Source organism: Enterococcus ratti (assembly GCF_001886195.1).
Lineage (GTDB): Bacteria > Bacillota > Bacilli > Lactobacillales > Enterococcaceae > Enterococcus_B > Enterococcus_B ratti.
In genome coordinates this window covers 57,672-115,342 of the sequence record NZ_JXLB01000008.1, presented here as the reverse complement: position 1 = coordinate 115,342, position 57,671 = coordinate 57,672, and the positions used below count along the sequence as shown (strand labels likewise).

Genomic DNA, 57,671 nt, shown 5'->3' with positions numbered 1-57,671 from the left:
GCTTTAAGTAAAGTTGAAAATGAAGTACTTGATTATATATTTGAGCATCTACCTATTATCGGTAGAAAAACTATTTATGAAGTAGCTTCTGATTTATTTGTTTCGACTGCAACCGTTTCACGTACCGCTAAACACCTTGGATATCAAGGATTTAAAGAACTAAAATATGCGATTGATCAAACCATGCCTATGGAACAAGAAGAAGCAAATCTCCATAGTTTTCAGACAATTACAAGTCAAATGATTTCAAATGTCACTGAAACATTTCAACAGCTAACTGAAAAAAAGGTAAAACAAATTATCACGATGATTGACCAATCCAATACAATTGAAGTTTTTGGATTAGGAGGTAGCTTACCTATTTGTATAGATTTTGCACGTAAATTGACATTTTTAGGAAAAAAAGCCTTTGCTCGCTCAGATTGGGATGAAAAAGAAATGGCAATATCTAACTTAAATCAAAAAGATTTAGCTATTTTTGTAAGCTTTACAGGAGAAACAAAAGGGATTCTTACCTATGCACATATCGCTCACAAACAAAAAATACCGATCGTTAGTATCGTTTCAATGAATGGTAGTAGTTTAGAAAAATTATCAACCATTTCATTAATTGCAAAAGGAACTTCTCACTATCATAAAAGAGTAGACTTAAATTCAAGATTTACGAGTATTTGTCTATTTGACACATGTATGCAGAACAAATAAAAGAAAAATAAGCACTATTTCTTTCAATTCAATGTAACCAATTACTGGATAATGTAAGCGGATACAAAATGTTGACATCCTCTTTTTTACCTATTTAGAGCCGTCTATAATAAATCTATCGCAGAAAAACAGAAACCATGTTTGATACGATAATAATAAAGAGAAAAAAGAAATGGAGATATTAAAATGAAACCAAAGAAAATAAGTTTATGGGAATTTTTCCAAGGCTTAGGGAAAACATTTATGTTACCCGTAGCTCTATTAGCTTTTATGGGAATTTTTTTAGGGATAGGTAGTTCTTTTTCCAGTGAGTCCATCCTCAACACTTTACCATTCTTAGATCATCCTCTTCTTAAGACCAGCTTTCAATTCCTATCAGTAATTGGCGGATTTGCTTTTACTTATTTACCTGTAATGTTTGCCATGGCAATCCCCTTAGGCTTAGTCCATAAAGAAAAAGGTATAGCCGCTTTTTCTGGATTTGTCGGTTACACAGTAATGAATTTGACCATCAATTTTTATTTAATCTCAACGAATCATTTGGCCGATGCAGCTCATTTACGTGAAGCTGGACAAGGAATGGTTTTTGGAATTCAAACAATTGAGATGGGGGTATTAGGAGGAATGATTGCAGGTCTCATCGTTTACAAATTACATAATAAGTTTTATACTATTCAATTACCAGATAGTTTCGCATTCTTTTCTGGCACTCGTTTTGTTCCAATCATTACCTCACTTGTTTTAGGAATTATTGGTCTCATCATTCCATTAATCTGGCCTTTATTTGCGACCGTAATCACGACAGTCGGCCTGCTTATTCAGCGTTCCGGTATTTTAGGACCATTTTTATTTGGCTCAGGGGAACGACTGCTTTTACCATTTGGATTACATCATATTCTAGTTTCCATGATCCGCTTTACTGAAGCAGGTGGTGCAACAGTCATTAATGGAAAGGAAATCTTTGGTGCATTAAATATTTTTTATGCAGAACTGCAAAATAATCTACCTATTTCCGCACATGCTACTGCTTTTTTATCACAAGGTAAAATGCCTACTTTTATCTTCGGTTTACCAGCAGCAGCTTTAGCAATGTATCATACCTCACCATTACAAAACCGTTATAAAATAAAAGGCTTATTAATTTCTGGTGTAGTTGCAACAACCATAACAGGCATTACAGAACCAATTGAGTTTTTATTCTTATTCATCAGCCCGTCATTATGGCTGTTTCACGTAGGAATGACTGGTTTAGGCTTTATGGTCATGGCATTATTCGGTGTCGTTATTGGAAACACAGACGGTGGAATTTTAGATCTCATTATTTTCGGTTTACTTCAAGGAAACACCACAAAATGGTGGTGGGTAATAATTATAGGTATTTTATGGTTTGGTATTTATTATTTTGTTTTCAAAACAGTAATTCTAAAATTTGATTTAAAAACACCCGGGCGAGAAAAAAAAGAACGCACCAATCATGAAAATAGTTTGCCACAAACTGACAACTACGATGCAAAAGAAATTTTAGCAGCACTTGGTGGAAAAGAGAATATTCAATCATTAGATAATTGTATTACACGTTTACGGCTAGTTTTAGCGGACGCAAATCAAGTGGATGATGAAAAGTTGAAACAACTGGGCGCATTAGGTGTCGTTCATCTTGATCGTCAAAACGTACAGGTAATCATTGGAACAAAAGTTACAACCGTTCGCAATCAACTTGATTTGATTTTAGAATAAAAAGGTGGATAAAAATAATGTTATTTGATACGGTAATTGATAGAAAAGACACTTATTGTACACAATGGGACTTCGTAAAAGATCGTTTTGGAGAAGACGACTTACTTCCTTTCACTATTTCAGATACAGACTTTATGGTTCCAAATGAAGTGCTAGAAACCTTAACAAAAAGAATGAAACATCCAATTTTTGGTTACACACGCTGGAATTATGACGAATTAAAAAAAGCCATTCAGCAATGGTATCAAATACGTTTTGATGCCATTATTGAGAAAGAATGGATCATGTACACTCCTACCGTAATCTATGCAGCATCTGCTTTTATTCAATTGCTCTCTAAAAAAGGTGAGGGGGTGGTCTTACAGACACCTGCTTATGATGCTTTTTTTAAGGTCATTCAAGACAACGGACGACAAGTAGTAGAAAACCAACTAATTTACGAAAATAATTGTTACTCTATTGATTTTATTAATCTAGAAAAACAATTAGCTCAACCAGAAAATAAACTCCTTCTGCTTTGCTCTCCACATAATCCAACCGGCAGAGCATGGTCACAACAAGAGCTAGAAAAGATTGTTGCGCTATGTCAAAAATATACTGTATTTTTACTATCAGATGAAATTCACATGGACATTTTAAGTAAAGGACAAAGACATTTACCAGCCACTAGTTTTCATTACGAAAAAACGGCAGTTATCACTAGTGGAACAAAAACGTTTAATTTTCCTAGCTTATCTTTTGCTTATACACTCATCCCAAATCTTCAACTGAGAAAAGCTTTTCATCAAAAATTAAAAAATGCAGACGGACTATCTTCACCAAATATTTTTGGCATGTTAGCTACTATGAGTGCTTATCAACATTGCGCTTATTGGGTAGATGAATTAAACCAGTATTTAGAAAAAAATCAGCAATATGTCAAAACATTTATTCAAAAAAATTTGCCTCGTATAAAAATCGTTGATCGTGAAGCAACTTATTTAATGTGGCTGGATATATCTGAAATAGTTTCAGATATATCTATTTTACAGAAAAAATTGGTTTCTACCGGGAAAGTAGCTATTATGGACGGTACTATTTATGGAGGAAATGGTGCTCAATTTTTACGATTAAACATTGGTTGCCCTATTTCAAAGCTTGAAGACGGATTAAATCGTATGTTAAAGGGAATTAAATCCATTAAGGAGAATGAAGGATTTCATTAAAAATCCAAAGCAAAAAAAACTTTCTTAATAAAATTCATTAGCTTTTTCCTGAAAAACACCCTAGAAGTGAGCAGGACAAAAGTGTTTAACCTTTTATTGTGGATTTTGATAAAATTTCCAAAACACTGGCGTTTCATCCTTATTTAATGAAGAGAAAAAACACTTTTGTCTCCTACTTACTTTTTAAAGACAAAAAAGTAAGACAAACATCAGAATAAATTCCAACGATCATCTTACTTTTTTAATTAGGAACAATGTCTTTTTAAAAGACAGAATTGATAGCAATAATTGATAAAAATTTCCAGCTTCATTTATACACCATCTATAGAAAAAATTGGTTTACTAAAATTTTCTGTACCTTAAATAAAAGACAACCATTGCTTATTTTACATCCACATCTACTGGTTTCACAGAGCCGCCCCATTTATCTTTGATCCAGTTTTGAACGTCTTTACGGTGTAAGACTTCCTGCAATTTTTTGATTTTCTGATTATTTTCTTCACCTTTTCGTGTCACAAGAATATTTACGTACGGTGAATCATCCTTTTCTAATAAAACCGCATCTTTTAATGGATTTAAACCAGCTCCATAAGCAAAGTTCGCATTGATAGCTACAAGATCCCCTTCATCATTTTGATAAGTAGAAGCGAGTAAGGAAGGATCAATTGAGTGATTAAATTTTAGTTTTTTAGGATTTTCAACAATGTCATCAAATGTTGCTGTTTCTAAATCCACCCCATCTTTTACTTTAACTAATCCTGCCTCTTGCAAGATAGTAATAATGCGTCCCCAGTCAGATTCTGAATTTGAAGTAATCACCGTGGCACCATTCTTTAAGTCTGAAATATTTTTGAGTTTCTTTGAATATAATCCCATTGGTTCAATATGAATCGCACCAGCATTGACAAAATCATAGTCTTTGTCTTTTATTTCTTTATTTAGATAAGGAATATGCTGGAAATAATTCGCATCGATATCTCCTTCTGCCAACGATTGATTAGGTAATACATAATCATCAAATTTTACAATTTCTAAATTGATTCCTTCATCTTTTAATAAAGGCTGCACGTGTTCTAAAATTTCTGCATGGGGAGTTGGTGAAGCCCCCACTTTTAAAGTAGTATCATCATTGCTTGAAGCATTTTTGTTGGTGTTGCTATTTCCACAAGCCGCTAAGCCAATCGTCAACAATCCAACAGCCACTAAACCCCAAATTTTCTTTTTCATCTCTTTCGTCCTCCTACATCTTCTTATCTTTTATCTGTTTTCTTCGTTAAGAAATCGCCAATTCCTTGAACAATAAAGACAATCACTAATATCACTAAAGTGGCCACAAACGTCACCGTAAGATTTCCTCGTTGATAACCTTCTTGCCAAGCAAGACCACCTAGACCGCCCGCACCGATTGCTCCTGCCATGGCAGTAAAGCCTATCATTGAAATGGTTGTAACGGTTAAACCTGAAATCAGTGCAGGTACACTTTCTGGAATTAAAACTTTCCAAATAATTTCCCAGTAACTTGCTCCCATAGCATCCGCTGCTTCTAAAACCCCCGGATTAACTTCACGAAAAGCAATTTCAACTAAGCGCGCATAAAAAGGGGCAGCTGATAGAACTAAAGCAGGAATTGCAGCTTGAGCTCCTAGCATTGTTCCCACGATTGCTTTTGTAAATGGAATGATCAAAACCATTAAAATCATAAAAGGCGTGGAACGAAAAACGTTACTGATAACCGAAACAATTCCGTAAATAATGCGCGCATATGGTTTATTTTTACGACCAATGGAATAAAGGATCAGCCCAAGCACCAATCCGATGATTGTGACTAATATCATGGAAATAATCGTCATGTAAAGTGTATCCATCAACGCCTTTTTCATCGTCTCCAAGTTAATTTGACTAAAGTCTAAATACGTTTTAGCAAAACTTTTATCCACAATAGATCACCTCCACTCCTACACCTTGTTTTTTTAGGAAACTTTCTGCTTGATCCAGTTCTTTTTCTTTTCCGGTCATTAAAGTCGTCAAAGAACCAAAAGAACCTTCTGCCGTTTGTTTAATTTTTCCATAAACAACATTAATATCTACGTTGTATTGACGAATAGCTTGTGAAATTACTGGTTCGTTTGCATTTTTTTCATTGAATACTAATGTAACTAACCGTCCGTTGGGATTTTCTTTAATCAATTCTGCCAACAGCTCTGTAGAATCTGCTTCTGGTTCAATGTCTTGTTGAACAAATCGTTTCGTTACTTCTTGTTGGGGATGTTTGAACACTTTTAACACATCACCTTTTTCCACGACCGTTCCCCGTTCTATTACAGCAACTTTGTTACAAATTTTGCGAATAACATTCATCTCATGAGTGATCAACACAATTGTTAACTTTAACTTTTTATTGATTGCTGCCAATAATTCCAATACTTCTTCCGTTGTTTGTGGGTCTAGCGCACTTGTTGCTTCGTCACAAAGCAAAATTTCGGGATCATTTGCTAATGCACGGGCAATTCCAACTCTTTGTTTTTGTCCGCCCGATAACTGTGAAGGATACGCATCGCCTCTTCCTTCTAATCCTACTAGCCTTAACAATTCTCTAGCTCGTTCTTGACGTTTAGCTTTTGGCATCCCTGTTAGCTCTAAAGGAAGTTCAATATTTTCTAAAACGGTTCTTGACCACAATAGATTAAAATGTTGAAAAATCATGCCAATTTTTTTTCGAAACTTTCTTAATTCTTTATTTTTTAATTTTGTAATTTCTTGGTCATTGATAATGACTGTTCCGCTTGTTGGCAGCTCCAAACCATTTAATAACCGCACGAGCGTACTTTTTCCTGCACCGGAATAACCGATAATTCCGTAAATATCTCCTTTTTCAACGTGCAATGAAACATCATTTACCGCTTGGATCGTTCCATTTTTTCCATTAAATGTTTTCTTGACATTAGTTAATTGGATCAATGACATAGCGCTCACATCTTTCTTTTTGTTTTTAAAATACAAAAAAACTTTCGTCCCTTGCTTTAGCAAAAGGACGAAAGCTTAAACCTCCGTGTTACCACCTTGATTTGCTGCTATTTCACAACAACAGCCTCTACCAGTACTTGATTAAGATTTTAAAAGAATCTTTACGTATACTGTTGTGCTGTAACGGGCACGCCCGTAGCAAGTTTGCCATGGCTCACTTACTCTGCTCTAAGACCATCTTCCATCTCATTTTCATTACCCTTTTTCAGCAAACAGGGCTCTCTTTAAACGTCCGTGACATGTACTCTTCTTTTCAAAGCTTTAATTATGATTGGTATGATTATAGCAGTTGATAAATAACGTGTCAACAATTTACTCATTGCTTCTTAAAATTTTCAGACAATTTTCACCTTATAATTTTGCAAATTCTTCTGGGTCTACGTCTTTAAAACTTAAGATCCAAGCATTCATTTCATCTTGGTCGTTTAGCACGCAGACATCTTTATTAATCTTTTCATTGATTGAAGATACCGTACCGCTTAATGGGCTAGCAAACTCGTTAACTGCTTTTTCTGCTTCTACTTCAATTAATGGTTCACCACTTTGATATACTTGACCTACCTTTGGCAAACTAGCAAAAGTAATCGTTCCTAATTCTTCTTGTGCTTCACTGGTTAAACCAACACAATATTCTTTACCATTAAATAAAATCCATAGATTCTCTTTTTTCTTTAAATGTTTCCCAGCCATCTTATATCAATACTCCTTCATATATTTTTTCATTAAAACCAACTGCGACAAGTTGTTTATCTTTGACAATTAGTGGTCGTTTAATTAACATGCCATCACTTGAAAGAACATGGCTGACTTCAGAGATAGAGAAATGATTCAATTGATTTTTCAACCCTAACTCTCGATATTGCATCCCACTCGTATTAAATAAACGACGCATAGGAAATGTATTGTACGTCAACCATTTTTCGAGCGTTTCTGCACTTGGCGGATAAGTAATCATATCAATTGCTTGATAATCAATATGATGTTCTTCTAGCCAAGCTTTGGCTTTTTTACAAGTGGAACATTTAGGATACCAATAAAAATGATACAACGATGTTACCTCCTAGAAATTTTTTCCGGTGCTTCATTTTGATACCTCATGGATAGAATTAGCCCCACACCGATCATATTCCCCAAAATAGATGAACCTCCTTGACTAATAAAAGGAAGCGGGATGCCTGTTAATGGCAATAGTCCAATGTTTGCCCCAATATTTTCAAACACATGGAATAAAAGCATCATGATTAATCCACTGGCAATATAAGCATAAAATTCATTATTTGTATCAAAGCAGACACGTATCATCCGATAAATCAAAATAAAATACAAGAAAATAACAAATGCACCTCCGATAAATCCAAAATTCTCGCCGATAACCGTGAAAATCATGTCGGATTCTCGTACTGGAACATAAATATTACTCACATTAAACCCTTTACCAAATAATCCGCCCGTTCCAATAGCTAATAGCCCTTGTGCGGGTTGATAACTCCTACCTGTTGCATCATGGAAAGGATCAAGCCAAGAATCAATTCGGGCAAACTGATAAGACTTAAAGCCTACTTTATAAAGTAAATCTCGGCCACCTTCCGTTGTAACCAAAAAGATCGTACCAGCACCTATGACAACTGCAAAAACAATAACAGGTACGATAATTCGCCAAGAAATACCTGACATCAAGAACACTCCACCAAAAATAGCTAAAAAGACCAACATCGTTCCAAAATCATCTTGCGCCATAATCAAAGCCAAAACCGGCAAAGTAACAATCAACAATTTAGCAATCAACCAAAAATCTGATTTCACTGTACGTTCTTTCAATTGAGTATTATGTTTTGTAACAATCAGTGCCATCATTAAAATATATGCAATTTTCATCAACTCAGCTGGTTGAAATGTAAAAGAACCAAAACTGAACCAGTTTTTTGACCCGGTAGACGCTGCAAGGTTGCGATCATAAAATTTTAACAACAATCCCATAACAACTAATCCCAAACCGTAAAGATAAGGCGTTAGTTTCCAAATCCATTTCGAATTTAAGTGCATAATGACAATAATAGCAGCCGAACCAACTAAGTACCAAACCGCCTGCATTCCTACACCTCTTAACACGGAAGGATGATTGGGATCATGACTAAGCGCAACATATAATGAAAGCAAACCAATTAAACATAATAAAAAGACTGGTAATATCACACCATAATCGATTCGATTATCGCGATTACTCTTCAAAGCATTTATTTTTTTTTCCATGTTTCATCCCTTTTCTTAAAAACCATACTGTTTTATATTATAGCGGTCACGCTGTATAATTGAAAGCTAAAGAAAATACATTTGTGAAAACTTAAAACTATATTTTTTAGATTAAATTCATTTATTCAGCTGTCTTTTAGTCATTTGTGAAGCGACAAGAAAAAATTTTTCTCAACATTTTTCATCCTTTTTTTTGTAAAATTCATTATAAATCAAAATTTCTTTAGCAATGGATTGCAGATTTTCAGACACCAAATTCGTTCGTTGAATCAAATAGAATTTTCTATGATAAGTTAAGCTCTTCATTGGGACAGTTTCTGGCACAGCACGTTTTGATAAGATAGAACAGCCAACTCCTTCTTTTAAAAGAGCAGCAATAACCTCATTACTTTTCACTAACATCTTTTTACCTTGAATATTCTTTTCTTCAAAATATCGTTGTGTATAATGAAAAACACCTGAAGTTGACTCTCGAACCAACCAAAGCTTACTTTCTGGATCACCAGCAATTACTAACTCGTCGTCCATCAAAGCAAATCTTTGAACGCCAGCTGTCTCTAACGGTTTTTCAATAAATCCAAAATCTGCTTCATGTTTAGCTACTTGATTTAATGCATCATAAGAATTAGCATAAGAAATAATAAAATTAATTTTAGGGTGTTTAGGAAGAACATATTTTAGTAGTTTAGGCAATAAATAAACAGCAAATGTATGCGAAGCTACGATCCGACATACTTCTTCTTTGTTTTGTTCATCCAATAATTGTTGCTGAGTCTCTTGCCATTCTTCTAACAAAATTAATGCTCGCTCATAAAGCAACTCTGCTTGTTTTGTAGGTTTCATCTCTTTTCGACCATTACGTTCAAACAGTGTCACACCTAATTCTCTTTCCAATTGTTTGACTTGATTAGAAACAGCCGGTTGAGATAAAAACAGCAGTTCGGCTGTTCTAGAAAAATTCCTTGTCTCGTAAACAACACGAAACGTCGTTAGTAATTTTAACATACGTTCACTTCCATAATTTTTTTTTATAATAAGTATAATAACTATTTGATTTAAATATATCATAATTTTGTTATAATAGTAAATGTAAAGCACAACATTTGAGATCTAGAAACACCCAACTATTTGATCTTCCTCAGAATCAATGTAACAGCTTCTCTGTTTATGTAACGATAAGTAAAAAGAGCTATTTGTTTCTTTCCCAATAAACGATCATTCATGTTTGTGCAACTACATCACCCCTTTCCAATTACTTATCGTTACATTTCTGAGGATACATCTACTGTCAACTTAATTAAAAAGGAGAATAAATAAATGAAGAATTTTTTGAAGGTTATTCCTATACCTATTTGTGGGCTTATTCTTGGTTTAGCTTCATTAGGTAATTTATTCAAAGAATATCATTTGATCCGTTTAGGAAATGTTATTGGTGGAATCAGCATCATTTTATTATCTTTAATGTTAATTAAATTATTTTTGCTGTTTGAACATACGAAAAAGATGTTACATGATCCGATCATTGCTTCTGTTTCGCCCACTTTTACAATGTCTTTGATGGTCGTTTGTACTTACTTTGCTTCATTTTCTAGTATCGCCCCACTTGTGCGATGGATTTGGCTTTGTGCAGTCATTTTTCAAGTGATCTTAGTTTTTTATTTTACTTATCATCATGTAATAAAAGCCGATTTATCAATTGAAGCCATCTATCCAAGTTGGTTTATTATTTATGTCGGTTTCGGTGTAATTACAGTAACAGCTGGTAATTTTTATCCAATTATCGGTCAAATTTTCTTTTGGCTTTCTCTTACTTGTTATGTTTTCTTATTACCGATTATTATTCATCGTATCTTTTTCGTAAGAAACATGGCGCATCCAACACTGCCGTTAATCACCATCGTTGCTGCACCGGGATCACTTTGTTTAACTGGTTATTTGAAAAATTTTGGTCAACCTTCTCTTTACTTAGTGGTTATATTATTTGTTCTTTCTCAAATTTTATATTTTATTGTTTTATCCATGCTACCACATCTCTTAAAACTAAATTTTTATCCAAGTTATGCAGCTTTTACTTTCCCATTAGTCATTTCTGCAACTGCGTTGTCTTCGGCCGTTCGTTATTTTGATTCATTGGGTATGCCAAACAACCTTTTAAACATATTGAAAGTGGTTGAATTGCTCATTGCTACAGGAATGGTTCTTTACGTTTTGGTTCATTACATTCTTTATTTACTAAAAGAGCACAAAAACACGAAAAAATATATCCCTAATGAAATTTAACTGTACTGTTCTTCCAGACAGAAGTTTTAATCTTAAAAAGAAATCGAAATTCATAAAAATAGATGCGTTTCGGCTTCTTTTTAAAAAGGCGGCTTGTAGTTTTACTGTTACTATAAGAAAATGAAAGTCAGCTACTTCTCTAGAATTTTTAGTACTACACTAAAGTCCTAAACAATCATGAACATCAAAGTTAGCAATTTTCGCAAACTTTGATGTCATTTTGTGTATCTGTAAAAATTAGAGGATTGGCTTTAATGATTTATTCAAGGAGATTCTCTCGATATTCCTTTTTCAAAATACTTGTTGATTAAAATTAAGAATTGAACCTCTCATGATTTCAGTCATGAAAGGTTCAATCAATTGACGTATTTGAAAAAGCTACTTCTAATTCGAGTAATCGTTGTTTAATCAAAAGTCCATTTTCTGTGTTTCCCATGTATCCAACCAATTGACCATTTTGTCCAATTACTCGATGACAAGGGATAACTATAGGAAGAGGATTCAATCGGTTGGCTTGTCCAATTGCCCTTACGGCTTTCGGGCTGGCGACTGCTTCTGCTATTTCCTTATAAGTTCGTCGTTGCCCATATGGAATTTCTTGAAGAGCTTGCCAAACTTTTTTTTGAAAAACTGTTCCTTTTTGAATTGACAGAGGAAGGGTAAATATCTGCCTGATTCCGTCAAAATATTCTTGTAGCTGCTCCTTTGCTACTTCTAAAATTTTGGAGTTGGTCCCTTTTTTTTCGACAATTAATTGAAAAGAAATTGCTGTTAGTCCAACATCATCCGCAGCTAACCACAATTCTCCAATTGGCGTATTTATTTTCATTTTATCACCTAATTCATAATGGCTAAGTAGGCTTTCCTCCTTAGCGTTTTTAACTTTTCAATTATTTTCTAATATTTTTACTAAAAGTGCAATCTAAAATTTTATTAATTCCCATTTCAATGATAAACTAAAAACGATAATTACTTAAAGTAATGCTTAGATACCAACATTATTTTAGGATATCTGTTAGAAAGCATTGATGTGAAAGGAACTGTATTATGAAAATATCGATTATTGTACCATGCTTTAACGAAGAAAAAACGATTCCACTTTTCTTCGATGAAGTAGAAAAATTCAAAGGTGAGCATGAGTTTGAGTACTTATTTATCGATGATGGCTCATCCGATGGCACGTTACAAGTTATTAAACGATTATCTAAAAATTATGAGTATGTCAGGTTTGTTTCTTTTTCTCGAAATTTTGGAAAAGAAGCTGCCCTTTATGCAGGTTTAAAGGCTTCTACGGGGGAACTCATCACTGTCATGGACGTCGATTTACAAGATCCACCAGAATTACTACCGAAAATGATCGAAAAAATCCTCACATCTGAGATTGATTGTGTCGGAACACGTCGTTCTACTAGAGATGGAGAACCTGTCCTTCGTAGTTTTTTTGCAAAACGATTTTACCAGTTAATCAATAAAATCAGTGATACAGAAATGGTAGATGGCGCTAGAGACTTCCGCTTGATGACTCGGCAAATGGTAGATGCCGTTTTAGAGTTAACTGAATACAATCGTTTTTCAAAGGGATTATTTAGTTGGGTTGGGTTTAAAACAGAATATATTTCCTTTGAAAACCGTGAGCGTGTAGCGGGTGAAACTTCTTGGTCGTTTTGGAAACTTTTCAATTACTCTATTGATGGCATTGTTAATTTTTCAGACGTTCCACTTACGATTGCTTCTTTTGTTGGTGCTTTAGCATGTGCAATCTCAGGAATTGCTATTTTATTTATTATTTTGCGTGCCTTGTTCTTTGGCGATCCTACAGCTGGTTGGCCTTCGATGGTATCTATCTTTTTGTTTATCGGCGGTATCCAGTTGCTATGCCTTGGAATTATAGGTAAATATATCGGAAAGATTTTTCTTGAGACAAAACAACGGCCAGTCTATATTATTCGTGAAACTGAAAAAACAAAAAAATCCCCTCTAAAATAACTGCAGAAGGTCAACTTTTTTGAAAAATGATAAATACGCTTTGAACTAATTGAAGTAAAAACTAGTGAAATAATCTTTTATCGTTTAAAATTTTTAGCGGTCTTGAAAAAAAGCAGCTCCTTTAAAACTCCCTTTCAAGCTCAAAAAAAGAAATAGTGGCTGCTCGGTACTAGTTTTTCCTTATACTTCAAATATGACTAAACCAGCCTTAACAGTAGTAATTAATGTCGGTTCATCTTCTTTTTATTTTTTTCATCTTATACAATTGACTCTTTCTATAACTAAAAAAGAAACGATGTGCAGATAACGATACAATTTTCATTCATTTATCTTCTCACTAACTTAAAAATTTATCGTTTCAAAAATAAAGTGCATTCCTTAACTTGGACATTAGTTCCAATTAAGGGGTACACTTCAAAATTAAGCTTTTAGTTGATAGTATTTTATGGCTAACTTGCACTAAAAATAATAAGCATCTATAAATAAGAATACTTAAAACAAATTGAAAAGAAGATAATTAGCTAAAAAGTATTCAGTTAAGGAGGTAATTGAAACATTAATCCAATTTCTATTGTGAATTGTCAATACCAATAGTTAGCTGCATTACTCCTTCACCAAATGAAACTCTTCGTTAAAAAAGCAAGTTTATCTTTAAACAAATCATGTTTCTTTGAACATTACTTCCTTCCCCATAAGCATCAAAAAAATACCTACATAATTTTTTCTGAAATAATCTTCAAGCCTATTCTTTTCATTCTGTTCCGCTAATTTCTTAAACCTAGCTAACATTTAAAAAACTATTTTTTCATTCACTTCTCTTAGCAAAACTATATTTTTAGTTCGTTTTTTATAAATAAATAGAACATTTATTTCCTTTAAAAAACAAAAAAAATACTTCTTTTAAATTGTTTTATGATTAAATCCAATAGTAATACTACTTAAATTCCAAATAGAAAGAAGAGGAAATCTATAATGAAAAAGAAAATGATTGTTACTTCAGCTGCTGGAATTATGTTGTTCTCAAACCTATTTGCAGTAAGTCCACAAGCCCTAGCTGCTCAAACAGCTCCTTCTTCATCCAGCACTAGTCAAGTTGTTTCTCAAGAAGCAACACAAAGTTTTACTTTAAAAGGAGCTAACCATGCAACATTTGCACAAATTAATGTCACTAAAAATAACCTTCATTTGCAAACATTTGCTGTCAAGCCAGACACAAAGTTTAGAAATGCTTATGCAAGCATAAAAGTAAAACGTGTAGGATACTCTGTTTTTAGCAAAGACTTCATTGGAAATAAACTTTTAGCCGCAGGACAAAAAAATATTCATTTAGAAGAAGGTGACATTGTAACAATCACACACCGTGAAGCTAATGATGCCAATTTCATTGTAAGCAATGCGGACTTAAAAGGTAATACTTCAGGTAATTACACGTATATGGTGAGAAATGGACAATTAGAAAATATCACTTTACAACTTGAAGAAGCAACAAAAGCAATCAATAATTTATTTAATGGTCGAAAACCTAAACCTAATATTACTCAAGAACAACTAGACCTTGCTTTAGAAAAATTAGAAGCTTTACCAAATGATTATTACTTCATGGAATATGAAACATTGTACAACAAATTGGAAAAAGCCAACACTGCTTATCTAGATAGCTTGAAACTTGAAGAAGCAAAAAAAGCAGTAGATGCTTTATATAATGGTAATACACCTAGACCCGATATTACTCAAGAACAATTAGAAGCTGCAGCAGACAAATTATATGCTCTTCCTGAGAATCTAAAAGGCCTTCAGGAATTAGCTTGGAAACTTCAAGATGCTAGTGATGCTTTCATGGAACAAAATTCTTCCTTTTAAAGAATAATCAACAGAATTGAGCTCTAACTGCTAACTTAAAATAGAATATTTATCCCATAGAACAAGCCGGTATTTACAAAATTTGTTAAACAAATTTTGTAAATACCGGCTTATTTTTTAATGGAACTAACAAATTATTTAATTCATGTCGACTGCTGTTATAAAACATCGCATTACTAAAAACGATTCATCCATATGTAGAAATGTTTATCAATCTATATTATTGATAAACTAGAAAACGCTTACGCATCTTTTAAAAAAAGTGTTGACAAAAACAACTACATTTTCTATCAACACCAAGCTGTATAAAGTGATATCTATTCATTATTCTTTGATCAACTTATTAGACCGTCCAACTTAATAAATAGTAAATATAATCACTACATCTTGGACCAATGAACTTTTTAATGATAAAAGTCTCTCTGATCCTTTTAAGTTTCATCAAAATTTAGCATATTATCTGAACTTTTTACCGTTAAAAACAAAAGTTTAATAAAACACTCCTCATTTTACCATAACTTTCACACGAGTGAATTGATGAAACAAATAAATAGCTTTTTTCCAACACCATTCATTGAATCATTGGATCGCTTAAGCCATCTTCTTTTCTAAATTTACTAGTTAAAAGAACTATTCCTTCACATTTTTAGGTTTAAGGATCATCGCCGTTAATCGCAAACCGCAAAAAATAGCAATAATTCCAAAAAATAAATTAAGAATAGTATAATAAGCCGCTAATGTTAGAGCATCTTGCCTCAAATATTTCATTACTTCAAGTGCAAAAGAAGAAAACGTTGTTAGCCCTCCACAAAAGCCAGTCGTTAAAAAAGTTTTCACTTTTGACGACGCCTGACTTTTCATAGAAAAATAACCAATCGCCATCCCCATAATCAAGCAGCCAAGAAAATCAGCAGAAAACGTACCTAATGGAAAATTTAGCTTGTCTTTTACCCATAAATTCTCTAAAAAGTAACGAAGCATCCCACCAAAAAAACAGCCAAAGCCAACAATCATATAGTTTTTTACTTTTGTCATTCCATTTGCCTTCCTTACTTTTTAATACTGTCCAATAAAGAATCCTAAAAATACTGCTAAAATAGAACAAATAAAACTACCGATCCAATAATAAAAACCACTAGTTATTTTCCCATTCATAAAATCTTTCATTACTTCTGAATTAAAGGTCGAAAAGGTCGTTAAACCACCACAAAATCCGGTTGCAAGAAAAAGATACAGCGTTTCTTCACGTTGAATAAAACTGGAACAAAAGAAACCAATTAAAAATGCTCCCACAATGTTGGCAATGAATGTACCTAATGGATAGCTATGCTTACTGCTATTGTATTGGTGACTAAAAAAATTTCTTAAACAACCGCCTAAAAAACAACCAATACCTACTAATATATATTGACTGACCATTTCCTCATCCTCTTTTATATTTGATCATTTAAATGTGGAAGTTGATGATATTTTGCTCTAAAATAGTTAATTGCAGAATAAATCAACTGTTTATTTTCAGCTGCCGAATTTCCTAGTACGCGTAACACTATTCCCGGCACGCTTAATAAAGATAGACCGTAGCGCAAAGTCGTTTCTTGTTGACTTAATTTTACTCGAAGTTCATGTACAAACTCTTCATCAATAGCTGGATCAATAATAATTAAAGTATTGTAATTTGTTTTTCCTTCAAAATACCCTAATTCTGTCATTGGCTGTTCCTTAGGATTTAAAAAAAGATAATCATTAAAAACTAACTCTTCTTCAAAAAAAATTTTTGTCTTTTGCTTTAACTGATTGAAGGTAAAAACTTGTTCATCCTCAGACCACCCAGCCGTCACCCCATCTGAATACACTAAAGTAGAGACGCTATCCATTCGAATAATAGTTTCTTGCTCATAAATTGCCTTTTTATAAGGAATCACTTCATGCGTCAAATATTCCAAAAAACCAGTAGTCAGCTTAACTAAGTTCTTTTGTGTAGTCGTCTTTTCATTTTCACATTTGTAAACATATGTCGGCGTCTGATTTTTCACTATCACATGTGATCCAGACAAAACTTCAAGTTTAGTGACGTATGATTCACCTTCTACAAAACCGCCACCTGTACTTATCAAATAATAACAAGGGGTATCTTCTGTTAACAACCGTACATTAGAGGAAATTCTTGAATTTCCTTCATGATATACTTTTTTTGCGATCGTTCTGCCAGAAACTTGTGCAAAAAGAAGATCAATGATTCCATCTGCTTTATCTATCATTTTTCTAAATCCTCAAGTAAACAATTTTTACGAATCCATTCTTCTACTTCTTTTAATCCTTCTTTTTCTCTCAAATTTGTAAACAAAAATGAATCTGCTTTTCTAAAAACGGAAGTATCTTTTTTCATCACTTCAAGATCTGCACCTACAAAAGGAGCTAAATCAGTTTTATTAATAATAAATAAGTCACTTTTAATCATCCCTTGTCCGGCTTTTCTAGGAATTTTTTCTCCTTGAGCTACATCAATAATATAAATTGAAAAATCAACAAGGTCCGGACTGAATGTAGCTGCTAAATTGTCCCCTCCACTTTCCAAAAAAATAAGATCTAAATTAGGAAAACGAGTTTCTAACTCTTCGATAGCAGAAAAATTCATTGACGCATCTTCACGAATAGCTGTATGTGGACATCCTCCTGTTTCTACACCAATAATACGCTCTTGTGGTAAAATGGAATTCTTCGTCAAAAATTTTGCATCTTCTTTGGTATAAATATCGTTTGTAATAACTGCTACTTCTAATTCTTTGCTTAATTCTCGAGTCAAGCGTTCAATCAAAAGTGTTTTTCCTGATCCAACTGGACCGCCTACACCAATAACCATTGTATTTTTCATGATTTGTTTCCATCCTTCTATGACATAAATAAACGAAATACTTGAGTTTCGTGTCTAATTTGTGATAATTCAATCCCAGGCATCGTTGCACCAAGATAGGAACTGTCTTTTTCTTTAATACGTTCAGATAAATTAAGTAATTTGGGAAATAAATTAGTTAATATTTGTTGACCATCTTTTTGTCCTAGTGGGATTGTTCGTACAGCATTTTGGATCATGGTTGATAAAATACTATAGCCATAAAAACAAATAGCTTCAGAAGCTGTTAACCCACGGTCTTTTGCAAAAATAGCAAAAATAATGGCAGGGTGCCCTTGCGACAATCCATCTTTTATCCGTTTTTCATAACACTCTAACAGCTCAATCGTATATAACGATTGAATCAAAGTGATCATTTGCTTTGCAATCATTTTTGTTCCTTTTCTTGTTTCCAACGCTTGGGTTGAATGGGTAATGATTTGATCGTATTGCCATATTTTTTCTAAATCTTGGGGAAGATTTTCATAACATAAATGAATCAGCAAGCCTTCACCAAAATGAAATTGCGTGTCTAAGTAAGCCGTTAACCATTTTGCAAATTCGGCTGCATCAGTGACTGTTCCTTCACGTAAATAAGTTTCCATTCCATAAGAATGATTAAACGTTCCTATAGGAAAAGTAGAATCACATACTTGGATAACTTCAAGATATCGCTGTAATTTACTTTTATCCATGGCTATGTGCTAGATTCACATGTCGCAAAGGACTGTTCAATGCGATTTTCTCCGTATGATGTTCAATTTGTTTGTGATTCAAAACATCAAGAACAACTGGATCGATCGCTAATTTTATGGTGCCATTTTCTACTTCAATCGGTTTATGGGTGTTCCCTAATAAATGAGCAATTTTTCCCATTTCATCTATATTTTTTGGTCTAATAACGATCATTTTTTCAGGAATAACCGATAAAACGAGTACATTGTGCGAATCAATTAAAAAGTATGAACCATTTTTTAATTCCTCACTTTTTTCTGCTAAACGAATACCAAATTCATTTCCGTGGTCCGAAATGATTCGAAGCACACGCTTATTTAAATCATCACTACTGATTTGAGCAACCTCAATGTGGTAAGCTTCTTTATTTGTTAATTCATTTATATTTCCTGATACAGTTGTAAATATCATTTTCGTTCTCCTACCTATTTTTACTTGCGAATCACTCTTACTTTTTCACTTGATAATGGGAACAACTTTCAGAAAATTTAGCAAGTAATTTTCCTTCATCGTTCCCATTACTTTAACTATTCTGTCCTAATCGTTCACCTTAACGCATTAGAATAAATAGTAACGTTGTGCAAGCGGAACGGTCTCTTCTGGTTCACAAGTAATTAATTGATCATCAATTTTCACTTCAAACGTATGAGGATCTACAGTAATTGTTTCTGGGCAATAATTATTTAACTTCATATCACGTTTCGTTAAATTTCTCGTATTATGAACAGGTAAAACTACTTTATCCAATCCAATTTCTTCTTTGATCCCATGATCATAAGCATATTTTGAAACAAACGTCATGCTTGTTTTTTGTACTGCTTTTCCACAGGCACCAAATAAATCTTTCATTAAACGTGGTTGAGGAGTCGGTAGACTAGAGCTTGCATCCCCCATGACGCCGTAAGCAATCATCCCCATTTTTAAAACCATTTTTGGTTTTGTACCAAATTTTTCCGGCGTCCAGATAACTAAATCTGCATACTTACCTACTTCAACTGAACCAATATAATCGGCTACCCCATTTGTAATGGCTGGATTAATCGTGTATTTTGCAACATAGCGTTTAATCCGATTGTTGTCATTAAATTCTGAATCGCCTTCCAATGGTCCTCGTTGTTTTTTCATTTTGTGTGCAAGTTGCCAACAGCGCATCGCTACTTCGCCAACACGTCCCATAGCCATTGCATCTGAAGTCATAATACTTAACGCACCCATATCATGTAAAACATCTTCGGCTGCTATCGTTTGTTTACGTACACGAGATTCAGCAAATGATACGTCTTCAGGAATTTTAGGATCCAAATTATGACAAACCATTACCATATCAAACAATTCACTAATTTCATTTTTAGTAAATGGATTCGTCGGATTCGTCGAAGAAGGCAAAATATTGGTATGTCCGGCAACGACCATAATATCTGGAGCATGCCCCCCACCAGCACCTTCTGTATGGAAAGTATGAACCGTTCTTCCTGCAAAAGCGTTCATCGTATCGCCGACAAAGCCGCCTTCATTTAGTGAATCCGTATGAACTGCAAATTGTACATCATATTCATCCGCCACTTTTAACGAATGATCAATTCCTGAACAAGTAGCCCCCCAATCTTCGTGCGTTTTTATTCCCATTGCACCTGCTTCAATTTGTTCAGCAATCGGTGCAGTCATAGCACCTGCGCCTTTTGCCATAACCCCCATATTAACTGGTAAATTTTCAGCAGCTTGCAGCATACGATGAATATGCCACTTACCAGGTGTAGTTGTCGCAGAATTTGTTCCATCAGCTGGCCCAGTTCCACCGCCAAACAATGTAGTGATCCCATTATCCAATGCCGCATGCGCCAATCCGGGAGAAATGTAATGAACATGAAGATCCAATCCTCCTGCTGTAACGATCAATCCTTCAGCAGAAATTGCTTCAGTACTTGCACCGACAATAAAGTCAACATCGTCCATGTTACCGGGATTTCCACCTTTACCAATGGCAATGATTTTTCCGTCTCTAATCCCAATATCTGCCTTGATAATCCCAGTATAATCAATAATCGTCGCATTTGTAATAATGGTATCTGCTACTAACGGATTATCTTCACGCGTTTCAATTGGATTTAATCCCATTCCATCACGTAAGACTTTCCCTCCACCAAATTTACTTTCTTGACCATGTACAGTATAGTCTTTTTCAATTGCCGCAAATAATTCTGTATCTCCTAAACGAACGCTGTCGCCGACAATCGGTCCATACATTTGTGTATATTTCTTTCGATCCATTTCAAAACTCATTGTTGTGATCCCTCTTTTCTAACCTCACGACGGTCATCATCTAAATAACCATTCACACGATCATTAAATCCAAAAATCCGGCGCTTGCCTCCAAAGTCAATCAATGACACTTTCTTTGTTTCACCCGGTTCAAAACGAATAGCTGTTCCAGCCGCAATATCTAATCGTTTTCCCCATGCTTTTTTCCGATCAAACTTCAAACCACTTTCATTTGCTTCGTAAAAATGAAAGTGCGAACCTACTTGAACTGCTCGATCGCCAATATTTTTTACTTCAATTGTAATTGCTTCGTATCCTTCATTGTAAAGAACTGGTTCACTTGATAATTTGTATTCTCCAGGTACCATTCTTATCACTCCTTCTATTGAATTGGGTCATGAATCGTAACTAATTTCGTTCCATCAGGAAAAGTAGCTTCCACTTGGATCATTGGAATCATTTCTGGCACACCTTCCATCACATCTTCACGTGTTAATAAATTACGACCTTCATTCATCAATTCAGAAACGGTTTTGCCGTCTCTTGCACCTTCTAAAACTAAATCAGTAATTAACGCTACACTTTCTGGATGGTTTAGTTTCACCTTACGATCACGTCGTCGTTGAGCAATCATTGCAGCCAAACTAATTAACATTTTTTCCTGTTCACGTTCTGTCAATTGCATGTTCTATCTCTCCTTTAATTATTGTGGCCATAAACTTAAAAGCATCAACATACCTGGTATCCACGCCGTAATAATTCCTTCAACAATGGACAAATACCCCACTGATTTGCCTAGATTTTTTCCTAAAACATTTTCAATAAATCCAGTAAACCATAGAACAGCCCATAACCACCAAATCAATCCGTATACGGCATTACCGCCAATACCGTAAAAACACAACAAACCTGCTGGAATTGCATTGATAGCAACAAATAAGCTATACCATCCATAAAGTCTCTGATCTAAATGGAAGGTGCTGTTTATAGCTGTGTACAAATAAGTAAAAGCGAAAAGTAACCCTGTTGCACTGCCATAAAACCAATCATTTGGCTGATTTGTTGCCACGCCGATAAAAATCGAACCTAGATTTAAAATTAATCCTAATCCACCGGTAAAATAATTCATTACTACAATTGATTGATCCTTTAAATCATACAAACGATAAAAACCGTTACTGATTAACACCATTCCAACATAAAGTAAAATGACACCAAGCATTTTTTTCACCTCCTCTCAATTTGAATAATATTTATTCCATATAAGCCTTTTCTGCTAATAAGTATTCATCCAGCCCCTTATCAATTTCTTGATTGGTTGGTTCAATATTAAAGAAACGTTTAAATAAACGTAACATTACATAAGTTAAAATAAATGAATACAAAGCAATGAAGATAACCCCACCTACTTGCACACCAAGTTGTGTCATACTTGCGGAAACTTTATTTACATTTGAAGCTGCAAAAAAACCAATTAAGATCGTGCCAGTAAATCCACCAATTCCATGAACACCCCAAACATCTAATGCGTCATCCCAACCTCTATTTTCTCTAAACTTAACAGCGACATTACAGATAATTCCCGCCACTATTCCTACTAAAATTGCAGAAGTCGGTTTAATATAACCTGAACAAGGTGTGATTGTAGCAAGTCCTGCAACGGAACCAGTTAAAATATCTAAAAAATTGATTTTCCCTGTTTGAATATAAGCAAAAATCATCCAAGTAACCATCGCACTAGCTAAACCAACAATCGTGTTGATAAAGGCTGTAGATGCTAAATAGTTCGCACCTAATGCTCCACCAGAATTAAATCCAAACCAACCGAACCATAACAGCCCTGTACCAATTGCTGCTGCCATTAAATTATTCGGCTGCATGCCTTTTTTCTTTAATGTTCGATTTCCTAAAACAAAGATGCTGGCTAACGCTCCAAATCCTGCTGTCGTGTGAATAACTGCCCCACCGGCAAAGTCCACAAAACCCATTTTTTCTAAAAAGCCGTTGCCCCATACCCAATGACAAACGGGTAGATAAATCAAAATAGTCCAAAAAATTAACAATAATAAGTAACCTTTAATATTTAATCGTTCGGCAAAAGCGCCTGTCATCAATGGAACCGTGATCACACAAAACATCAGTTGAAAAGCAAAGAACAAAGCAAATGGAATTGTTGCTCCATGTAAAATATTGGGATTTAAATCTACATTTGCTAAAGCAAAATAGTCTTTAATATTTCCAATTATTCCACCGTGATCTTGCCCAAATGCTAGACCAAAACCACCAAATATCCAGATTAATGTAACGATCCCCATTGAAATAAATGATTGCATCATAATAATCAAAATGCTTCTTTTTCTAGCTAATCCGCCATAAAAGAAAGCTAAACCGGGAGTCATCAGACATACCATTGCTGTACAAAGCATCATAAATGCCGTGTCTCCATTATTTAGAACTACTTGCGTCATAATTCTTTCCCCTTTCCTTGATATCCTTAATTGTACTAATTCAAAAAAAATATAAATTTTATATTTTTTTATTTATTTAAAAAAATAAAGTAATGATTTAATAGTTATAAAATCGTGAAAGCTAGTCTTGGCGTCTAAAAAAATAATTGAGAACCGAAATGTTTAAGTTTTTCGATTCTCAATTATTTTTATTTTAATTATGGACATCACTTGAACCTGCTCATTCTCATTGATATCAAATTGTTTTAAACTGTTTTCCTAGAAAAGAATCCAATAACCGTCTTGTCTTCTTCAAAAGCGATTATCGTTAGTTTAAAGAAAATGATACAGTGTTCGATACTTTTTATACAAATAGTAGGAATTATTTAAGAGAAAGAAGAGTTTGTACATATTCAGAAGTTGTTTCTTTCAGCTGTTTTGTTTGACAGTCTTCAATAATTGTTCCATCCTTAAAAAATAGTAGACGTTCACATAAATAGCAGGCTAATTTTATGTCGTGCGTAATGATTAGATAAGCAAAGCCATACTCTTTTTTCAACGTTTTTAACAAATTAATGAAGTGAAACGTGTGAACTAAATCTAAAGAACGAAATGCTTCATCAAAAATAAGTAGATCTGCTTTCGTAGCAATCCCTCGGGCAACGCAAACGCGTTGAATTTCCCCACCACTCAAAGTTGTACATTTTCTATTTAAATTAATAGAAGACAAACCGACTTTTTCTAATAGTTCTGTGTATTGTGCCTCTTCCACTTTCCCGAGTACTTCTTCTAAAACATCTTTTATAGTATAAGAAGGATTAACTGAAGAACGATAATTTTGAAACACAATGCTGCATTTTATATGGCCAGAATGAGAAAAAGACGCCACCTGTTCATTATCAATAAATAACTCTCCTTGATTAATAGATTCTATCCCTAAAAGGACACGAGACAAAGTTGTTTTTCCACTGCCACTAGGACCTAATAAAGCAACTGTCTCTCCTTTAGCTATCGAAAAGGAAACTTGATCAAGTACTACTGAATAATCAAAACCATATTTTTTTTTTACTTTAAATACTTTCGTTACCTTTTTTAGTTCAAGTTTTTTCATTCATTTAACAATTCCTTTACGTAAGTTTCCATTTTCTCATGAATATTTTTGATCTCAGAATAAAAAGCCGCTTCCTGTTCTGCTGTTTTCGTATCTCCCATATAATGACAACAGCCATTTTCAAGGATGAGCAGCTGATCACACAGTTGTTGAATCACTGAATAATCATGAGTTGTAAGTACAATCATTGCATTGTTTTTTCTTGAATATTCCTTGAATTCATCTAAAATAATTTGTTTTACTTCTTGATCCACTGAACTAGTAGGTTCATCTGCTAATAGAATTTGTGGCTTCAATTGCAAAGCAATTCCTATTGTACATCGTTGCAAGATTCCACCAGATAGTTCATGAGGATAACGAGTTAAAATTGATTGATCTAATTGAAAGTCATTTAAAATACAAGATATTTTTTCATTTGCTTCTTTTTTTGACCAGCCATTTTCACAAAAAGTTTCCATTAATTGATGTTGCATTGTTTCGATTGGATCAAAAATATTCATGGCATTTTGCGGAATATACCCCATTGAGAATTGTTTTCTCAATGAATGTGTATTCGAGAAAAATTTTTCTTTTTCTTTCTCACCATTTTTAGTCCATGTAAACGATCCATGAACTTGTAAGGTTGGATGTGATACACCTGCTAATACATGTAAGAGGGTCGTTTTACCGCTACCACTGGGACCGATAATTCCTTGAATTTGTTTTTCGTTTAATCTAAAATTTAATTCCTTTAACAATTGATTATCGGTGTTTTTTTCTTTAACAATTAGGTTATTTATGAAAATCTCCATGGTTATGCCTGCTCTTTCGTAGAAATTAGCTGTGTTGCAAACTGATCCCCTAGATAATTCAACGCAGAAATCACAATTAACATCACTCCACCTACTGGAATTAGCTGCCAATAGTCAACTAATAGAAAATTCTTTGCCTCATTAACCATATTTCCCCATTCTGCTGTAGGAGGTTGAATGCCGATTCCTAAAAAAGACAACGCAGAAATGCTCATAATAATCCCGCTAAGATTCAATGTACCATAAACAATAACTAACGGAATAATCTTTCTTAGCAAGTGATGGTGTAAAATCCAATAATTTGATTTACCAATCACTTTTGAAAATTGGATATAATTCTTATACTGGTATTGCTTTATCTCACTTTGAAACATTCTGACAAACCATGGCCATTTAGCAAGAGTGATCGCAGTAAAAATCGTCAGTAAATTAGGACCTAAAATTCCAATAACGATCAATACAATCAATTCACTAGGCAAAGCAAGTAAAGTATCACACAAAAAATCGATGATTCGTTTCAATTTTCCATGACGAATAGCTGTTAACCAACCAAATAAAAAACCAAAAAAAAGGATGACTGTTGTAGTGACTAACGAAAGGCATAATGTCGTACGCCCTCCATATAAAATACGCGTATAAATATCCCTACCTAACTGATCCGTTCCTAGCCAATGTTTGCTGCTCGGATGTTGTAGTTTATTTAAAATGTCTTGTTGATTAGGATCATAGCTCGTAACTAAGGGTGCAAATAAAACAAGTAAAAATACAATTGCTAAAAGCAATAAACAACAGTTAAAAAGTTTATCTTTTGTATTCATTGGTTTAGTCATTGATTTCCTGTCCCTTCTAGTCGTGGATCAATTTTTTGATTAAGTTGTTGAATTAGCATATTAAATAACATAAAAAAGAATGCGACAAAAACAATATACCCTTGCAACAAAGGAATATCTCTTGTACTAATAGCTCGTACACAAAGCATCCCCATTCCCGGCCAAGAAAAAATACTTTCTACTACAGCACTTCCTGCGATTAATTTTGGAAAACCCATACTCATAGAAGTTAACGAAGCTCGTATAGAATTTTTTAGCAAATGATAAAAAATTCTTCGACTAGAAAAATTGCGTAAATAATAATACTGCATAAATGTTTTTTGCATGGTTTGAATTAGTTCCTGTCTCACAATGCGAACATAGGAGGGCAAATTAGCACATACTAATGTTAACGTCGGCAAAACAATCGCTCCTGCTTCATCTACCCCACTTGTTGGAAAAAACTGCAATTGAAGTGAAAAAAAGACAATAAACAAAATTCCAATCCAATAAGACGGCAATGAGCCGATAAAAAATAACGTCAGTCTCAATATTTTTTCGCTTATACTTCCTTGTTTGATAACAGAATAAACACCAATAGAAAAAGAAAATAAAAGCAAAAGCAAAAAAACGAGCCCCGTAAGCAAAAGCGTCAGTATAAATGCTTGTGCAATGGATACTGAGACTTTTTCTTTGGTGATAAAGCTCGTACCAAAGTCTCCATGGCTTGCTTGTTGCAACCAACGAATATACCGAATGATAAAAGGCTGATCTAAACTTAATTCTTGTGTAACCTCTCTCGTATTTTCTGCTGTAGGAACGATTTCATTTGCCCTTAAAACGGTTTCTGCTAAATGAGTAGATTGTGTTTCTAACAAGAAAAAAGAAAGGAAGGAGAGACATAGAAGTAATCCTATGCCTGTACCTAATTTTTTTGAATAATAAAAGAAGCGATCACTCATTTTATTATTTTGACATTTTTTCAAAAGGAATTTCATACTGTGAATCATTGAATGTAACTCCTTTCACTTGTGAAGATGCAACCGCTCTTGTTTGCGAATAAGATAACGGAAGATAAATACATTGGTCATTTATATAAGTTAAAATTTCTTGATAATCTGCCGCTCGTTTATTTTTATCCGTCTCTACCAATGTTTCACTAATTTTTTCATCTAACCACTTTTTCTTAGCTAAACCTAGTTGTGCTTGATAATCACCATGTGCTGCGATACGCCAAGAAGAAAGATAAGACTGTGGATCATATGGTGTTCCCCATGATAACGAATACTGTAGATCAAAATTACCATCTTTTTGTCGATTTAGAAAAAGTTGTTTTTCTTCTGGTAAAACTTTAACAGAAATGCCAATTTCTTTTAAATCTCCTTGAATCGCTTGAGCAATCATACCTTCTTGTTCATTTTGAGAATTATAAGAAAAAAGTAATTCCAACGTTTGCCCATTTTTTTCTCTAAGTCCCTGTTTATTGAAACGCCAACCAGATGCTTCCAGTAATTGACTTGCTTTTTGAGAATCATAAGAATATTTCGTCAAGTCTACATCACAATACGGTGTTTTCTTTGAAAGCAAAGTACGGGCTTCCTGTTCTGTTCCATTTAAAATACCTTGGATGATTTCTTTTTTATTTACCGCATAAATAATGGCTTTTCGTACATTTATGTCCTTAAGAAGCGTTCGATGACTATTCAATAATACTGCTCTAGATGCACTAGGTTTACTAATATAGGTTGCAAAAGAAGAATCATTTTTTAAATGATCAAATGTAGTCACAGACAACTGATCACCATCTGCTCCATAAATCAAGTCAATATCTTTGTTTTTTAAAGACAACACCAACGTCTCAGGATCTGAAATAACTTTCCAGTTAATTTTTTCTAATTTAGGTTTGACTCCCCAATATTGATCATTTCTAATAAATGTTGCCTTTTGATTATCTACATGATTTTGCAACACCCAAGGCCCCGTACCAATATAGCCATTCACGCCATTTTTTGTTTCACCTTTTATAAAGCAGCTAGGAGCAATAAAACGAAAAGGTCGTGTTAACCCTAATTCTGTTAACGTGGGATAATAAGGTTTCTTCAATACCAATTGAAACGTATTCGAGTCAATAGACTTCGTTTCTGCAATTTGATCGACTAATTCTAACCAAGCGTGTCTTGATTTATTTGCCATAATTGCGTCCATATTCATCTTTACGACCTGCGCATTAAACGCTTCTCCATCAGAAAATGTTACATTTTTTCTTAAATGAAAGGTATAGATTCGACCATCTGAAGAAATTGTCCAGCTTTTTGCTAATGATGGTTTAACTTGTCCATCTTCATTTTTTGTCAATCCTTCAAACAACATGTTTTGAGCAGACATTTCTCCTGAATAAATGTGAGGATTAAGATCACGTATATCTTTTGTACAGCCATAGGTTAATTGTGTTTGACTACTATGTTTAGTAGACGCACAAGCACTCAGTATGAAAGAACATCCTAAAGCAATTAATAAACAACCCAAATTTTTTCTTCTATTCATTTTCTCATTCCTTTGCTTATTTCACTGCTTGTATAAAAAATAAAGGCGAAAAACTAAAATTGATTTGCTCCACTTTATCTAATACTAAAGAATTGATATCTGTAACCGTTACAACTTGTTCAAACCCGAGTTTCTTCAACACCTCTTCATCCCAATTGGGGCGAATTTCTTTACTTAAAGGAATCTCTCGAGCAATGTGTTCCATCATAGGAATATCTGTATTTTCATAATAATCTTTTATTTGATACTTTTTAGTAATTAACCGATCTTTTTTATACTTTTTATAGATTTGTTCATCATATAAATAACGATACCAATTTGCATCTACATTGATCAATATTCCTTTTTTCTTTAACACCCGAAACCATTCTTGATAAGCGAGAACAGGATTTTCTAAATTCCATGTGAGATTCCTCGTGATTACAGCGTCAAACGTTTGGTCTTCAAACACTAAGTCTTGTGCATCCATTTTTAGCCAGTTAATTTTATCCTTGTAAGAACCAGCATTATTTTTCGCTTCTGCTAACATCTCTTGAGTGAAATCAATGGCAGTCACTTCATAGCCTGCTTCACTTAATAAAATGGCCATAAACCCCGGCCCTGTTCCAACATCTAAAATTTTTTTTATTTTTTTCTCTGAGGTTACCAATTTAGGAAATAAAAATTTCTGCCAGCGATTTTTTTTACTGGCCTGTAATTCTTCTTTATGCTGCTTTGCATAAGTCCTTGATCGTTTTCCCCAATACTCTATAATTTCTTGCTGTAAATTCTCCATCTGCTTCATCAACTTAGCCTTTCCTATATTTTAAACAAAAAAAGGATAACAAAAAATAAAACAATAATACTTCTTTTTTTTTTAGTTAATCAGAACAATTCAGAAAAATTAATGTGAAAATTTTTTTAAAATGAAATTATCCAAAACAATGAACAGGATGTATGTCATTGAAAAATCAAAATTATGATAAAAATTACACTTTAAATTTAAGCCTTATCTTCATTAGTGGCATGATTGAGTGTTACACTTATTTAAGTTATGGTATTTTTGCCTCCGCTCAAACTGGTAATCTTATTTTCTTTATTCTTGCTCTTAAAAAACAGCAATGGGAACTAGAAAAAAAAATTTTAGTAGTTTGTGCCTGTTTTATAGTAGGAAATACTTTAGCTACTTGGACGAAGAACTATTTTAAGAAAAAATGGTTGCCTCTATGTGTACTTTATGTTGAAACTTGTATTTTCTGTCTTTTTACTTTCTTGCCTCCATCAATTTTAAAATTAGCAGTGATTGCTTTCATTGATACGTTTCAGATTTGCTTTTTCAACACACTAAAAGGCTACACTTACAATAGTTTTTTCATTACTGGTGATCTAAAACAATTAGCAACTGCGATAGCCAACTATTTATGTGAGCCAGCAAAAATCAATCGGCAAAAAATGGTGTTCCTTGGATTCATTCCTCTCTTTTTTAGTTTGGGTGTTTTTTGTTATTTACAATTTTACCCACTAGCAAAAGATTGTCTTACTATTTTCTTTTTTCTTTCGATTGTTACGATAAAAAGTACATTTTCCTATCTCACTTATTTAAAGAAAAATAAGTGAATGATATTTTCACAGCGATCAGCTAGAAAAGATAGAAAAGTCAGTCTTTTATCACAAATTCTCTAGATAATAAAATATTTTCTACAATCGAAGATATTTTATTTAACTGATCCTTGTTTCCCATATCTGTGATTCGATGAACTTGTTTCGTATTAGTCACTTTATCAATAGTCAGATTAGTAATCACTAAATCATAAGATTTATCAGACAAGTATTTTGTTACTTGAATGGCTGGATTATTGTGAAGAGTTTCTTCTAAACTAGTTAAAAAATTTGAAAATAAAAAAGAGGAGGTATTTAATAATAGTGCAATATGCACTTTATTTTTACGATACTTTTTTAAGCTGTAAGCAATTGAATAAAGTCCGTATTTATAATAAAGTTGAAGCGATTCATTAAATTGTTGTCCTTGAAATATACCAGAATTAATAATTTTATTTACCGTTTCTTTTTCAATCTCTGATATATAGTTTTCAATTGAATAAGCCATAGTTAGTTGATCAATTGAATAAATCGTTCCTTTAAAAAAAAACATTTTTCCTAAAAGATAATATAACATGCTATGTGTTAATTGATAGCACCCTTCTAAATTATAATCATCTTGTAAAAGAAGGATGATTTTTGATAACAACAAATGCCGTTGATCGTTTATATGAATCGAATTTAGATCAATGATTTTTGCATCTAAAATCTCAAAGCTATTAAAAAAAAGATACGTTAAATAAGAAACATACGTTAATTCATCTTTTGATAATTCTTTCCATTCTTGATAAAAAAAGAATTTTAATGACTTAAACAATTCAGTTTTTTGCACGTTAGCAATAGAAAGATTGTTTATTTTTGCAATATTTTCCAGTGTAAGTAGTTTTTTCTTTTCTCTGAGCAGTGAACACCATAAAGAAAGTTTTTTTTGCTCAATCATTCCTATTTTTTGCTGGTATTTCTCTTCGATAAAAGGAATCAAGCGAGTACTTTTTAAAGAGGATAGATCACAAATGGGAAATGTTTCTGTTCCCCAATAAAATAAAAAATAAAAGTAAAAATATTGAAAAACATTTCCTTGTATTCTTCCATTTTTGATACATAAATCAAATTCTTGCAACAATTTATTGCATTGGATAATCACAAAATTTAGTTTAGTCATGCTAACATTCAATTTGTTTGCTAAATTCGTTCTTGTTAAAGCTTTCTGATTATACAATATATTTAATAATCTGTAACAGTCTGATTCAATGAAAAAAAAACTAGTAAGCTGATCGATAGGCATTTGTGGTACACATTCAAAATAAATTTCACGGCTATCATTTACTAAATGCAGATTTGAAGAACATAAATGTCTTGTAAAATAACTATTGATACGATCAACCATTTTTTTTAAAGTAGGATAAGTAATATTTAATTTTTTACAAATATCACTTTTGCCTAATTTAAAATTTTCTATGTATAACCAGTGAATCAAAAGATATTCTTTTTCGGCTTGGTAATCTAACAGTTGCTCTTTATACATCAATTAGTTCCCCTTATTAATAAAATTTTCACATTCATTATAAATATCCCTTGATAATTATTTTGTATTTTTTTTCATATATTCCATAAAAAAAATTGTTTTTTTATGGAATATATGAAAAAAATCAGTAATTTTTACGTTTCCTTCTCTCTATTTTTTGTAAATATTTTGAAATTTCTCTATTTGTAAAAAAAAAGGCTGGAACAGAAGTGTTTAACTCCGAGAAATAAGAAGAAATCCACAAAAATTATTTTTCAAATTTTTGTGAACTTCAGATTATTTCCGAACAATTTTCTTCTAATCCCGCCATTTATCTGTGTTCAACGCGTGGAATAAAAGTGTTTTTTACTTTTATCCCACACTCATGTATTTCTGCTTTATTAAAAAAATGCTAAATCTAAAATAAATGATTGATCTGCTCTTATACTAAATGATTCAAAATATAAAAATAGTCAAAATTCTCTATAAAAAACGTTTCATTGCTGTCCAACGATAGTTAAGTTTATTTTTTTCGTTAATATTAATGATTTGTAGTCATTTTCATCCAATTATTTTAAAATTTCGCAATTATTATTGGATGATTCTTTGCTTATTCTTATTCGAGTATACTTGCTGATTGTTGGGAAATCAGCGTTCCTTCACGCTTTTTTACATTTTTTTCGAGAATAATTTTCTTAATTTGTGTAATCAGTTCTTGCCAATTGTGATGATTTGGCAACCTTTGCCATAGAATCGTTTTACATTGAAGATTTCCTAAATGAAAATCAGAAATATAAACATCTGTTTTGGAAGAAATAACTTTTTCAATTACAATTTTTCCAGCTAAAGAATATTGTAAATGTTCTGCAATAAATTCTTCGTAGGCTTTTCCATATGAAAAATCCAAAGCAATATAAACAGCCTCCTCAATTGCTTCTAAGGGGAATTTCTCAATTAATTCCATCATATAACAAATATACAAATCCGTTTTTTCCTCTTCATTCAACAAAACAGCATTAGTAGTCTTTAGAATGGTTTCTTTTACTTTTTGATCAAATAAAGGATATTCTTCTTGTAAAAATTGAAAATTATGAATACTTCTAAAGCTATGATGAATATCAGGCATAAACAGTAATCGTTCATGAATCGGCTGCACCTCTTTCACCAAAGTGTTGAGCAATCGATAATCTAAGGAAATGACATCGGCAATTTCTCTGATCATATTCAAATAATTGTGATTAAAAGTAGACAAAGTCGGCTTTAATTCAGAAAAATCTAAATATGTTTTATTATGAATGATTCGATTAACGTATAAATAGATATACAATACCGCAGCTTCTCTTAAAGCAATGGTATCTGAAACTTGATATTCTGCCTTTAACTTCCAAGCAAGATGTTGAATCAGTGGAGCTGTCATATCTACCTTGATTGTCACATTTGATTCATTAAAATAGGCTTTTTTCTGAATACGAAGCGCACTAACTGAAAGAAACAAAGATAACTTGTAACGTAAACTATTTCGAATTCTAATTTTAAAAAATTGTTCAATCCATAATACAAGCCGATCACTTTGAGCTTTTTGCTGTTCGGTAAAAGGATAACCCATACCATTTAAATCATGAATAATAGAATAACCTACTGAACGAATCTTCCATTCATTTCCCATTATCTTATTCTTCTTAATAAGCAAATGTTCTTTTTCCAACAACTTATTGATTCGTTTTTTGTAAAGGTATAAAGAAGAGTTTGAGATATAATGTTCTGCAATAAATTTGTTGATTGGTTTATTTGAAAATAGCAAAAAAATAAGCAACTGATAAATCAGTGAATTATCTAAATATTGTTGCCGTAACTTAAGAATATCCTCATCACAAATAAAAGAATTCACTTGTATGACCCCTCTTTTAAAGGTAAAAATGTTATCAAAACTTAATTTCTGTTGCAAGTCCATCTTCAACTCATTAATTAATTTTCCTAATTTAAATTTAGATATAGCAGTTTTTTGCGCTAAAAAAGATATTTCTACTTTTTCACCAAGTTTCGTTTGAATTAGTTCTAGAAGATCAATTTTCATTTTGGAATTTTCATCTAGCAACTGAACGATGTCCATTTCTCCATTCCTTTCATTGTTCATTTTCAACACATTTATGACATCTGTTGAAAACAATTTAATTACTCAGTTTTTCTCTTTTTACAATCTTTACGATAGCGATCAAAGACAATTGATTTGAATCAACCATTACTGATAAAAAATTAGCAAAATTATTTTTATGTTCGATAAAATTTATTATTTGCTTATTCTTACGAATGAGCATAAAAAACATCCTCATCTGGAAGAGAATTCCATTTGAAGAAAAAACGTATAGTATGCTACTTAAAATTGTCAGTAAATGATTGCTCATCTTCTTTCTAATGAAGCACTCGTATTGAGTTCTCAGAAATTGTCCTATTTTTTCCTAATTTTCCTATTTATAATTTAACAAATCAATCACTTTTATTGCACAAAAAACATATTTTTATTCGAATAACCTTTCTATTAGTAAACACTATGCCCATAAGTAACAGACTTTTTTTCAAATTTTCGTTACTATATAATAATAAATTTTCTTATATATTTTAGGATAGAGTGTTTTTTATTAAATAAACACCGCAAATTTCCAATTTTTTCTATTTTTTTCACTTTTAAATTTTAAAATAATAGGATTATGAATTTTAAATGATTTTTATATTAAAATATGAAAAAAGTTAATTATTACAAGGAATGCGCTACTTTTTGTGAATATTTCTCAACAATCAAATAATTTTTTTAATAAACTTAAAGAAAAAAGTTAAAACAATTTTACTTTTAATCACAATTGTAAAACGCATATTCAGTTTATTTTGAAGCAACTACTTTTAAGATAACGATTTCAAAAATAAAAAAACAGATTCCCTTTCGCTTCTTGCAATGTCTACAAGTGCGCTTGTTTTCTTTATTATCGTTATAGCTTCACTACCAGCAGCCATAAAGCTTTTACTATTAATTTCTTTTCTATTATGTCAAAGTTAGACTCTTGACTTTTGAAAATTACATCTAGTTCTTCATAAGTAAAGTCATTGTTTCACACAATCAATAGTACTTCTTCTTTTTTAATCATGCCCTCCAAACAACAAATAAATATTTTAGATTATAATTTTCTTCAACTGTTAATGAAAGCTTTCATAGCTACCATATAACACTTTAGGAATAATTTTATTTTTGCTAATTTCCTGCACAATTTAATAGATTACTCCTGCACATTTAAACCCCATAGAACAGAAAACTGATAAATCACCAATTTTCTGTTCTACTTGATAAAGATCAATAGCATTTTCATCATTTTTATTTCCTCTAAAAATTTAGTTCTTCCGTAATTTCTTTTGTCATCATTTTTTATAGCAAAAGTATTTAATTGTTATTATAAATTATAAAAAAACAAAAAAAATATGTTAAAAAAATGAGCATATTTATTTTAAAATAAAAAATATTATGTTAACATACTCTTGTATGATCATACAAAACCAAATAAAAATCTATTAAAATAGTTTTTTTAATTAAATTAATAAATTTAATATAACTATAGAATATTTTATTTATTACATTTTTAAAACGTTATAAAAACAAAAAATATTATTAACTAATATAAAGATAAAAATTATTTATAAAATGGGGAATATTACATGAAAAAAAAAGTTCTTAAAAAGATTTATATGGTCTCTTTATTATCTTCGTCTTTACTATTAAATGCTGCAACCACATATGCAAGTGATATTAACATAACGAATAATCAAGATTTTATTTATGTAGCTAATGATGAAATAAAAGATTTTAAAAATAATAAAGAAGAAGCAAAAAAATGGGGAGAAAAGCAAGAAAAGGAGATATGGAAATTATCATCTTCAGAAAAGCAAACTCTCAGTGATTTTGTATCAGACAAAGGCAACATAAAAACTAATTATAAAACAATTACCTTTTCAATGGCTGGTTTATTTGATTCCGAAATCAATGAATTAAAAAAAATAGATAACATACTTAATAGAGCTAGTACTTCAGAGTCTGTTATAACATATAAAAATGTTGAGCCAACAGCTATTGGATTTAATTCTCCATTAACTAACGGCAATAACATTGATTCTATAGCTATGGAAAAATTTAAAAATCAATTTTTAGGACAAGATATTAAATTCGATAGTTATTTCGAAACTAAGCTAACAGAAGAAGCTCCTAATAGTAAAGAAAGAATACTTTTAAAAGTCCTAGTACCAAACAATCAAGGACAAGCTACGAAAACAAAAGCCGGAGTATTTTTAAATAATCAAGAATATACTATGTTGGTTAACAATAACTATGTGCTTAATGTTGAGAAGATTTCAAAAGTAGTAAAAAATGGCTTAGAATGTGTACAAGTAGAAGGCGCAATGAAAAAAAGCCTTGATTTTAAAAACGACATTAATGGGGAAGCTGATAATTGGGGGAAAAAAAATTATACTGACTGGGCAGGATCATTAACAGCAGCACAAAAAGAGGCTTTAGTAGGATATGCTGGACAAGATTATAAAGCCATTAATGACTATTTGAGAAATCAGGGTGGTCAAGGCAATGCGGCTTTGGATAATAAAATTAAAAATATATCTTCTTCCTTAAATCTAAAACCACTTCCAGAAAGTATAACTCTCTATAGATGGTGTGGAATGGCTGAATTTGGTTATAATATATCCGATCCACTTCCTTCTTTAGCGGATTTCGAAAAGAAATTTTTGAATACAACAAAAGAAGACAAAGGATATTTGAGTACAAGCTTATCTAGTGAAAATTTATCTGCTTTTGGTCCAAGAAAATTTATACTTCGATTGCAAGCTCCAAAAGGAACTAAAGGTGCATATATAAATGCCTTAGGAGGATTTGGTAGTGAAAAAGAGATTCTTGTTGATAAAGGTAGCAAGTATCATATCGATAAAATAACTGAAGTAATTGTTTCAGGTAAAAAACGCTATGTTATAGATGCAACATTCCTAATCAATTAAATCATAACCATCCTTCAAAAGGGTAGTTTGCACTAGGGCTATAAGCCCTTAACACCGGCCAGCGCCAAAGACGCTGGCTTTCTCATTTCATGTTCAAGCCATATTGCCTTTTCCACTTTTGTCCATCTTTAAAAAGATATTTGTATTACTTTCTAACCCTTGAAAGGGTCTTGGTATTCTCGAACATTCAATTTATCTATCGCCATATCATGCTTTTCTTGCTCTTGAATCTATTTTTTGATAGTCGCTTTGTTGAGTCCAACCGTACTCACATAATATTCTTCTGCCCAAGAGTGTCGATTTCTAAATTTATATTTTAAATTTACATGTTTATCGAAAATCATTCATGTACTCTTTCATTTTAAATAGCCCATAAAATATCAATGGTCATGCTAGGTGGCATAATCAATAATGCTTTTACCGTTTTTATATTCTTCGTTGAATTTGTCTAAGTTGTGTTTTAACTTATTAGGATTATCTTGTATTGTATTTAAATCCGCTGGACGCTCTTTTCAAAGCTTGATTGTCTTTCTTAGCACAATTGTGAATGATAGCTAAGTAGCTCTTGTAGCTTTTACCTGTAGGTGCGCAATATTCAGATCGTTCAATTCTTTCTTGATAATCGTTTAAAAACTCAGTTTTAAGTTTCTCCATTTGATCATCTAACAAAACATTTGGATACTCTTCGTATTTATGGCGAGCACAGGTTAAGCCTTCGATTTTTTCAAAGTCGTCACATCTCTTTTCTCTTTACTAACCTTACCTATGTATTATCTTGTATACAAGAAGTTTCCGCTTGGTCTGAAAGCTCGTTATTAAAGCTTTTTCTTCCTGAAGGACAAACGTACCAGCAAAAACTAAATAAGTTTGCCGAAAACATATGCTGATGCTTTTGTGGAACGTCTAAATATACATATCAGAGCTAGTTTAGTTAATGCTGTCGACAGAGGAAGAGAAATTTTTAAACTATAATGAGTTTCAAGTGTTGATGAGTTTAGCAAAAGAAAAATTAGAACCTCGATTTGCTTCGCACTTCATTATTTTTGTAGCAAGAGCTACAGGTATGCGTTTTGCTGAGCTTTTAGAGTGGACTTGGGATCGCGTAGATTTAAAAACAGGACAGATTTCAATTGACAGAGCTTGGGGTTATCAAGATAAAAATGATTTTGTATTTTATAATGTAAAAGAAGGTACAATCTCGAATAATGCTGTAAACAAAAACTTAAAGAGTTATTGATTTCTATTCCTCTTACAATACATGGATTGCGTCATAAGCATGCCTCTATTTTAATTTTCAAAGGAATTAATATCATGGCTGTTTCAAAACGTTTGGGTCATAAAAATCTATCTGTGACAACAAAAACTTATAGCCACGTAGTTAAAGAAGTGGAAGAAAGAGAAGTGGAAAAAAACAAAGGTGTATTTCAGGGTATGTTAAAAATTAGATAGTATTTGGCACATGTTTGGCACAAAAAAAGAGAGAAACGCTTATATATTAGCATTTCTCTCTTAGTTTTCATGCCAGCTGCAGGGTTCGAACCTGTGACCTACGCGTTACGAGTGCGTTGCTCTACCAACTGAGCTAAGCTGGCTTTTTATAAATATTACCACATAGAATTATATACGTAATTAATAAAATTGTAAAGTCAGAAGTGGAAATTTTATTTTATTTCATGATCTTTTTCATAAAACGTGGTATAATTGATATGAAAGGCAGGTTTTATGAAAATGGCAACGTTTGGAAAATTTGACACAACAATTGTACCATCAGAATTCGGGGAAAAATTTACGATCAATACACACGTGGCATTTATGTTTCATGGAACGCCACAAACTGGAATCGTTTCAAAACAACTAAAAAATTCTGCGGTTGTTGAAATTGATGAAACAGAAGAAAATACCAATTTAATGACTCAAAGTAAAGGTGTAATCATTATTAATTACAAAGAATTGAAGAAAATTTAACAGAATTCAACAAAAGCGGGACAACAGTCAGAGAAAAACCCGATGATTGTCCCACTTTTTATTTGTGATTAACTATCTATCTGAATAAGATTGATACTGTCCCTTATATGAACTAGTATTAGTATAACTATTGTAGCTTTGACTTTTTATACTATCCATAGTACGACGAGGTAAAACAGCTGGCGCTCTATTCATACTATGTGTATTACGTGGTAAAGGAGCTGGCGCTTTTTCTTTACTTTTTGATGTCTCCCCTCCTTTTCGTTTAAATGTTGGATCTTCTACATAGTGATTTTGCATTAAATCTCTCCTTTACTATTAGTAGTGACAACAAAACATGTCTTTATTTTATCCGCATTAATGCAGTTTAGAAAAACGATTTTTTTTAATAAAAGAAATAAAAATTCCAAAGCTTATCCAATTTACATCTATTGTATTTCTTCTTTATTAGAAAACGCTAGAAGTATTCTATCTCTTCTGAAAAAGAAGGAACATTCATATTTCGTTTTTTGGAAACATTTCACCCTCAACCTCTCTTAAGCCGCCGTTGTTATAATTTCTTTCATTTTTTATAAACTTACTATTTTTTTACCGCTATTTAGGAAACAAAAGAATAAAATACTTTTCTTTCCATCTTTATCTAGATCAAACGATTAGACAAAAAACTTCTTTTGACCTACAACACGGCTAGTCTGTGTCTACTTACATATGGATCGTTACAGCCGCTCTTACCACATTCGAAACAAATGTTTCACAAGTGAACGGAAACGGACGTCAATTCATAACAAAAAATAAGACTTCTTTTGACGCGTCAAAAGAAGTCTTATTTTTTGTTATGAAGCTTTATCTGTTTTTTCATTCAAAAAGAATAATTTTTAACGGTCTTATTTTGTTCCAAACAAACGATCGCCAGCATCTCCTAAACCAGGAACAATATACCCTTGTTCATTTAATTTTTCATCTAATGAAGCGGTATAAATGTCAATATCCGGATGCGCTTCTTGTAAAGATTTTACTCCTTCTGGCGCTGCCACCAAACACACAAATTTGATGTTTGAAGCACCGCGCTCTTTTAAAGCATCAATCGCCATAATTGCTGAACCACCAGTGGCTAACATGGGGTCAACAACAAATAATTGACGTGCATCAATATCTTCAGGTAATTTTACAAAATATTCATGTGGTTCAAGTGTTTCCTCATCACGATATAAGCCGATATGTCCTACTTTCGCAGCAGGAATCAACTCTAAAATTCCATCAACCATACCAATACCTGCACGTAAAATGGGAATGATGGCTACTTTTTTACCAGATAACGTTTTTTGTGTAGTTTTAGTAATAGGTGTTTCAATTACACTATCTTCTAACGGCATATCACGTGATACTTCATATGCCATCAGCATAGCAATTTCGTCGACAACCTCACGGAAAACTTTCGTCCCACAATCTTTATCTCGAATAATTGTTAGTTTGTGTTGAATTAATGGATGATCGATCACTTGAAATTTGCCCATTTTTCTGGTCTCCTTTGTTCTGTCGTTTCTTTCTCATTGTAAAACAAAAAGAAGCTGTTGACCAGTCAAACCCACAATTTTTCAAAAGAAAATGAAACAAATAAAACAACAAGATTCAAAAAATGAAACAACGCTCCAAAAATAACAAATATACCTTTAAAATAGCGTTTTTTTGTTATTTTTATTACTTCTAAAGTAAAGAAAATATTACACAAACTATCCACTTGTCTATACTGTTTTTAACTATTTTATAGACAGACTGTTTTTCCTATAAGCTTCGTCCAAGTTCCCCATGAAAAATTGAATTCCTTGAAATAAAATTCTTGATTATAAAAAAGAGCTGTTCAAAAAATTAAATGCCCCTTTCTTTTTTTGAAAACAGCCTAAAAAATTAATTTTCTATAATCTAATTACTAAATTCTACAGATACTTTCTATAACATTTTATATATTTTACTTTTTGAATCCTTTGTTTTATAAAGAAAATAAATATACACTATCAAAGAAGAATCTCTTTGTTCTAGCAATTAGCTATGCCTATTATAAATGTTGGCTATTATTTTTTATATAGAGGATACTTCTCCGTCAAAGCGCAAACATTTGCTTTTATCTCTTCTAGCTCCGCTTTGCTTCCTTTTGCTTGCAATGCTTTTACGATAAGTTCTGCGACTTGTATTGCTTCTGCTTCTTTGAGTCCTCTGGTTGTGATAGCAGGTGTTCCGATACGAATCCCACTTGTCTTGAATGGGCTAAGGGTTTCAAAAGGAATTAAATTTTTATTGACGGTAATATTTACACTGTCTAAAATACTTTCAGCTTCTTTCCCATTTAATTTCATCTTGCGTACATCAATCAAGATCAAGTGATTATCTGTTGCTCCGGAGACTACTCTTGTTCCGATTGCTTGATTAAAAACTTTCGTCATTGCTTTTGCATTCGCAATGATTTGTTTGCTATATTCTTTAAAGTCAACAGTTAAAGCCTCTTTAAAAGCAGCAGCTTTTCCAGCAATTACATGTTCTAGCGGTCCCCCTTGAATTCCCGGAAAAACAGCTTGATTGATTTTTTTTGATAGCGCTTCATCATTGGTTAGAATCATTCCACCGCGTGGTCCACGTAAGGTCTTATGTGTGGTAGTTGTTGTAATATCTGCATAAGGAATTGGACTTGGATGAAGTCCTGTTGCAACTAGACCAGCAATGTGCGCCATATCAACCATTAATTTTGCGCCGACTTCATCTGCTATTTCTCGAAATTTTTCAAAATCAATGGTTCTACCATACGCACTTGCACCCGCGACAATTAATTTTGGCTGATGTTTTCTAGCTAAAATTCGAACAACGTTGTAATCAATTACCTCTGTAGTTGGATCGACACCATAAGAGGTAAAATGATACGTTTTCCCGCTAAAATTAACGGGAGAACCATGTGTCAGGTGACCTCCCGCTGAAAGATCCATCCCTAAGATAGTATCTCCATGTTCTACGAGTGCAAGATATGCTGCCGTGTTGGCTTGTGAGCCAGAATGTGGTTGAACGTTTACAAATTTTGCTCCAAATAATTCTTTTGCACGATCGATCGCTAAATTTTCAACGATATCAACAAACTCACAGCCACCATAATACCGATGGCCGGGATAGCCTTCTGCATATTTATTTGTTAAAATACTTCCTTGAGCCGCCATTACTGCTTCAGAAACAAAATTTTCAGAAGCGATGAGTTCCAGATTATTTTCTTGTCTTTTTTCTTCTTTTGCGATTGCCGCCCATAAATCAGGGTCAAATGTTTTGTAGTCTACCACAAATAACAGCTCCTTTTTATTGTTTATCAAGAAAGTTATGGAAAAACTATAAAAAGTTTAACATCAGAAAACAAAGTTTTTCATCTCATTTTATTGATTAGCCTTGTCATTCTACTTCTTTTAGTTAGCCATGTATCTCTTGAATACAAACTCTCAGTTTTATTAAGTTGTAGTTACTTTATTGATTGTACCATCAGAAAATTTCTTTATTATTTTTCAAAATATTTTTGCCCGGCTGATTTTCTTAAACGGTTCATATAAGCATTTCCTAGTCCTTCTTCTGAAAAAACTTCAACAAAAATCAAGTCGAGTCCTAACATTTTCTCATCTAAACTACGCAGACCGGCAAACAGTCCTTGAGTTGCGGCTTTAACAGAATCGTCAAAGTACATATAGACCGCAGCTACATCAAACCGAACAGATTCTGCAATCTTAGGACCTGCAATCACACCTACTCGTAGTTGATTATCTTTTGCCCACTTTATTGCTTCTTGCCAGTCCTCTTCATAGACCATCATGACAGTCGTATCAGGAGAATAATGACGATATTTCATCCCTGGAGATTTAGGTGTCTCAGAACTTTGAATTAAGTGCTGATCGATCGTTACTTTTCCACCAATTGCGGCTTCTAATTGTTCTTTTGTCACTGCCCCCGGACGTAAAATCATTGGCTCGCTCATCGGATCACTTAAATCAATGACCGTTGACTCTACGCCGATTCGTGTTGCTCCATCATCAATGATTCCCGTAATTTTTCCTTGTAAATCATGATACACATGCTCGGCAGTTGTAGGACTAGGCTTTCCAGAAGTATTTGCACTTGGACCAACAATTGGGACTTTTGCTAGCTTGATTACTTGAAGAGTTTTTTTGTTATCCGGCATGCGAAATGCAGCTGTGGATAACCCCCCTGTCACAATGGCAGGTAATCCCCCTTTTTTTATTTTAAAAATGAGAGTAAGGGGTCCCGGCCAAAAATTTTTCACGATTTTTTCCGTTAAAGGATGAAAGTTATCCACATATGACTTGACTTGTTCAAATGATGAAACATGAACAATTAAAGGATTGTCTTGTGGACGGTCTTTGACTGAAAACACTTGCGCGACTGCTTCCGGCAAAAGTGCGTTAGCTCCTAATCCATAGACGGTTTCTGTTGGAAAAGCAATTAATTGACCGTTTTTTAAGGCTTGAGCTGCTTCCGATAATTGTTGTTCATAATAATAATTAGTTTCCACAATCTATCCACATCCTCTTTTTTCAATATGCTTGATTTATTGTATTTTTTGCTTGTTTTATCAACAGGTCGTTGATAACTACTTTGTTAATAGAGGATAAGTCTGTTGATAAGTTAAAAACTCATTTCCAGCCTTATTAAATCAATGTTTTTTTATAATAAAAAAACATAAAAAAATTTTTTTGTCCACAACTAGTTTAACACAGTTATCATTCGTTCTTTTCCGAATAGGTCTTTTCTTCTTTTCACCTTTTTAGCGGGAAAAGCTTTTTGAAAAATCTGTTGAACTGCTTGTCCTTGATTATATCCTATTTCCAAAAATATTTTCCCATCAGGCTTCAAAATATTTTTTGCTTCTTTCGCTATTTTTTTATAAATTGCCAATCCTTTGTCTTCGGCAAATAATGCTAGTTTTGGTTCAAATGTACGAACACTTTCATCCATCAATGACCATTCATCCATACAGATATAGGGTGGATTTGAAATAACCACATCAAAGAATTGATTCATGACAGGTTGGAGCGTATCTCCATGATAAAAATGAATGTTTACCTGTTCTTTCTTAGCATTTTCTTTTGCTACCGCTAACGCCTGAACGGATAAATCAATAGCCGAAACTTGCCAATTATTCCGTTTAGCTTTTAAGCTGATGGCGATGGCTCCTGTTCCCGTTCCTATATCAACGACATGTAATTTTTTATCAGAAGTTTCATTTAAACATAATTCAACTAATTCTTCTGTTTCCGGTCTAGGAATCAAAGTATCTTCGGTCACTTTTAATCGATGACCATAAAAATCGGCGTAACCTAACAAATATTGTGGTGGATAGCTCTTTAAAAGAAATTCAAGGTCTGCGTCAATCATTTCTTGATCTTTTTTTGTAATAGGCTCATTCATATGCAGCAACCAATCAATTTTTTTCCAACCTTTTCGTTCAAGAAATAGAAATTGGATGCTGTAGCCTTCTTTTTTATGTGCTTCTAAAAAAGAAGAAGCCCGCGATAGGACTTCTAGGTACGTAATCTTACCCATTTTGCATGGCTTCCAATTTTGACGTTTGATCATACACGACCAATGCATCAATGATCTCATCTAATTTCCCAGCAAGAATTTGGTCTAACTTTTGAATGGTTAAACCAATGCGATGGTCTGTCACGCGATTTTGAGGAAAATTATACGTACGGATTCGTTCAGAACGATCACCTGTTCCCACTGCTGACTTACGAGTGGCGTCATATTCATTTTGTGCTTCTTGCTGAATTTTATCGTAGACGCGCGCACGTAAAATTTTCATGGCTTTTTCGCGGTTCTTTAACTGTGAGCGTTCATCTTGCATTGCCACTACAATTCCTGTAGGTAAATGGGTCAAACGTACAGCAGAGGCAGTCTTATTCACGTGCTGTCCACCGGCACCTGAAGCATGATAAATATCTGTACGAATGTCTTTATCTTCAATTTCAATTTCTACTTCTTCTGCTTCTGGCATCACTACGACAGTGGCCGTAGAAGTATGAATGCGTCCTTGTGATTCAGTAGAAGGTACGCGTTGCACACGATGTGCTCCACTTTCATATTTTAATTTTGAGTAGACGTTGTCACCAGAAATCATCATGATGACTTCTTTATAACCGCCGATACCAGTGATACTCGCTTCCATGACTTCAGTTTTCCATCCTTGCGACTCTGCATATTTTTGGTACATATTAAACAAATCACCAGCAAATAAGGCAGCTTCGTCACCACCAGCGGCTCCACGAATTTCCATGATGATATTTTTGTCATCATTTGGGTCTTTCGGTAAAAGTAAAATTTTGATTTTTTCTTCTAATTCTTCTTTTTCTTTTTTTAAATCTGCTAATTCTTCTTTTGCCATCTCAGCCATCTCATCATCTAGCTTTTCACCTAGCAACTCTTGAGCATCCTTTATTCCTTGAACAACTTTTTTATAATGACGATAAACTTCTACCGTTTCACGAGTATTCGCTTCTTCTTTAGATAACTGCATAAATCGCTTGGTATCTGAAATCACTTCTGGATCACTCAACAATTCACCAAGTTCTTCATATCGGTCTTCAATTGCTTGTAATTGATCGTACATAGTTACTCTCCTTCTTTAATCATCAATGGCTTAAAATAATGCTTTCGACAAACTGGATAATAGGCCTCGTTTCCACCAATTTGTACTTGATTTCCTTTATAGACTGGTTTTCCATCAACATAGTGTAAATTCATGATGGCTTTTTTATGGCAGAACCAGCAAATTGTTTTCATTTCTTCGATTTTATCTGCATAAAGCAGCAGATATTTTGATCCTTCAAATAATTCATTTCTAAAATCATTTTTCAAACCAAATGCCATGACTGGAATATTTAATTCATCAACAATTTTCGTAAATGCAAGCACGTGTTTCTTCTTTAAAAATTGTGCTTCATCAATCAATACACAGTATGGCTTGTATTCCATCTTAAAAATGACATCGAAAACATCCGTTTCTTCAAAAATCGGCATGGCTTTTCTCTTTAAGCCAATTCGACTGGAAACAATTCCAACACCTTCTCTTGTATCTATTCCACTTGTCATTAAGACAACTGGTTTATTTTGTTCTTCATAATTGTGTGCAACTTTTAAAATTTCGATCGTCTTACCGCTATTCATTGCACCATACTTAAAAAATAGTTGTGCCATCTCCTCATTCACCTTCCAGTTTGTTCCTATGGTATTATACTTGATTTTCAATTTTTTTTACAGTCAGAATTTTCATGCCAAAAAAATCAAGCACCTTGAGCAAAACGCAACTGTGATTGTCAGAGTTTAAAACGTATAATTCAATAAATGAACGAATAAACGATTGAGCCTCATGATTTCTTTTGTTAGGCTTCATTCATTTTATCTTATTTATTTGATAAAGAGTTTCGTTATGACAGAAATGTCGATCGCATTACTAACCATTATGATACACATAAAAAAGCAAAACGAGCAAAAAACATTTAAGAAGAGCGGATCTGTCAATTATCTTCTCCTTAAAAGAATTGACTCTATCAGATGGATAGTTTCTTTTTCTTTTAGTCAATCATTTCTAAACAGATTTTACTTGCAGATTCTTCTAAATTTATGCTAGAAATTGCGAAGCAAAAAATAAAGAACCTGATGCTATAAAATGTTTTCCTAATACAATTAGATGCCACGACTACCACAGAGGATATCAAAGTAGATATCATTTTAGTTTCACACGTCCTTTTACACATTCTCACCATTTATTTTAGAAAAATGGCAATCAATACTCACGCCAAATGGGTTCTTTTTTATCATCGATTTTGATAAAAAGAAAGCGATAAGTCATCAATTCATAGTAAATTCACTAAATACTTGTTACTCAACTCAAACGTGTAGGTTTTTCTTCGGATAAAATTATATATTTCATCACAAAAAAATGATTTATGAACCAAGATGCTTCTATTTTTCTATCCCTCCATAAAACCAAGTAGCCCTTTTCCCAAAAAAGCCCAGAAAAAAATTTTCTGAGCTCCAGTTCCTCTATTTCTCTTTTTTTGAACGTGTAGAAATATCTTGCTTTGATTTTACAATTAATCTCGCAGAGAAAATGATCAAAAGAATTCCCAAGATAATAAGGTAAGGCATTAATGTAAGAGTTATTACTTCTATTTCTAAAAAATCGAAAAATTTTTGCAATAAATAATCACTCAGAAAAAGAAGAAAAAGAACACGAAACATTCCACAATTTTTATCACTTGGTATCATCTCAATCATAACGCTAACAATAATTGGCACTCGAAAATAAATTTCATCAAAAGTAAATGATCGACTTCCTTTCCAAATAAATTCTATGATCCCTATTAAAATAAACAGTGCAATCCATAATACACCTATTATATATCTGGAATCCAATTTTTTCATCATTACTCCTCACATTGTTTTATGTTGTGTTCCGATAAAGACAGTTTTCGAATCATTCCAAACCTCACGAACCTATAACCCAATCCAGCCGTTACCGCTTGTATCTAATGAGCCGCAAGAGCTTCTCCAGTACTTAACCCTTTTGCCCCCATATATCCAAGCAACCAATCAGCTGCTTTTGAGGTAATACCAAAAACGCCGGCTGTAAAAGCAACTACAGCCCCTATTGAAAGATCAGTAAGAAATGCAAAAAGCTTTGCTCCTACCGCAATATTCGTATATTTTCAAGCCGTATAGTGATTCATTGGATTAATACCAATGTTTTCACTCTCCTTAATAGTAGCTAATGGAAAATGTTCTGTCTTCACTTTATATTCTCCGTTATATCCTTTCGTTGTTTTCTCAACAATAACTTCTGTATCAGTTTTCGTAACAGCTATCGTTTCTAATGTTTTGCTATTTGAGATTTCAGCAGCTAATACATTCATATTTTTATCCAGCAACTGACTGATTTTAGTCGCTCCGTCGTAAAAAACATTGACATTCGTTTGAAGTACTTTTTGTGCAATTACATGTTTGAATAACTTAGATTGATGTAAACTATTACTCGCCGTAACTTTTGTTGTCGTTTCATCAGCAAAAACATCTTCACTTAATTTTACAACAGGCAAAACAGAGACAGCTGTTAAGATAAAAATTGTTACAGATAACAACGACAGTTTTTTTATATTCATGTCACTTTCCTCCAATTAGTTTGTTTAATCATTTATGTGGCATCCCCTTATTAATTTGTTCTTCTCTATTCACTAATTTTAGTAAGCGTTTACATTGCGATGATACAACATTTTCATAAATTTAAACATTATATTTCTCCAAAAATATACTTAACTATTTTATTTTATAAATATGCTATAAAATAAAAACTACTCAGAAAATAGAGTTCAAAAGTCCATCTGTAAACAAAAAACTAATTTTTAATGTGTTGACTTTTATTATTGAGAATATAAGAAAGTGATCTATCTAGGTATCTCCTACAGGCAAATCGCTCAATTACTTTTTCTTCTGCAAAAAAATAGAAAAGTATCGCTAAACATATTAGAATAAATACCCATGAGGACTATGTTCCTCATGGGTATTTGTCTTGTGCTTTTCTTTATTAAATCAAATGATTTTGATTTCATTCAATGGCCAATAACGGAATACGACTTTTCCTTGAATCATATCTTTATCAACTAAGCCAAATATTCGACTATCCTTTGAAATCAAACGATTGTCTCCCAAAACTAAATATTTTCCTTTTGGAACAACGAATTCAAAATCATTAGTAAAATGTTGTGAATTTTCTGCTTGAGCTTGAAAGGCTTCGCTATAAGAATATTCATTCTTTAGCTTATCTTTTGAAAATTCTTTTTTAAATTCATCTAAGTAAGGTTCATTATATTTTTTACCGTTAATCGTTAACTGATCATTTTCTATTTTCACAGTATCTCCCGGCATACCAATGATCCGTTTAACAATCATCCGCTCCTCGTCCCCCGGCTCTTTAGTCGTGATAATGTCAAAACGTTCATATTTTGAAATTTTTGATGAAATCAATCGCTGTCCATCCCTTAATGTTGGATCCATTGAATGACCGTTTACAGTAACTGGAGTAAATACATACACACGTGCCAATAAAATCGTTAGTAACACGATAATTAAAATACCCCAATTTTTAAAAAAATCTTTCACACGCTACCTCCTACATTTGCTTTTTCTTATTGTTTCAATTCTTTTTTTCATTGTTCTTTTTTATTTTACCTTTTTTAGAAACTAAAAGAAAGAATAAGTATGATTCATCTTTGAGATTATATTTTATCGAATATAAAATAGTCTTCTATCTTCTTGAACGTTTTCTCCGCTGGCTTCGACTATAAACCATTGAAGTATCTTCTTTAGGCTGCATTTTTTTTACAATTAGTTTCAAACGGTAAGGTTCATGATATCTTAAGCCATCCTTGACAAAATCTCCGCCTACAATAAATAAGCCAATGGGTTCTACTTTTTCTTCTGATGAAGCTGTCAAGATTTTCCCTACTACTGTTAAATCCAAATAACTTTTTCCAATACTCAATGTATATTCTTTTTCTGAAATTTTTTTGACATAATAATAAGGATAAAGCGTATGACGATCCACAAGGTAGCCATCCATTCTACCTAAATTGTTCACTTTTATATCACCATTTTCAATAAGATAGCGCATATTTTCAGCTAATTTTAATTGATAATCTTCCACATAAGACACATTCATTTCTTTTGTGTTGACTGTATCAATAATTTCATTATTAACGCTAGCAACTTCTTCAACTTGAATATTAAATGCTTCATCAGGTAAATACTTAACAAATAACTGGGTAACGTCTGCTTTTGTATTCTTATCAAAAAAATAATAAAATACATTTAAAATAATAAAATAGACTAATATCACAAAAACAATACTATACAAGAAAAATTGTAAATAATTTTGATTTTTCCAAAGCCCATAAACAATCCGTAACAAATAAATTGTGGGAATGACACTTAAAATGGTATAGCCACGGTTTAAATATTTAGGGCTAATATCTAGGTAACCTAAAAATTTATGGACACTATTGATAATATCTAATAAAAAGGTCATTGTGAATCACCTGCTTGTTGATTATACATTTGTGTTCCTGTCGAATCTTGCGTTGATAAAGTTCCTGTAGTTGTACCTGTGTCTTGTTTTTGGATATCAGATGTCGTACTACTTGGTGGTGAGGATACACTTGTCGTTGTATTCGAATTATTTTTACCACTTCGTTCATTTGTGTTAGTAGTTTCTGAAGTCTGCTTTCCTTGTTTGTCATTATTTTCTTTTATATTGTTTGACGGATCAATAGAAGACGTATTTTCAGTCATTGAGTCGGTGCTTTCTTTCCATGCACTTGACAACGCACTTGAATCATCCATAATTTCAGACGACAGTGGATGAGACATCATATCTGTTGGCGCTGTTTCTTCTACAGTGCTTGAACTAGGCGTACGATAACTCGAACTGTTGACAACGCCTGTCGCAGTAGCAACAATTGTTGAAATAGTTAAGACCGCTATTGGTTTCAAAATAGGTGCTACTTTTCGCATCATATCTCTTCCTTTATTTTTTTATTCTTTTCTTTTGTTACTTAAATTAGCATTAAGAGTTTCTATTTAACAAAATACTTTCGTCTAACTTTTATCATTTTTACATCCATACTTCATTATACTTAACATATCTTATTTTTTTCTTATGTTTTTTTGAAAATTTTATAATAGTCCTCAGTCATTGAATTTTAACTAGATGGCTCTTTTTTTGATGAGCTAGCATTTGTACTGGATAAAGGAAGGATCACTAACTACTAAAAGTCGGCAGATTGACAGTTTACAACGTCAATTTTGATTCTTTCTATTTTATACAGAAAGTTATTGCACATTATAAACTATTTGACTTCTAATTTAAAAGAAAACATTGATTATATTTAAAATTCCTTTGAGTATTATTTATATCCTCGGTATACTAAAAGGAGGATGTTAAACGGGAGGATGTTTTTTTGAAATTAAATCTTTTAGTCCGTCGGTTAAAACGACGAAGTGAACAATATGCTTCTACTCATTTTTCTTCAATTCAAATCATAGTTTTTTACTATATTATTATGACCATTTTCTCTTTAGGTCTACTGTATCTCCCTTTTTTTCGTAACCCCAACAGCCACGTTTCTTTTATAGATATGCTTTTTATGGCAATTAGCACAGTCAGCGTGACCGGATTATCTACTTTTGATATCCATTCAATTTTCAACGATCGAGGAATAATCTTACTTGAAATACTGTTTCAAGTCGGCGGATTAGGGATCATGATGATCTCAACTGCTTTTATTATTTTTTCCAAACGTAGAATTACTTTAAGACAGCGACAGTTAATTATGGCAGATATGAATCAACCAAGATTGTCTGGAATTGTCCGCCTCATCCGTATCACTTTTGTTATTTTATTATGGTTTCAAATCATTTTTGGTGCTTTCTTTTCGATTTATTTCTATTATCGAGGTTATTTTGACCATTGGCGTGACGCCATTTTTTACGGTTTTTATCAATCGATATCTGCAGTTACCAATTCTGGATTTGACGTCACAGGTCATTCAATCAAGCCTTTTGCGCACGATTACTTCTTTTTGCTTACAATCATGTTCTTAATTTTTATTGGTGGCATTGGTTTTCCTGTATTAATGGAATTTCGTGAATGGCTTTTGTATAAACGTTCAAAAGTAAAATTGCCGTTTCGCTTTTCGCTGTTTACAAAATTAGCTGTATTAGCATTTATTATTTTATTTGTAGGTGGAACCTTTTTGATTTTTTTACTTGAAAAAGACCATCTTTTTCAAGGCTCTAGTTTAAGCATCAAATGGATTAATTCAATGTTTTACTCTATAACGACAAGAAATGCAGGTCTTCAGATCCACGATTTGGGAGATTTTCAAATTACTACATTGATCGTCTTTTCGTTGTTAATGTTTATTGGATGTAGTCCTAGCTCTGTAGGTGGTGGTATTCGTACCACTACCGTAGCTATTATCGGTCTTTATTTATACTCATTTCTTAAAAGTGAAGATAATATCAATGTTTTTGGTCGTAGAATCGATAACGACGATGTACGCAAATCAGTCGTCGTCTTTATGTTGTCACTAGGAATGTGCTTTTTTTGTATCGTCTTCTTATCCGCCACAGAAAAACAGCCTTTGATTGCAATCATCGTTGAAGTCACTTCAGCATTTGGAACAACTGGTCTATCGTTAGGCATTACCGGAGACTTATCCATAATCGGAAAAATCACCATCGCCGCTCTCATGTTCATTGGGCGCATAGGCATGCTTTACACTCTAATGCTTTTTATTCCTAAAGAAACACGCGACTTAGGTTATGAATACCCTACAGAAAAAATTATTATCGGCTAATTTTCCAGCCACATAAAACTTGATAAAAGAATAAACAGGGAGAACGAGCAAGGGAAATTATTATCTATTTTAAGATTCCAAATATTTTCTTGCTTGTTCTGTTTTTGATTCTATAAAAAAACACTATTTATTTTTATCCATTTTCGTAGTGAATGCGATGCTTCACTTTATTTTTTATTCGTATGATTCAAGTTATCATAACCAATTCTTAAAAAAAGGAAAAGCAATTTAACCTTTTTTTGAACATATGGTATGATTAATTGAATTTACTCATCGTTAAAACATTTTATGGAGGTTACATAATGGGGATACGCAGTCAATTTGCGATTACTATTGGAAAAACATCACAATGGGCATTAAAAACCTTCTTTAAAGGAGGATCAAGTTTACCCGGTAAACTTGCGCTTAAAATTGATCCACACATTTTAGACAGCTTAGCTAAAGATTATCAAGTAGTCGTCGTTACAGGAACAAACGGAAAAACACTTACGACTGCTTTAACAGTTAATATATTGCGCCAACAATTCGACGAAGTTTTAACAAACCCAACGGGGGCAAACATGGTTCAAGGCATTGTCTCTACGTTTTTACAAGCAAAACCCAAAAAAGGACAAAAAAAGTTTGCTGTTTTAGAAATTGATGAAGCAAGTTTAAGCAAAGTAACTGAATATATGAAGCCTGAGCTATTTTTATTTACAAATATTTTTCGTGATCAAATGGATCGCTATGGCGAAATTTACACTACGTACAAAATGATTGTAGACGGTGCCGCCAAATCACCAAATGCTACCATTATAAGTAATGGTGATTCTCCCATCTTCAATTCTGTTAAAACAGTCAATCCTCGTAAATATTATGGTTTTAACCATAAAAAAGATCAAGAACAACTAGCACACTACAATACTGATGGTGTCTTATGTCCAAACTGTCATCATATTTTACATTACAAGATGATTACTTATGCAAACTTAGGAAAATACTATTGTCCAAATTGTGACTTCAAACGTCCTAAACTCGACTATTGCTTAACAAATATGGTGCACATAGATAACGTCTCAGCTAATTTTATTATTGATGGTTATGAATATGGTATTGAAGTTGGGGGTATGTATAATGTGTATAATGCACTAGCAGCCACCGCTGTAGCCGAATATTTTAACGTCGCACCTGAAAAAATTAAACAAGGCTTAGGCTATGATGAAAAAGTCTTTGGACGACAAGAAATCATTAATATTAATGGAAAAAAATGTACGTTAATACTTGTTAAAAATCCTGTCGGCATCAATCAAGTAATTGATATGATCGGTTTAGCTCCTTATCCATTTTCTCTAGTTGCTTTATTAAATGCAAATTATGCGGATGGTATCGATGTCAGTTGGATTTGGGATGGCAATTTTGAACACTTTGCAGATATGAACATCCCTGCTGTCATATCTGGCGGTGATCGCCACACAGATATGACTTTAAGACTAAAAGTAGCAGGTATTTCTGAGGACAAATTAATTGAAACTAAAGAAATAAATGAGGCAATCAAAAATATAAAACAATTACCAACTGAACATGTCTATATTCTAGCAACCTATACGGCTGTTCTTCAATTGCGAAAAGAATTGGCCAACCAAGGATTTATCAAAGGAGGGATGAATCATGCCTAACTATGAATTGAATATTGCACACCTCTACGGTAACTTGATGAACACTTACGGAGATAACGGTAATTTATTGATGCTTCAATATGCTGCTAAAAAATTAGGAATTACTTGTCATACAAAAATTATTAGTCTCTACGAACCTTTTGAAGAAAACAAATATGATTTAGTCTTCTTTGGCGGAGGGCAAGATTTCGAGCAAATGATTATTTCAAAAGACATTCAAGAAAAAAAAGAAGCACTCACAAACTACATCGAAAACAATGGTGTGATGTTAGCAATCTGTGGAGGATATCAGCTTTTAGGACACTACTACGTGGGAGCAAATGGCGAAAAAATTAAAGGAATCAGTGCCTTAGATCATTATACTTTAAGTCAAGCAAACAATCGTTTTATTGGGGAAGTCGTCATTTATAACGAAGAATTCAATGAAACCTATTATGGTTTTGAAAACCATAATGGACGTACATTTTTAGGTAAAGGTGAACGCCCTCTTGGAAAAATAATTCAAGGACAAGGAAACAACGGTGAAGATCAGACGGAAGGTGTTATCTACAAAAATGTTTTTGGCTCTTATTTCCATGGACCCATTCTTGCAAGAAATGAACATCTAGCAGAACGCTTGATCCGCCTAGCATTTCAACAACGTCATGGTACAGAACTAACGTTATCTATCCAACAAAAAAGTTAGCATAAAAAACATTGAAATTTAATAGACTAGATTAACACTCAAAAACCAATATCTCCCAAAAATTTTTCGTACGAAAATGAAACAATAACCCTTCTAAAAAAGAAGACTGACCTTACGCCTCAAAGTCAGCCTTCTTTTTTCTATTCTAGAGCTTTTTTCCTTTTTGTACCGTCTAAAAGACTCCTAAGATAAAAAAGTGGAACAAACATCAGATTGTTCTCTGACGATTGTTCCAGTTTCTTTCAGTTTAAAGTTACTGCCGCTATTTATAATACATTTTAGTTAGGGTATTGAGAAATGACAAAATCAAAAAAAATACTTTTTTGAGGTTAAAAATATCTGTTTTACCTTTCTATTAACTAAATTTTTTTGCTAAACAACGACTTAATTTAGCAACAAGAAATCATCTTCAACTTTTATTTACTCTCTCCTATTTTTTTTTAATCGCTGTTCCCACAGCAGGTAAGCGCTTCGAAAATGGGTAAGCGATCTTCTTCTATTTCTAGTCTTTTTACGTGATCAATTAGTATAATTTCTCTTGCCATTGATAAACATCCTTTTTTATTTATCAGTGTTTCTAAACATACATCATTCTTTTAAATTACCTCTTTTCTAATTGTTCATAACTTTCAATTAAGAAGCAGCTAGTTGACGCATCGAACACATATAAAAGCTTCATCTCCGCTTCTTTTTCGATATTTTTAGCAACTGTCTTCCCCTCTAGATTTATATAATCAATCTTGTAAGTTACCTTACAAATAACTTCAATTTGTTGCTTATTAATGAAATAAATATAATTCTTACTTTTAACAAATAAAGAATACTTAAATAATTGGGGAATAAACTTCTTTTGTAACACGCTTTTTTTTCCGTATGTTTCATTTTTTTTGATAAAAAAAGTTCATAGCTTGAGAAATTATCTCCATAATTTTCAAAAGTGTAAAAAGCCTTTAAAAATTCATTGATTTGTTGTTTTGTAAAACTATCCTTGGATTTCATCACCTTTTTGTTTTGCTGTCTGCTCTTTTGACCAATTGTATAACCGAAACTTGCAGCTGACATGCTTATGATTAAAAAAAAGATGATTGCCATAAAAAATTTACGAGTGTATTTTATGGTTTCTTCCTCCCTAAAATCCGATAAAAATAGACGGGTGCAAGATGAGAATCACCGTAATATCCATCAAATGATGTGACAACAATATCTCCATTTTGACCAAAACCTTTTTTGGTAGCTGGCGTACAATGAATAATTGTTTTTCCTTCATCATCTAAAAAAAAGCCCGTATGTCCATAATTTCCAGAAGAGTTTCCTTTTTCTCCCCAAATGAATAGATCGCCTGCACGAACTTCTGTACGAGAAATTGACTGCAAAAATGTTCCTTCCAGTTGATATAGTGTTTCTGTATTTCCATATGGCACATTCATTCCTGCTTCATTCATTGCCCAGATAACAAAAGAAGAACAATCATGATAAGGAAAGTTCCCACGCTGAGGACCTTGGGAATATTGAACACCTTTTTGATAAATACTCTGTGCCTTTATTAAAATCTCTTCGTGTAAGTCAGAAGGATTTTCCCATAATAAGCTGTTATTCGGACTGCCGCCTAATTGCACTATCAACTGTTTTATAATAGAAACCCAATAATGATTAAGCCCCATTGGATCATTTTCTGCATCAACTGGACAATAATATGTTCCTAATTTTTCAATAGTCAACAGTTGTTGTTTGATAATTAAATTCTTCAGTGTTCGTCCGGTTGCTTCTATGCCTTCATCTAATGTGTTATACGTAATTAGCCCTTGTTCTGCCATTAACCCTGCTGGATTATTTTTTTCTATTATCCCTTTACTTGTTCCCCAAGCACTTTCATGGATCATTATGGCAGCAAAAATAACAGGGGAGATACCGTTTTTTTGCGCTTCAATCAGAATTTTATCGGCTTTATCGCTAAAAGCGTGACAATTAAATAAAATCAATTTTCGAAAAGTTGATTCATCAAACACCGGTCTTGAGTTCTCTGGTTCGAGCGAAAATGTTTGCAGATATTCAACTTCTTTAAAATAAAAACCGGGATTTAACGATTGATTTTTTTTTATATATTCAATTACTAACTGATTCTCTTTTGCTACCGTTCCAATCAATTCACCTGTCACTACTTTTTGTCTGTTAGCGATTGTAGGACGAATATTTTTTATGACAAGTTGTCGATCTTTTGACTGAATAATAATAGAATTATCGCTAACTGTGGCTTCACCCGTCATAGAAGCAAGAATTTCTTTATCTTTTTCAACTTGTATTTGTATGCCGTTGAACATCTTTTTTGCTTGCTTTTCAAGAAAATAACCGTATCTTTGATTGACTTTTATTTGATTGTCTTTTGAAAATGGTGATTTTAACTCAAATAAATGTTGATACGGACCAATTGTTAAAAGAGCACTTAATCGTTCTTTCCATTCTCGTGTCCAGTCAACAGATTGGATAAAAGATTGTGTACTTAAATGCCCTTTTTTATTTGCGTAAAGTCTCCACATATTGTCATGAATTTCATGAAGTTTCTTTTTTATGTTGGGATTTTCTAATTCAAATTCTTCATAACGAACGTCTAAGTAAGCTAATATCTCGTCTATATTAGTTGCTAGATTAAACTGCTGATTGATCACTGTTTTTCCATTTATTTTAATGTGTTTATGATGCTGGCGTAACGTAAGATTTTTTTCAGCATCTAAATTAGTGAAATAAGTCCAAATTTTTGTTAACTCGAATTCATCATTTTTTGGTATAATCGAAAAAAATATTATAACGACTCCTACAGTCAACAAAAACAGGAAAAAGCTCCCACAAATGACTCCTCTTTTAAAAAAATACCTTTTGTCTTTGTAAACCTTCAACTTTGCCTGATCTTTTATTTTTCTTTCAGAAAAAAATTTTTTACCGGTAGACATGGCTTTAACATGTATATTTTTAATGTTTTGAAAAAAATTTCTTTTAATTATTTCTGTCCTTTCTTCTAATAAGTTATATTTTTTCATTGAAACGATCCATTTTTGCTTTTACTCGATCATCTGGATCAGTCGTCATCAATTTGTACAATTTAGTTGATGAATCAACTGAATTCGAAAAAGGAACAATAGCCTTTCCTGCCCGAATTAACCCC

Annotated in this window: 56 protein-coding genes, 1 tRNA gene, 2 pseudogenes and 1 other annotated feature (2 of these 60 cut by a window edge); of the genes and pseudogenes, 14 read left to right on the top strand and 45 right to left on the bottom strand. The window is 32.8% G+C overall.

The window, feature by feature from the left end:
- The 3 genes from RV14_RS05460 to RV14_RS05450 all read left to right on the top strand — a co-directional run.
- On the top strand, positions 1-705 hold the 3' portion of the coding sequence (locus RV14_RS05460) for a MurR/RpiR family transcriptional regulator (protein WP_071855287.1). The gene continues 45 nt to the left of window position 1, outside the view; only the last 705 of its 750 coding nucleotides appear in the window; its start codon lies off the left edge, out of view; its stop codon occupies positions 703-705.
- Positions 706-885: 180 nt separating this feature from the next.
- Positions 886-2,442 (top strand): maltose/glucose-specific PTS transporter subunit IIBC, encoded by a 1,557-nt coding sequence (gene malX, locus RV14_RS05455; RefSeq protein ID WP_071855286.1) that lies wholly within the window; start codon positions 886-888, stop codon positions 2,440-2,442.
- Between the two features lie 17 nt (positions 2,443-2,459).
- The gene (locus RV14_RS05450) at positions 2,460-3,647 is read left to right on the top strand and encodes a MalY/PatB family protein (RefSeq protein ID WP_071855285.1); all 1,188 of its coding nucleotides are present in this window, start codon (positions 2,460-2,462) and stop codon (positions 3,645-3,647) included.
- Between the two features lie 381 nt (positions 3,648-4,028).
- Here RV14_RS05450 and RV14_RS05445 read toward each other — a convergent pair whose 3' ends face one another.
- The 7 genes from RV14_RS05445 to RV14_RS05415 all read right to left on the bottom strand — a co-directional run bounded on the left by RV14_RS05445 (position 4,029) and on the right by RV14_RS05415 (position 9,926).
- Positions 4,029-4,874 (bottom strand): MetQ/NlpA family ABC transporter substrate-binding protein, encoded by an 846-nt coding sequence (locus RV14_RS05445; RefSeq protein ID WP_071855284.1) that lies wholly within the window; start codon positions 4,872-4,874, stop codon positions 4,029-4,031.
- A gap of 23 nt (positions 4,875-4,897) precedes the next feature.
- A complete protein-coding gene (locus RV14_RS05440; protein ID WP_071855283.1) occupies positions 4,898-5,584 on the bottom strand; it encodes a methionine ABC transporter permease in 687 nt (228 codons plus the stop codon).
- On the bottom strand, positions 5,577-6,611 hold the full coding sequence (locus RV14_RS05435) for a methionine ABC transporter ATP-binding protein (protein ID WP_071855299.1): 1,035 nt from the start codon (positions 6,609-6,611) through the stop codon (positions 5,577-5,579). Before RV14_RS05435 ends, RV14_RS05440 begins: the two co-directional genes overlap by 8 nt.
- Before the next feature lie 60 nt (positions 6,612-6,671).
- Positions 6,672-6,937 (bottom strand) — a binding site (T-box leader).
- A gap of 85 nt (positions 6,938-7,022) precedes the next feature.
- Positions 7,023-7,361 (bottom strand): glycine cleavage system H family protein, encoded by a 339-nt coding sequence (locus RV14_RS05430; protein ID WP_071855282.1) that lies wholly within the window; start codon positions 7,359-7,361, stop codon positions 7,023-7,025.
- Position 7,362: 1 nt separating this feature from the next.
- On the bottom strand, positions 7,363-7,719 hold the full coding sequence (locus tag RV14_RS05425; RefSeq protein ID WP_071855281.1) for an arsenate reductase family protein: 357 nt from the start codon (positions 7,717-7,719) through the stop codon (positions 7,363-7,365).
- Positions 7,720-7,724: 5 nt separating this feature from the next.
- Positions 7,725-8,921 (bottom strand): FtsW/RodA/SpoVE family cell cycle protein, encoded by a 1,197-nt coding sequence (locus RV14_RS05420; protein ID WP_071855280.1) that lies wholly within the window; start codon positions 8,919-8,921, stop codon positions 7,725-7,727.
- A 171-nt stretch (positions 8,922-9,092) separates the two neighbouring features.
- Positions 9,093-9,926 carry a LysR family transcriptional regulator gene (locus RV14_RS05415; RefSeq protein ID WP_071855279.1) on the bottom strand — a complete coding sequence of 278 codons (834 nt, stop codon included), beginning with the start codon at positions 9,924-9,926 and terminating at the stop codon, positions 9,093-9,095.
- Positions 9,927-10,238: 312 nt separating this feature from the next.
- On the opposite strand from RV14_RS05415, the gene RV14_RS05410 reads away from it, so the two are divergent.
- Entirely contained in the window at positions 10,239-11,201 is a 963-nt protein-coding gene (locus RV14_RS05410) for a TDT family transporter (RefSeq protein ID WP_071855278.1), read from the top strand.
- A 352-nt stretch (positions 11,202-11,553) separates the two neighbouring features.
- Here the strand turns inward: RV14_RS05410 and RV14_RS05405 are convergent, their stop codons facing one another.
- The gene (locus RV14_RS05405; protein WP_071855277.1) at positions 11,554-12,030 is read right to left on the bottom strand and encodes a methylated-DNA--[protein]-cysteine S-methyltransferase; all 477 of its coding nucleotides are present in this window, start codon (positions 12,028-12,030) and stop codon (positions 11,554-11,556) included.
- Between the two features lie 218 nt (positions 12,031-12,248).
- Between RV14_RS05405 and RV14_RS05400 the strand changes: the two genes are divergently transcribed.
- Both RV14_RS05400 and RV14_RS05395 read left to right on the top strand, forming a co-directional pair.
- Entirely contained in the window at positions 12,249-13,187 is a 939-nt protein-coding gene (locus RV14_RS05400; RefSeq protein ID WP_071855276.1) for a glycosyltransferase family 2 protein, read from the top strand.
- 972 nt (positions 13,188-14,159) lie between these two features.
- Complete coding sequence (locus RV14_RS05395; protein ID WP_071855275.1) at positions 14,160-15,047, top strand: putative mucin/carbohydrate-binding domain-containing protein; 888 nt, start codon at positions 14,160-14,162, stop codon at positions 15,045-15,047.
- Positions 15,048-15,677: 630 nt separating this feature from the next.
- On the opposite strand, the gene crcB (RV14_RS05390) is transcribed toward RV14_RS05395, so the two are convergent.
- From crcB (RV14_RS05390) to RV14_RS05310, 17 genes are all read right to left on the bottom strand, one after another.
- Positions 15,678-16,082, bottom strand: coding sequence for a fluoride efflux transporter CrcB (crcB, locus tag RV14_RS05390; RefSeq protein WP_071855274.1), 405 nt, complete (start codon positions 16,080-16,082; stop codon positions 15,678-15,680).
- Positions 16,083-16,103: 21 nt separating this feature from the next.
- On the bottom strand, positions 16,104-16,466 hold the full coding sequence (crcB, locus tag RV14_RS05385) for a fluoride efflux transporter CrcB (protein ID WP_071855273.1): 363 nt from the start codon (positions 16,464-16,466) through the stop codon (positions 16,104-16,106).
- Positions 16,467-16,480: 14 nt separating this feature from the next.
- A complete protein-coding gene (locus tag RV14_RS05380; RefSeq protein ID WP_071855272.1) occupies positions 16,481-17,305 on the bottom strand; it encodes an urease accessory protein UreD in 825 nt (274 codons plus the stop codon).
- Complete coding sequence (ureG, locus tag RV14_RS05375; protein ID WP_071855271.1) at positions 17,302-17,919, bottom strand: urease accessory protein UreG; 618 nt, start codon at positions 17,917-17,919, stop codon at positions 17,302-17,304. The genes RV14_RS05380 and ureG overlap by 4 nt, the downstream gene beginning before the upstream one ends.
- A 17-nt stretch (positions 17,920-17,936) precedes the next feature.
- On the bottom strand, positions 17,937-18,632 hold the full coding sequence (locus RV14_RS05370; protein WP_071855270.1) for an urease accessory protein UreF: 696 nt from the start codon (positions 18,630-18,632) through the stop codon (positions 17,937-17,939).
- On the bottom strand, positions 18,625-19,083 hold the full coding sequence (locus RV14_RS05365; RefSeq protein ID WP_071855269.1) for an urease accessory protein UreE: 459 nt from the start codon (positions 19,081-19,083) through the stop codon (positions 18,625-18,627). The genes RV14_RS05370 and RV14_RS05365 overlap by 8 nt, the downstream gene beginning before the upstream one ends.
- A 147-nt stretch (positions 19,084-19,230) precedes the next feature.
- Positions 19,231-20,952: an urease subunit alpha gene (ureC, locus tag RV14_RS05360; RefSeq protein WP_071855268.1), complete on the bottom strand. Its 1,722-nt coding sequence runs from the start codon at positions 20,950-20,952 to the stop codon at positions 19,231-19,233.
- Positions 20,949-21,299 carry an urease subunit beta gene (locus tag RV14_RS05355; protein WP_071855267.1) on the bottom strand — a complete coding sequence of 117 codons (351 nt, stop codon included), beginning with the start codon at positions 21,297-21,299 and terminating at the stop codon, positions 20,949-20,951. The genes ureC and RV14_RS05355 overlap by 4 nt, the downstream gene beginning before the upstream one ends.
- A gap of 14 nt (positions 21,300-21,313) precedes the next feature.
- The gene (locus RV14_RS05350; RefSeq protein WP_071855266.1) at positions 21,314-21,616 is read right to left on the bottom strand and encodes an urease subunit gamma; all 303 of its coding nucleotides are present in this window, start codon (positions 21,614-21,616) and stop codon (positions 21,314-21,316) included.
- Positions 21,617-21,634: 18 nt separating this feature from the next.
- Positions 21,635-22,153 carry an AmiS/UreI family transporter gene (locus tag RV14_RS05345; protein WP_071855265.1) on the bottom strand — a complete coding sequence of 173 codons (519 nt, stop codon included), beginning with the start codon at positions 22,151-22,153 and terminating at the stop codon, positions 21,635-21,637.
- 31 nt (positions 22,154-22,184) lie between these two features.
- The gene (locus tag RV14_RS05340; protein ID WP_071855264.1) at positions 22,185-23,399 is read right to left on the bottom strand and encodes an ammonium transporter; all 1,215 of its coding nucleotides are present in this window, start codon (positions 23,397-23,399) and stop codon (positions 22,185-22,187) included.
- A 361-nt stretch (positions 23,400-23,760) separates the two neighbouring features.
- Complete coding sequence (locus RV14_RS05335; RefSeq protein WP_071855263.1) at positions 23,761-24,489, bottom strand: ABC transporter ATP-binding protein; 729 nt, start codon at positions 24,487-24,489, stop codon at positions 23,761-23,763.
- On the bottom strand, positions 24,486-25,280 hold the full coding sequence (locus RV14_RS05330) for an ATP-binding cassette domain-containing protein (RefSeq protein ID WP_071855262.1): 795 nt from the start codon (positions 25,278-25,280) through the stop codon (positions 24,486-24,488). The genes RV14_RS05335 and RV14_RS05330 overlap by 4 nt, the downstream gene beginning before the upstream one ends.
- Before the next feature lie 2 nt (positions 25,281-25,282).
- The gene (locus RV14_RS05325; RefSeq protein ID WP_071855261.1) at positions 25,283-26,110 is read right to left on the bottom strand and encodes an ABC transporter permease; all 828 of its coding nucleotides are present in this window, start codon (positions 26,108-26,110) and stop codon (positions 25,283-25,285) included.
- On the bottom strand, positions 26,107-27,099 hold the full coding sequence (locus tag RV14_RS05320) for an ABC transporter permease (protein ID WP_084650303.1): 993 nt from the start codon (positions 27,097-27,099) through the stop codon (positions 26,107-26,109). Before RV14_RS05320 ends, RV14_RS05325 begins: the two co-directional genes overlap by 4 nt.
- Positions 27,056-28,633 (bottom strand): nickel ABC transporter substrate-binding protein, encoded by a 1,578-nt coding sequence (gene nikA / locus RV14_RS05315; protein ID WP_071855260.1) that lies wholly within the window; start codon positions 28,631-28,633, stop codon positions 27,056-27,058. Before nikA ends, RV14_RS05320 begins: the two co-directional genes overlap by 44 nt.
- 16 nt (positions 28,634-28,649) lie before the next feature.
- Positions 28,650-29,417 (bottom strand): class I SAM-dependent methyltransferase, encoded by a 768-nt coding sequence (locus RV14_RS05310; protein ID WP_217265348.1) that lies wholly within the window; start codon positions 29,415-29,417, stop codon positions 28,650-28,652.
- Between the two features lie 158 nt (positions 29,418-29,575).
- Between RV14_RS05310 and RV14_RS05305 the strand changes: the two genes are divergently transcribed.
- Positions 29,576-30,229, top strand: coding sequence for a YoaK family protein (locus tag RV14_RS05305; protein ID WP_071855259.1), 654 nt, complete (start codon positions 29,576-29,578; stop codon positions 30,227-30,229).
- Positions 30,230-30,269: 40 nt separating this feature from the next.
- On the opposite strand, the gene RV14_RS05300 is transcribed toward RV14_RS05305, so the two are convergent.
- Both RV14_RS05300 and RV14_RS05295 read right to left on the bottom strand, forming a co-directional pair.
- Positions 30,270-31,736 (bottom strand): helix-turn-helix domain-containing protein, encoded by a 1,467-nt coding sequence (locus RV14_RS05300; RefSeq protein WP_071855258.1) that lies wholly within the window; start codon positions 31,734-31,736, stop codon positions 30,270-30,272.
- 595 nt (positions 31,737-32,331) lie between these two features.
- Positions 32,332-33,882 (bottom strand): helix-turn-helix domain-containing protein, encoded by a 1,551-nt coding sequence (locus RV14_RS05295; protein ID WP_245785474.1) that lies wholly within the window; start codon positions 33,880-33,882, stop codon positions 32,332-32,334.
- Positions 33,883-35,414: 1,532 nt separating this feature from the next.
- Between RV14_RS05295 and RV14_RS05290 the strand changes: the two genes are divergently transcribed.
- Entirely contained in the window at positions 35,415-36,758 is a 1,344-nt protein-coding gene (locus tag RV14_RS05290; protein WP_071855256.1) for an ADP-ribosyltransferase, read from the top strand.
- 152 nt (positions 36,759-36,910) lie between these two features.
- Here RV14_RS05290 and RV14_RS11885 read toward each other — a convergent pair.
- Together RV14_RS11885 and RV14_RS12665 are read right to left on the bottom strand one after the other, a co-directional pair.
- Positions 36,911-37,102, bottom strand: a pseudogene (locus RV14_RS11885) (IS200/IS605 family transposase); the annotation flags it as partial.
- A gap of 133 nt (positions 37,103-37,235) precedes the next feature.
- Positions 37,236-37,457: pseudogene (locus RV14_RS12665) on the bottom strand (replisome organizer); the annotation flags it as partial.
- A 289-nt stretch (positions 37,458-37,746) separates the two neighbouring features.
- On the opposite strand from RV14_RS12665, the gene RV14_RS12660 reads away from it, so the two are divergent.
- Both RV14_RS12660 and RV14_RS12655 read left to right on the top strand, forming a co-directional pair.
- The gene (locus tag RV14_RS12660) at positions 37,747-37,995 is read left to right on the top strand and encodes a site-specific integrase (protein WP_245785473.1); all 249 of its coding nucleotides are present in this window, start codon (positions 37,747-37,749) and stop codon (positions 37,993-37,995) included.
- Positions 37,992-38,207, top strand: coding sequence for a tyrosine-type recombinase/integrase (locus tag RV14_RS12655; RefSeq protein ID WP_071855254.1), 216 nt, complete (start codon positions 37,992-37,994; stop codon positions 38,205-38,207). The genes RV14_RS12660 and RV14_RS12655 overlap by 4 nt, the downstream gene beginning before the upstream one ends.
- A gap of 70 nt (positions 38,208-38,277) precedes the next feature.
- Here the strand turns inward: RV14_RS12655 and RV14_RS05270 are convergent.
- A tRNA-Thr gene (locus tag RV14_RS05270) sits at positions 38,278-38,350 on the bottom strand.
- 130 nt (positions 38,351-38,480) lie between these two features.
- On the opposite strand from RV14_RS05270, the gene RV14_RS05265 reads away from it, so the two are divergent.
- On the top strand, positions 38,481-38,723 hold the full coding sequence (locus tag RV14_RS05265) for a hypothetical protein (RefSeq protein WP_084650298.1): 243 nt from the start codon (positions 38,481-38,483) through the stop codon (positions 38,721-38,723).
- Positions 38,724-38,795: 72 nt separating this feature from the next.
- Here the strand turns inward: RV14_RS05265 and RV14_RS05260 are convergent, their stop codons facing one another.
- From RV14_RS05260 to RV14_RS05205, 12 genes are all read right to left on the bottom strand, one after another.
- Complete coding sequence (locus RV14_RS05260) at positions 38,796-39,023, bottom strand: hypothetical protein (RefSeq protein ID WP_071855253.1); 228 nt, start codon at positions 39,021-39,023, stop codon at positions 38,796-38,798.
- Positions 39,024-39,607: 584 nt separating this feature from the next.
- Positions 39,608-40,237, bottom strand: a complete 630-nt coding sequence (gene upp, locus RV14_RS05255; protein WP_071855252.1) for a uracil phosphoribosyltransferase — start codon at positions 40,235-40,237, stop codon at positions 39,608-39,610.
- 555 nt (positions 40,238-40,792) lie between these two features.
- Complete coding sequence (gene glyA / locus RV14_RS05250) at positions 40,793-42,037, bottom strand: serine hydroxymethyltransferase (RefSeq protein ID WP_071855251.1); 1,245 nt, start codon at positions 42,035-42,037, stop codon at positions 40,793-40,795.
- 209 nt (positions 42,038-42,246) lie between these two features.
- The gene (locus RV14_RS05245) at positions 42,247-43,272 is read right to left on the bottom strand and encodes an L-threonylcarbamoyladenylate synthase (RefSeq protein ID WP_071855250.1); all 1,026 of its coding nucleotides are present in this window, start codon (positions 43,270-43,272) and stop codon (positions 42,247-42,249) included.
- A gap of 191 nt (positions 43,273-43,463) precedes the next feature.
- Positions 43,464-44,303, bottom strand: coding sequence for a peptide chain release factor N(5)-glutamine methyltransferase (gene prmC, locus RV14_RS05240; RefSeq protein ID WP_071855249.1), 840 nt, complete (start codon positions 44,301-44,303; stop codon positions 43,464-43,466).
- Complete coding sequence (gene prfA, locus RV14_RS05235) at positions 44,296-45,369, bottom strand: peptide chain release factor 1 (RefSeq protein WP_071855248.1); 1,074 nt, start codon at positions 45,367-45,369, stop codon at positions 44,296-44,298. The genes prmC and prfA overlap by 8 nt, the downstream gene beginning before the upstream one ends.
- Positions 45,370-45,371: 2 nt before the next feature.
- Positions 45,372-45,956, bottom strand: a complete 585-nt coding sequence (locus RV14_RS05230) for a thymidine kinase (RefSeq protein WP_071855247.1) — start codon at positions 45,954-45,956, stop codon at positions 45,372-45,374.
- Positions 45,957-46,805: 849 nt separating this feature from the next.
- Positions 46,806-47,186: a hypothetical protein gene (locus RV14_RS05225; protein WP_071855246.1), complete on the bottom strand. Its 381-nt coding sequence runs from the start codon at positions 47,184-47,186 to the stop codon at positions 46,806-46,808.
- 284 nt (positions 47,187-47,470) lie between these two features.
- Positions 47,471-47,920, bottom strand: a complete 450-nt coding sequence (locus RV14_RS05220; RefSeq protein ID WP_071855245.1) for a hypothetical protein — start codon at positions 47,918-47,920, stop codon at positions 47,471-47,473.
- A 427-nt stretch (positions 47,921-48,347) separates the two neighbouring features.
- Positions 48,348-48,917: a signal peptidase I gene (gene lepB / locus RV14_RS05215; protein ID WP_071855244.1), complete on the bottom strand. Its 570-nt coding sequence runs from the start codon at positions 48,915-48,917 to the stop codon at positions 48,348-48,350.
- A gap of 145 nt (positions 48,918-49,062) precedes the next feature.
- Positions 49,063-49,842, bottom strand: coding sequence for a DUF6681 family protein (locus RV14_RS05210; RefSeq protein WP_071855243.1), 780 nt, complete (start codon positions 49,840-49,842; stop codon positions 49,063-49,065).
- Positions 49,839-50,327 (bottom strand): hypothetical protein, encoded by a 489-nt coding sequence (locus tag RV14_RS05205; protein ID WP_071855242.1) that lies wholly within the window; start codon positions 50,325-50,327, stop codon positions 49,839-49,841. The genes RV14_RS05210 and RV14_RS05205 overlap by 4 nt, the downstream gene beginning before the upstream one ends.
- A gap of 446 nt (positions 50,328-50,773) precedes the next feature.
- On the opposite strand from RV14_RS05205, the gene RV14_RS05200 reads away from it, so the two are divergent.
- The 3 genes from RV14_RS05200 (at position 50,774) to RV14_RS05190 (ending at position 54,514) form a co-directional block, all read left to right on the top strand.
- Positions 50,774-52,174: a TrkH family potassium uptake protein gene (locus RV14_RS05200; protein ID WP_071855241.1), complete on the top strand. Its 1,401-nt coding sequence runs from the start codon at positions 50,774-50,776 to the stop codon at positions 52,172-52,174.
- 302 nt (positions 52,175-52,476) lie between these two features.
- A complete protein-coding gene (locus tag RV14_RS05195; protein ID WP_071855240.1) occupies positions 52,477-53,829 on the top strand; it encodes a Mur ligase family protein in 1,353 nt (450 codons plus the stop codon).
- Positions 53,822-54,514, top strand: a complete 693-nt coding sequence (locus tag RV14_RS05190; RefSeq protein ID WP_071855239.1) for a type 1 glutamine amidotransferase — start codon at positions 53,822-53,824, stop codon at positions 54,512-54,514. The genes RV14_RS05195 and RV14_RS05190 overlap by 8 nt, the downstream gene beginning before the upstream one ends.
- Before the next feature lie 601 nt (positions 54,515-55,115).
- Here RV14_RS05190 and RV14_RS12025 read toward each other — a convergent pair.
- From RV14_RS12025 to RV14_RS05175, 3 genes are all read right to left on the bottom strand, one after another.
- On the bottom strand, positions 55,116-55,373 hold the full coding sequence (locus RV14_RS12025) for a hypothetical protein (RefSeq protein WP_143139738.1): 258 nt from the start codon (positions 55,371-55,373) through the stop codon (positions 55,116-55,118).
- Positions 55,374-55,626: 253 nt separating this feature from the next.
- On the bottom strand, positions 55,627-57,333 hold the full coding sequence (locus tag RV14_RS05180; RefSeq protein ID WP_245785472.1) for a peptidoglycan amidohydrolase family protein: 1,707 nt from the start codon (positions 57,331-57,333) through the stop codon (positions 55,627-55,629).
- Between the two features lie 199 nt (positions 57,334-57,532).
- Positions 57,533-57,671, bottom strand: partial view of a VirB4-like conjugal transfer ATPase, CD1110 family gene (locus RV14_RS05175; protein WP_071855236.1) — the 3' portion only. The gene runs 2,318 nt beyond the window's last position; the window shows 139 of its 2,457 coding nt (coding positions 2,319-2,457); its start codon lies off the right edge, out of view — the gene reads right to left on this strand; its stop codon occupies positions 57,533-57,535.

Bases quoted from the DNA above. Each gene is read 5' to 3' on its own strand.
- RV14_RS05380 (WP_071855272.1), bottom strand. From the start codon at position 17,305: ATGATAGATAAAGCAGATGGAATCATTGATCTTCTTTTTGCACAAGTT.
- RV14_RS05330 (WP_071855262.1), bottom strand. From the start codon at position 25,280: ATGGAGATTTTCATAAATAACCTAATTGTTAAAGAAAAAAACACCGAT.
- RV14_RS05445 (WP_071855284.1), bottom strand. From the start codon at position 4,874: ATGAAAAAGAAAATTTGGGGTTTAGTGGCTGTTGGATTGTTGACGATT.
- RV14_RS05230 (WP_071855247.1), bottom strand. From the start codon at position 45,956: ATGGCACAACTATTTTTTAAGTATGGTGCAATGAATAGCGGTAAGACG.
- ureC (WP_071855268.1), bottom strand. From the start codon at position 20,952: ATGAGTTTTGAAATGGATCGAAAGAAATATACACAAATGTATGGACCG.
- RV14_RS05395 (WP_071855275.1), top strand. From the start codon at position 14,160: ATGAAAAAGAAAATGATTGTTACTTCAGCTGCTGGAATTATGTTGTTC.
- RV14_RS05405 (WP_071855277.1), bottom strand. From the start codon at position 12,030: ATGAAAATAAATACGCCAATTGGAGAATTGTGGTTAGCTGCGGATGAT.
- RV14_RS05350 (WP_071855266.1), bottom strand. From the start codon at position 21,616: ATGCAATTGACAGAACGTGAACAGGAAAAAATGTTAATTAGTTTGGCT.
- RV14_RS12660 (WP_245785473.1), top strand. From the start codon at position 37,747: ATGAGTTTAGCAAAAGAAAAATTAGAACCTCGATTTGCTTCGCACTTC.
- RV14_RS05335 (WP_071855263.1), bottom strand. From the start codon at position 24,489: ATGAAAAAACTTGAACTAAAAAAGGTAACGAAAGTATTTAAAGTAAAA.
- RV14_RS05260 (WP_071855253.1), bottom strand. From the start codon at position 39,023: ATGCAAAATCACTATGTAGAAGATCCAACATTTAAACGAAAAGGAGGG.
- ureG (WP_071855271.1), bottom strand. From the start codon at position 17,919: ATGAAAAATACAATGGTTATTGGTGTAGGCGGTCCAGTTGGATCAGGA.
- RV14_RS05370 (WP_071855270.1), bottom strand. From the start codon at position 18,632: ATGGATAAAAGTAAATTACAGCGATATCTTGAAGTTATCCAAGTATGT.
- crcB (WP_071855274.1), bottom strand. From the start codon at position 16,082: ATGACAAAAGTAAAAAACTATATGATTGTTGGCTTTGGCTGTTTTTTT.
- RV14_RS05190 (WP_071855239.1), top strand. From the start codon at position 53,822: ATGCCTAACTATGAATTGAATATTGCACACCTCTACGGTAACTTGATG.
- RV14_RS05195 (WP_071855240.1), top strand. From the start codon at position 52,477: ATGGGGATACGCAGTCAATTTGCGATTACTATTGGAAAAACATCACAA.
- RV14_RS05365 (WP_071855269.1), bottom strand. From the start codon at position 19,083: ATGATATTTACAACTGTATCAGGAAATATAAATGAATTAACAAATAAA.
- RV14_RS05450 (WP_071855285.1), top strand. From the start codon at position 2,460: ATGTTATTTGATACGGTAATTGATAGAAAAGACACTTATTGTACACAA.
- RV14_RS05290 (WP_071855256.1), top strand. From the start codon at position 35,415: ATGAAAAAAAAAGTTCTTAAAAAGATTTATATGGTCTCTTTATTATCT.
- RV14_RS05300 (WP_071855258.1), bottom strand. From the start codon at position 31,736: ATGTATAAAGAGCAACTGTTAGATTACCAAGCCGAAAAAGAATATCTT.
- RV14_RS05210 (WP_071855243.1), bottom strand. From the start codon at position 49,842: ATGACCTTTTTATTAGATATTATCAATAGTGTCCATAAATTTTTAGGT.
- RV14_RS05415 (WP_071855279.1), bottom strand. From the start codon at position 9,926: ATGTTAAAATTACTAACGACGTTTCGTGTTGTTTACGAGACAAGGAAT.
- crcB (WP_071855273.1), bottom strand. From the start codon at position 16,466: ATGGTCAGTCAATATATATTAGTAGGTATTGGTTGTTTTTTAGGCGGT.
- RV14_RS05410 (WP_071855278.1), top strand. From the start codon at position 10,239: ATGAAGAATTTTTTGAAGGTTATTCCTATACCTATTTGTGGGCTTATT.
- RV14_RS05325 (WP_071855261.1), bottom strand. From the start codon at position 26,110: ATGACTAAACCAATGAATACAAAAGATAAACTTTTTAACTGTTGTTTA.
- RV14_RS05420 (WP_071855280.1), bottom strand. From the start codon at position 8,921: ATGGAAAAAAAAATAAATGCTTTGAAGAGTAATCGCGATAATCGAATC.
- prmC (WP_071855249.1), bottom strand. From the start codon at position 44,303: ATGGGTAAGATTACGTACCTAGAAGTCCTATCGCGGGCTTCTTCTTTT.
- RV14_RS05220 (WP_071855245.1), bottom strand. From the start codon at position 47,920: ATGAATATAAAAAAACTGTCGTTGTTATCTGTAACAATTTTTATCTTA.
- RV14_RS05400 (WP_071855276.1), top strand. From the start codon at position 12,249: ATGAAAATATCGATTATTGTACCATGCTTTAACGAAGAAAAAACGATT.
- RV14_RS05320 (WP_084650303.1), bottom strand. From the start codon at position 27,099: ATGATTCACAGTATGAAATTCCTTTTGAAAAAATGTCAAAATAATAAA.
- RV14_RS05430 (WP_071855282.1), bottom strand. From the start codon at position 7,361: ATGGCTGGGAAACATTTAAAGAAAAAAGAGAATCTATGGATTTTATTT.
- RV14_RS05435 (WP_071855299.1), bottom strand. From the start codon at position 6,611: ATGTCATTGATCCAATTAACTAATGTCAAGAAAACATTTAATGGAAAA.
- prfA (WP_071855248.1), bottom strand. From the start codon at position 45,369: ATGTACGATCAATTACAAGCAATTGAAGACCGATATGAAGAACTTGGT.
- upp (WP_071855252.1), bottom strand. From the start codon at position 40,237: ATGGGCAAATTTCAAGTGATCGATCATCCATTAATTCAACACAAACTA.
- RV14_RS05340 (WP_071855264.1), bottom strand. From the start codon at position 23,399: ATGACGCAAGTAGTTCTAAATAATGGAGACACGGCATTTATGATGCTT.
- RV14_RS05205 (WP_071855242.1), bottom strand. From the start codon at position 50,327: ATGCGAAAAGTAGCACCTATTTTGAAACCAATAGCGGTCTTAACTATT.
- RV14_RS05310 (WP_217265348.1), bottom strand. From the start codon at position 29,417: ATGAAGCAGATGGAGAATTTACAGCAAGAAATTATAGAGTATTGGGGA.
- RV14_RS05265 (WP_084650298.1), top strand. From the start codon at position 38,481: ATGAAAATGGCAACGTTTGGAAAATTTGACACAACAATTGTACCATCA.
- RV14_RS05355 (WP_071855267.1), bottom strand. From the start codon at position 21,299: ATGGTACCTGGAGAATACAAATTATCAAGTGAACCAGTTCTTTACAAT.
- RV14_RS05225 (WP_071855246.1), bottom strand. From the start codon at position 47,186: ATGAAAAAATTGGATTCCAGATATATAATAGGTGTATTATGGATTGCA.
- RV14_RS05345 (WP_071855265.1), bottom strand. From the start codon at position 22,153: ATGCTTGGTGTCATTTTACTTTATGTTGGAATGGTGTTAATCAGTAAC.
- nikA (WP_071855260.1), bottom strand. From the start codon at position 28,633: ATGAATAGAAGAAAAAATTTGGGTTGTTTATTAATTGCTTTAGGATGT.